Below are 57671 nucleotides of genomic sequence, written 5' to 3'. Positions count from 1 at the left end.
ATCATCCATTTCTTCTAACATTACAAAATCCCCATCACCATCTCTGCCATATTTCTCTTCCATAGCATCCCACTCAGGTTTAGAATAGGTGTCTATATTATCAAAGAACACCTGATCAAACTCCTCTTCTACCAAACTGTCTTCCAGTAACTGATCTACTTTTTTAAAGAGAAAAGCATGTAGTTCATTTTCATCTTTTATTTCTGCTATATTATCATAGACTTCAATAAATAATTGATCCGTAAAATCATTCGGATTAAACATGCCTTTATTCAATTTTCCATTGGACACTGCGCTATTTAATCGTTTAGCTACATACCTATATATTTTTGGAAGAATTTTTAAAAATTCTTTATTAAACGACTCTTGATTGTTCTCACTTTTAAATGTGACCAACCTAGCATATGTTTCTTTCATTATTATTCGTACATCATTTACTTCTGATTCCATAATATTAAAATTAAAAGATTTTTATTATGCTAAAAGTGCAACCTTATTTGTAAAAACGATATGATAAATATCAGTATATTCAATAAGGTTTTGGAATAATTTGCCGATTACTTCTAATTACCTCTAACCTATATCTATTATATATAATTATAGCTTATGAATAGTCCTAAAGATTTCGGAATTTCTGGCCTCACCGATAAAGAAGTTAGAACCTCACGAGAAAAACATGGCACAAATACCTTTAACTATAAAAAAGAAAACAGCTTTTTAGATGCCCTTAAGAGTATCGCTAAAGAGCCCATGGTATTATTATTACTAGTTGCCTCTTCTATATATTTCATAACCGGTAACTGGGGAGATGGTATATTTTTAGCTTCTGCAATTATCCTTGTTGGATCTATATCGCTGTACCAAGACTCTAGAAGCAGAAAAGCACTTGAAAACCTTAAAAATCTTACACACCCGAAAAGTAAAGTAATACGTAATAGTAAGGTGGTTGAGATTGATAGTGAGGAATTGGTTATTGGCGATTATCTTATGGTAGAAGAAGGTAGCACTATCTCTGCTGATGGTATTATTGTACATAGTAATGACTTCTCGGTAGATGAATCTATCCTAACAGGAGAATCGCTATCGATTTATAAAGATTCTCAAAGTTCAGATAATTCAATTTTTACTGGTAGTACAGTAGCCAGTGGTTTGGCCATTGCGCAAATTACGGCTATTGGAAATCTAACCAAACTTGGTAAAATAGGAAAAAGCCTTGAAGATATTAACGAGGAAAAAACTCCCTTAGAATTAAAAATTTCAAACTTTGTAAAGTTGATGTCGATTTGGGGCGGTGTCATTTTTTTATTGGTTTGGGCTATTAATTACTTGCGTTCAGGAATAGTTCTCGATAGTTTGTTGAAAGCCCTGACACTAGCCATGAGTATTCTACCTGAGGAAATACCTGTTGCATTTACCACTTTTATGGCATTAGGAGCTTGGCGACTTATGAAAATGGGTATTGTGGTTAAGCAAATGAAGACGGTAGAAACATTAGGTAGTGCTACTGTCATCTGTACAGATAAAACCGGTACCATTACACAGAATAAAATGGCCTTAGCAAAACTATTCACTTTAAAAAATGGACAAATAGTTAATGCTGATGAAAATCTTGAGACGGAAGAAAAGAACCTAATTACTATGGCTATGTGGGCGAGCGAACCGATACCATTCGACCCTATGGAGATTGCGTTACATAATGCATATGGGAAATTTTCCACATTTGATGAGCGACCAAAATACAAAATGGTTCATGAATATCCATTAGGTGGTAAACCACCTATGATGACTCATTTATTTCAAAATGAAAAAGGAAACCTTATCGTTGCTGCCAAAGGAGCCCCTGAAGCAATTATCGCAGTATCTAATCTAACACCATCAGAAGTAAAAATACTGCAAGAAACTATTTTAAATTTAGGAAAGGAAGGTTATCGATTATTAGCGGTAGCCAAGGCTATCTTTACTGGCAACGAATATCCTGAGAAGCAGCAAGACTTTAAATTTGATTTTAAAGGCATCGTGGCCTTTTACGACCCGCCAAAAGAAAATATATCTCAAGTACTCCAAGATTTTGAAACAGCCGGAATTCAAGTAAAGCTGGTTACAGGAGACAATGCCAATACAGCTATGGCTATCGCAAAGCAAATCAACTTCAAAGGATATGAAAAATGTATATCTGGTGATGAATTGATGCAATTAACAGATGCTGAATTACAAGAGAAAGTAAAAAACACCAATGTGTTTTCAAGAATGTATCCTGATGCAAAATTGAGAATCGTAAATGCGCTTAAGAAAAATAACGAAGTAGTGGCCATGACAGGTGATGGTGTCAATGACGGGCCAGCCCTAAAAGCTTCTCATATTGGCATTGCTATGGGAAAAAAAGGCACTGAAATAGCGAAACAGGCTGCCTCATTAATTTTGGTTGATGATGATCTTTCTAAAATGGTCGATGCCATTGCTATGGGTAGAAAAATCTATACCAATTTAAAAAAAGCAATACAGTATATCATCTCTATTCACATTCCTATAATTCTTACGGTATTTATACCGCTAGCATTACGTTGGGTTTATCCGAATATATTTTCGCCTTCACACGTAATTTTACTTGAATTGATTATGGGACCAACATGTTCTATCATTTTCGAAAATGAACCGATGGAAAAGAATATGATGTTCAAAAAACCTAGACCTTTTTCAACTACCTTTTTCAACTACAAAGAGCTAACAACTAGTGTTATACAGGGTTTAATTATAACTCTTGGTGCACTATCAGTATACCAGTATACAGTTGCAACGGGGTTTGCAGAAAATACTACAAGAGCCATGGTATTTATGGTTTTAATATTTGCTAATATCTTTTTAACCTTGGTCAATCGTTCTTTTTATTATTCCATTTTCACGACTTTGAAATACAAGAACTCTTTGATTCCTTTAATTATAGGCATTACCGTAACACTTTCGCTACTATTACTTTATGCGCCTGCCTTAACTAGGTTTTTTGAATTTAAAAGTTTATCGTTTACTCAGCTAGGAACTTCGTTTTTAGTCGGTGCTGTTTCAGTGCTGTGGTTTGAATTGGTAAAGTGGAGAAAACGTAGTAAAAACAAAGATTAATTAAAGCTTTTCACCATAAGCCAAATCACCTGCGTCACCAATACCTGGTACTATATAACCCCGAGAATTTAACTCTGGATCTATAGCAGCTATCCATAAATGGGTGTTCTCTGGAAAGATATTCTCTATATACTCGATACCCTGTTGAGACCCAATTACTGAGATAATATGAATGGCTGAAGGAGTACCATGTTCCTTCAAGGCCAAAAGAACATTTTCTAACGTTCTACCTGTAGCCAACATTGGATCTGTCAGTACTAAGATTTTACCTTCTAAAGATGGTGCTGCGAAATATTTTACAATTACCTCAAAAGTATCTTCATTGCCTTCATGCTTTCGAAAAGCAGAAATAAAACCGTTCTCTGCAGTATCAAAATAATTTAATAGTCCTTGATGAAGCGGTAAACCAGCCCTTAATATGGAACATAGCACTAACTGATCATGATTTAAATTCATTTCCTTAAGACCCAATGGTGAATCTATAATTTTCGGACTATAAACCAATTCTTTACTGAACTCATACCCAAGTACTTCCCCTATTCGTTCTATATTACGTCGAAAACGCATGGCGTCTCTTTGAATATGTGAATCACGTATTTCCGAAATAAATTGATTGAGAACTGAATTTTCTTCTCCTAAATTATGGATGATCATGAATGCTATTTTTATTTGTAAGGTACTGCTTTCATACATAAAACTTGAATATATCAATGCTACCATTCATATATTCAAGTTTTAAACTGATTGCTTTTTGGTAGATTACCGCCTAAGCATTCAGCATACCACCATCAATAAGGTGTGTACACCCAGTTATATATTTACTTTCATCAGAAGCTAAAAACAATGCGATTTCACCAATCTCTTTTGAGGTTGCATAACGCCCAAAAGGTACCGTTGCTGTAAAACCATCTTTAACAGCATCTGGACTGTCAGGAGACATATCGCTTTCTATTCTACGCATCATATCATTATCTACTGGGCCAGGGTGTATTGTATTTACACGAATTTTACGTGAGGCATTTTCGGCCGCAGCAACTTTCATAACTCCAACTACTGCGTGTTTAGTAGCAACGTAGGCGCCCAAACCAACAAATCCTTTTAATCCTGCAACAGAAGATGTAATGATGACACTACCACCCTCTTCCATCTTTGGGATTATGTATTGACAACCTAACCATACCCCTTTAAGATTTACAGATACAACCTTGTCAAAAATGTCTTCTGGGTATGCCTCAATGGGACTAGAAACTCCTTCAATACCTGCATTAGCGAAGAATATATCTATTTTACCAAAGGTTTTTAACGAATGGTTCAAAAACTTGATTGTATCCTCTTTTTTAGAAACATCAGCTTGAAAATATGAAACATTTTTGTGATTTAGTTTAGCACGCGATTCTTCAATAGCTTCTTTATTATTATCAACTAGAACAACCTTAGCTCCTTGTTCTAAAAATAGGTTTGCCGTAGCTAAGCCTATACCTCCGGTACCTCCGGTAATTACCGCAACTTTATCTTTTAATCTTCCCATGGGTATTAATTTTTAATTTGTTAAAAGAACAATCAAGATTATTCTACCAATGAATTCTGTTCATTATACTTTTACTATAACCATTATCAGTCTTCTTAATCGAATGATTAAACGTTCTAAAACTTATCTAAATAGAATTTCAATTTTTGATAGAAGTATCAATTCGGATTTGTTTTTACCTGCATAGGCATTTGCCATTGCGTTTGCTGTATCTATCGTCAATCTCTTTACATCGGGCGTAAACAACTTCACGTGTTCTAAATAGAAATCCTTAAAATAATTAAAACAATCATTAGCTTTTTCTTCGTACTCTAAACACCTATCGAATGTAGTCTCTATTCTAAATGCTGCATCTGTACCATACTCATCTTCGATAACATCTATATCTAACCAATAGCTACGTAGGTAAGACCGCAGATGATCTACTTCTTTCGTGTGTACCGAACCATCTACACTTGCCATAGCATAAAATAATTTTCCTAAATTCTCATAAAGTTCTATACCAAATTTCTGTGAGTTCAACATATCTTAATATTTATTATTAATGTTAGAAAAATACTATTATAAAACGCACTTTACTATGATAATAATCAGTTAAAGATTATATTTAAAAATGAACGTGTTTGAAAAAAATAGTAATATTTTCAATCTCTTGTCGGAAGGAATTTCTGAGGGAATTATTTTAGTCAATACAAAACAAGAAATTGTAGCAACAAATTCATCTGCAGAGGAAATGTTTGGTTATGATAAAGAAGAACTTATAGGGAAACCCTTAGAGTCTATAATACCGAAGAGATATCACCATAATCACGGAGAACATTTTTCTCATTTTATGGAAAAGAGTGAAAAAAGAAAAATGGGCCATGGTCGTGATCTTAGTGGTCTTAGAAAGAATGGTGAGGAATTTCCTGTAGAAGCGGGACTTAACCCTTTTAATCTATATGGGAACTCTTATGTAATGGCACTTGTTACTGACATAACAAATCGTAAAAACTACACTCGAAATCTCGAACAAACTGTTCAAGAACGAACAAAACAATTAACCGAAGCTCTAGAAAAGGAAAAAGAACTTAATGAACTAAAAACCCGATTTCTGTCTTTAGTTTCTCATGAATTTAAAACCCCGCTAAGTAGCATTCTTACCTCAGTAACCTTACTTTCAAAATATAAAGAAACCGAACAGCAAGAAAAACGTGATAAGCACGTAGATACCATAAAATCTAAGGTAAAACAGCTAGATGCAATACTAAACGATTTTCTTTCTATAGAACGTTTAGAATCGGGTAAGGTCAATTATTGTATTGCAGAATTTCCATTAAGCAGATTAATTAATGAAGTTGTGTATGATGCAAATATGCTATTAAAAACAGGGCAAAATATTCGTTATCCCGACAATGTAGATGAGGTGGTTCTTACATTTGATGAAAAAACATTGATCTTGGCTCTTTCTAACCTGCTACAGAATGCCGTTAAATATTCACCCGAAGATTCAACAATTAAAATTCTATTTACCATTGAAAACGATTTTTTTGTCTTAGAAGTTATCGATCAGGGTATAGGTATACCTGAAGAACAACAGAAATATATATTTGATCGCTATTTTAGGGCTGAAAATGCTTTATTGAATCAAGGTACTGGTATTGGACTTAATATATCTAAGCAGCATCTTAAGAATTTAGGAGCGACACTCACATTTAATAGCCAAGAGAATATCGGTTCAACTTTTACAATTCATATCCCTAAAAATATCAAAATTACCACCTAATGAAAACCATTTTATTAATAGAAGACGATAGAATATTAAGGGAGAATACAGCAGAACTTTTAGAACTTTCGGGTTATCAAGTTTTTACCTCAGCCAACGGTAAAATTGGAATCGAAAGCGCAAAAGAAAAGCTGCCCGATTTAATTGTTTGTGATATTATGATGCCCGAAGTAGATGGCTATGGTGTTTTAGAAGCACTATCAAGCAATGAAAGTACACAACACATACCTTTTATTTTTCTTTCTGCGATTACAGAGCACAAAGCTGTTCGTAAAGGAATGGATCTTGGTGCGGATGATTACTTGACCAAACCTTTTGAAGAAGAAGATTTAATGAGTGCCATTGAGAGTAGAATGGCCAAAGCTAAAATTCTTCAACAAATAACAACAAATAATGAGGTTATGGTTAAAGACCCCGATGAAATCGGAAATCTTAACCAACTTAAAAATTATTTTGATGATAGTGGGGAAATTTTAAATATAAAAGAAGGAGATACTATATATGAAGAAGGAGCTCGATCTATTAATGTCTATCTGATATTAAAAGGTGTCGTAAAATGCCATACCATGGATGAAGATGGTAAGGAATTAATTACAACTCTACATCATGCAGATGATTTTCTAGGGTTTGCTTCTTTAATGAACGATGCAGTTTATCAAGAATCGGCTACTGCTTTAGAACCTGTTGAACTGGCAGCTATAACTAAAGAACAGTTGAATGAAATTGTTACAGAAAACCATATTATTCCCCTAGAATTGATGGCACTTCTATCTGATAATATATCAGACATTAAACACCAACTATTACAAATGGCCTATAGTTCGGTTCGTAAAAAAACAGCCCAGACCTTATTACAATTTGCCGAAATAATGAATAAAGATGCTTCTGAGCCTATAAAAATATCTCGCGCTGATCTTGCAAGTGTTGCAGGTATCGCTACCGAAAGTTTGATTAGAACATTATCAGGCTTTAAGAAAGAAGGGCTAATCGAAATTGAAGGGCGAAACATACGAATAAAAGAACTTAAGATACTTAAATACGTTACCTAAATTACCTGGTATAATTTACACTCAAAGACCGTATGATAAATATCATAGGTTTTCTATCTGTCCTAGAATAGTTTTATAGGGTCTTCAAATAGAAAACCTATGAAAAATATTCTCATTCCTACTGATTTCTCGAGCAATGCAAATGATGCCATATCATATGCTCTAAATCTTTTTAAATGTGTGCGTACCAACTTCTATTTCATACATGCTTATGCTGATGAAGTTTATGGTCCTTTTCATAATGAGAATGAAAAATCTTTTGAACACGAAAAACAAGCCATTCATAAAAATTCTGAAAATGAATTAAGCAAACTTGTTAAAGAAGTAAAAGAACGAACGCATAACCCTAAACATCATTATGAAGGCATTACTTCGTTTGAATCATTAGTAGATGCTGTCAATGATTTTGTGAACATCAAAAATATTGACCTTATGATTATGGGTACTAAGGGTAAAACAGCAAACTCAGGTATAACCTTTGGTAGTAATACGGTTCAAGTATTTAAGTATGTAAAATGTCCCGTATTAGCAATCCCAGACGGGTATGAATTTGAACAACCAAAAAATATTCTATTTCCTAGCGACTTTATGTTACCCTATAAACGAAGAGAACTTAAACTCTTAGATACTTTGGCAGCTCAATTTAAAGCTCAAGTACATTGTCTCTATATATCTGATTTTGAAGATTTAAGTCATAGGCAACTAGATAATAAAAAGTTTCTAAAAGAATCATTACCGAATGCAATGTTATCCTTTGTTAGTAGAGCTGTCGAAAATAGAGCAAAAGCAATTATGACATACATAAAACAGAATGATATAGATTTCTTGGTTATGGTCAATTCAAGACACTCATTTTTAGAAGATATGCTGTACCGTTCTACCATTGATGAAATCGGGCTTACACCCATGGTTCCATTTTTAGTAATGCAAAATTTACCTAGGTAATCTTAAATAAAAATAGAATGAAGAAAATAGTATTAACAACAGATTTTTCAGAAAATTCTTGGAATGCCATTTTTACGGCATTAAAAATGTTTGCAGAAGTCGATTGTCATTTTTATCTATTAAATGCATATGAACCCAAGACGCTAAACTTGTTAGGCACTAAAAGTCAACAACGTTTAGGTGTCATATATGATTCTCTTTCAAAGCATTCTGAACAAGAATTAGAAGGAATGTTTAAATATTTTGAGATTAATCATAAAAACCCAAAGCATAAATTCACTACCGTATCTAAATCTGAGACCTTAGAAGAAGCCGTTAAAGAATTAGTCGTTGAGAATGATATTGATTTATTAATGATGGGAACACAGGGCGCTACTGGTGCTAAAGAGGTTTTCTTAGGCAGTAATACCGTCAAGGTTTTAAAGACTGTAAAAGACATTCCTATTTTTGCCATACCTGAGGGTTATAATTTTCAAAAACTACATACTATAATCTTTGCTACTGATTTCACTAAATCTTATAAGAAGAATGAATTAGAACAAGTCATAGAACTTGCCATTCTCTGGAAAGCAAAAATTGAAATTGTTCATGTGGCTATCGAATTTAATTTGAACGATACACAAAACACGAATAAATCCATATTAAAAGAAAGATTTTCAGGGCTAGATTATAGCTTTAAGAATATACCTTTTGAAATCAATATTTCTCAAAGTATTGACCAATATGTAGATAATATGGACTCTTGTATACTGAGTATTATTCGTCATCAGCATACCTTCTGGGAAAAAGTAATAGGAGAAGCCGTTGTTAAAAAAATAGCCTTTCATTCTAACATTCCGGTCGTCTTTTTACCTCAATAAAATTTAAAAACTTTTTAGTACTAATTAAACATCAAAATGAAAAATATATTAATTCCCACAGATTTTTCAGATAACGCATGGAATGCCTTACTCTATGGTATTTCATTTTTCAAGAAGACCCATTGCACCTTTCATATTGTTCATATAAATTCTGTAAATACTAATGCTAGTGGTGAAACAGCTATGTTTCTATCTCCTGAGGTCTTGGAGGAAACACTGTTAGTTGAAAGTAAAGAAAAACTGAATGAGCTAATGGGTAAAATTGAACATTTGCCTTTAAATGTAAAGCATGAATTCAATACTCTTGCGCTCTATGGTTTTCTTACCGACCATATTAAATCGCAAGTCAAAGAAAAACAAATTGACCTAATTATTATGGGTACTAAGGGTTCAACAGGTTTAAAATCGGTATCTATTGGTAGTAATACGGGTGATGTAATTACTAAAGTACATTGCACCGTATTAGCTGTACCTGAAAAAGCAACATATCATAGCATTAAGGAAATCGGGTTCCCTTCGGATTTTCAATTAAAGTATAACCTTAAAATCTTAGAAACTTTAAAAGATATATTACTTCTTAAAAAATCTGCGTTACGATTACTTTATATTTCGCTCAAAAATGAAAAAATGAGTGCCATTCAAGAAAAAAATAAAGCTCTTTTATTTGAACATTATAAAGATATAGAATGTACTTTTCACTTAGTTACCGGCAAGAAAATTGATGAATCCATTCAATGTTTTACAGAGAGTAGAAATCTAGATTTATTAGTTATGGTTGCTAAAAATCTTAATTTCTTAGAACGTATTCTATTTAGGCCAACCGTAGAAAAAATCAGCTATCATACCCAGGTACCTTTTTTAGTTATTCATGAGTCTTAAAATGAGTTAGTTTAACGTAGTTGGGTGAGTACTCAATTTTATTAGATTAATTCATTGATAGCTTTTTTAATGTCAACTTTTTGTATTACTCCAGATTGTCTCCATAGTGGCATACTATTCTTAAATATCAATAGCGTCGGCAAACTCTTAATCTTATATCTACGAGCCAATTTTTTTTTGGCTTCAACATCTATTTCTACTACGTTCAGTGCATCACCCATTTCCACTTCAATTTGTTCCAGAATTGGTTTCATCAATTTACAAGGTGCACACCAATTGGCATAAAAATGAACCAATGTCGGTATTTCTGAACCTATACTTTTTCTAAAACTCTTTTTCATAAGCTTATTTTTAGTTACTAATAATAAGTAATTTCTAATAGAGCGAACCTGACGAATGTCATAAAATATGTAAACAACTGTACTTAAATTCAATTCATCAAATAATAGAACTATGACACGTATTTTATTACCTACAGATTTTTCTAAAAACTCCTTAGCAGCAATTCGATACGGACTTACTTTATATAAAGATATAAAATGCACATTCTTTCTTTTGAATAGCTACATGCCGCCTGTTTACCATACAGAATATCTAATGGGTAGCCCTGCACAGATAGGTCTTGGAGATATTGTTCAAGAAAATTCAATGAATAATCTAGATAATTTAAAGAAGAAATTAGAGAAACAATTCACAAACCCTCTACACAAGTTCATCACCCATTCAGCTTTGAACGTGCTTTCTAGCGAAGTCACCAGAACTGTTGAAGCTGAGGATATCGATGTTGTAATTATGGGCACAAAGGGTGCTACAGGCGCTAAAGAAATATTATTTGGGTCTAATGCCGTAAACGTTATAAAAAATGCCAAATGTCCTGTTTTAGTAATTCCTCCTGGTTTTGAATATGAAGCGCCAGAGCAAATACTTTTCCCTAATGACTTTGAAATCGAGTTGGATAAAAACAGTTTAGCCCAACTTTTAAAAATTGTACATACGCACGTATCAGAAATAAATGTAATGCATGTTTCTACAGGTAATGAACTCAACCCTGTTCAACTAAAAAACAAAGAAAAATTAGAAAAAGTTTTGACCAAAAATGCTTTGTTTCATGATGTACCTAGCAATGAAGTCATTGCAGCAATTAACGACTTTCAAGTAAAGCAAAAGATAAATCTATTAGTCATGATTCAAAACAAGCACACCTTTTTTGAGCGACTATTTATTGAGCCGGTAATTAAAAAAATAGGTTTTCATGTAACCGTTCCTTTCATGGTAATACCACAATTATAATTATGGAAATTAAAAACATACTAGTCGCAACAGATTTTTCAAATGAAGCCTATAATGCGCTCTTTTACGCTACACAAATTTTTGCATCGAAACCGTGTACTTTTCACATTATACATATTTACGATGATTTAACAGCAACATCGGGTCCGAGAAACGTACTTTTCGTAGGTAAAAAAGAGCTTTCACATTTACGTACTACATCCCAAGAGAATCTAACCGAAACTGTTCATAGAATTGTTCTTGATACCGGTAGTAAATTACACAAATTCAATACTATATCGAGTAAAGGAACTATATCTAGTGTTATTTCTCAAACAATAGACAATCTTGAAATCGACCTTATAGTAATGGGTAATAAAGGAAAAACCGGCGCCAAAGAATTATTCATGGGCAGCAATACCATTAAGATAGCAAATACCATTACACAATGCCCTATACTAGCCGTACCAAAAGAAATCGCCTATAAACCTATTGACGAAATTGCATTTATAACCGACTTTAAAAAAGGCTACACCCGAAACACCTTGGCTATGCTATTATCTATTGCTTCTATTACTGATGCCGCGATAAGAGTTCTACATATTAACGAAGAAGAAATAATGAACCCTAGCCAGGTTTCTAATAAAAAATTATTGAAAAAATGTTTAGCAAAAACGCAACATAGTTTTGATGATATTTGGAATTATGCCGATAAGGCTAATGTAATTCAAGATTTCTTATCTGAAAGAAACATAAAAATGTTTGCCATGGCGTATCACAGAAGAAATTTCTTTGAACGTCTATTGCACGAACCTGTTATTATGGATTTAAGTATTTATGCCAACACAGCATTTTTAATTCTACCTGTACAAGACTGATAATTATCATAGTTATTCATCAGATTGAACGATATATTTAATTAATAATCTAACTGTGTTATCTATGAATAAACGTATTCTTATACCGACCGATTTTTCTAAAAACGCATTGAATGCAATACGTTATACGATTGATTTATATGCCAAGTTAAATTGTGATTTTTATTTTCTAAATGTATTTAGTTTTGAAAAATATACAACAAATAGTTTAAACATTCCTGAAGAAGGAAGCGCTGAATTTGAATTGGCAAAAGCAGTCTCTGAAAAGAATTTTGTAAAACTATTAGATACACTAGCACTCCATAACGACAACCCTAAACACAATTATTATACTAAATCAACTCACAATTTCTTATCTGAATCTATCAAAAAAATGATATCTGATAAAAATATTGAATTAATTTCCATGGGCACAAAAGGTGCAACGGGGTCAAAAGGTGTGTTGTTTGGCAGCAATACAGTAATGGCAATGGAAAAAATAAGGGAATGTCCTGTATTGGCAATCCCAGAAAATATTTCATTTTCACCACCTAAAGAAATTGTTTTCCCAACAGATTATAAGGATACCTTTAAAAGAACAGAATTAAATTATCTTATAGAAATAGGAAAGATGCACAATGCTGAAATTGCCATCTTACATCTTAATAAGAAAAAAGAACTTTCTGAAACGCAATTAAACAATCAGCAACTACTTAAAACCATTTTATCAGAGGTTAATTACAATTTTCATACACTAACAGAAAGTCATTTAGGAAAAGGAATACAAACTTTCGTCGAGAGTAGAAATAGTGATATGGTCGCCTTTATTAATCGTAAGCATATATTTTTTGGTAGTGTATTTTCAAGACCGCTTGTAAAAGAAATTGGCTATGACAGTAAAGTGCCCATTTTGGCACTACACTAAATACAAATTTTAAAACTAAAAATATGAAAAAAGTAGGAATATGGTTAGATAGTAAAAAGGCAATAATTGTAAGGATTACTCCAAATGGGGAAACGGTCGATACAATAGATTCCGAGGTTGAATTCTTTAATAAAACAGGTACTGGAGGATCTCGAGTAAAATCTGGTGTTACACAAGACGTAGTACATGAAAGTAAATATTTAGAAAAGGAAAAACATCAGTTCAAGAGCTACTTTAAAAACATTGTAGATGCAGTTTCAAATAGTGATGAATTAATGCTTTTTGGACCAGCGGATACGAGTGAAAAATTTAAAAAAGAATTAATGGAACATTACAAACCCTTGTTCGAAAAAGTATTGTCGGTCCAAAAGGCAGATAGTATGACCGAAAACCAGACCAAGGCCTTTGTTAGAGATTTTTTTAGACAAGAATAGTTGGTTGGTTAATGTCTAAAATCGAAACCGTCAAAGAATTGAATTCATTGGCGGTTTTTTAAAATATAAGTATGGATACACTTTTTAAGTTGATTGAAAATCCGATAGTCATTAAGGTGGCGAAATTAATCATGTGGATTCTGATTATTATCATTATCATTGGTTTAGTTCGAAAAACACTTAAAAAAAGAATAGATAATATCACTGTTAGATATAAAGCTCAAAAAGGTGTAGAAATTATAGGATATGTACTTATTGTATTCTTAATTTTAATGGCCATAACAGTAGATAGCTTAAAAGATTATACCATAATTATCGGCTTATTTACCGCTGGTATAACATTTACCCTTCAAGAATTAATACTGAGTATTGCGGGGTCATTCTATATTTTTTTCGTTCGCGTATACAAGCCTGGTGACCGAATTGAGATTAATAATATAAGAGGAGATGTTATAGATATCGATAGTATATACACTACCATTATGGAGATGGGCGAATGGGTGAGTAGTGATAATTATTCGGGTAGAATTGTAAAAATCAGTAATGCCTTTGTTTTTAAAGGTCCTATCAAAAATTACTCAATGGACTTCCCATTCGTTTGGGATGAGCTGAATATACTAATCACATATGGTTCTGATACAGCACTTGCGAAAACCATACTATTAAATAGTGCAACAGAGCTTTTATCTGATTATACAGAAAAGTCTAAAGCTAAATGGAAAGAAATGGTAGAGCATTACTACATTGAAAATGCAACATTAGAACCTACAATCGCCATGAATTTAACCGATAACTGGATTCAATTAAACCTAAGATATATAACAGATTATAAACGTAGAAGAAATACAAAGCATACTCTTTTTGAACATATAGAAAAAGCGATACTAAATACAAATGGCAAAGTAGTTTTGGCATCTACAACATTACAATTGCTTCAAATACCACCAATAGACATTAATTTAAGAAAGTAACATGGATACCAATAACACTATCGATATCATAAAATCTTCAGGTCAAAAAGTGAAATTTTCATTAGATAAACTACGAAATTCATTAAAACATAGTGATGCTAATCATGAGTTGGTAGAAGAAATTGTTAGCAAAGTCAATGATGAACTTTTCGATGGTATAACAACCAATGAAATCTATAACAGAGCATACTCACTACTTAAGAAAAATAAATCTGTATTTGCCTCAAAATATAAACTCAAGAAGGCTATTTATGAATTAGGGCCTACAGGTTTTCCTTTCGAGCGTTTTGTCGGTGCAATTTTACAATATTCAGGGTACAACGTCAAAGTAGATATTGTTTTAAATGGTGCATGTGTTACTCATGAAATTGATGTAGTGGCAGAAAAAAATGATACAGTCACCATTATAGAATGTAAATTTCATAATGACGAAGGTCGAAATTGCAATGTAAAAATTCCGCTTTACATTCATTCTAGATATAACGATGTAAAAGCACATTGGGTAACTAATAGCAATAATACCAAACCTCTTAGCAAAGGATGGGTCGTTACCAATACTCGATTCACTGAAGATGCAATTACATACGGAAAATGTGCCGACCTATACCTTTTAAGCTGGGATCACCCAACCAATGACGGACTTAAAGATAGAATTGACAGGTTAGGCCTCTACCCTATTACAGTCTCTGGTCTATTATCTAAACGTGAAAAGCAATTTTTATTGAGCAGAAATGTAGTGCTCTGCCGACAACTTATAAAAGATAAATTTTTTCTAGACCATTTGGGTGTTGCAGAACCGAGAAAGACAAATATTTTAAAGGAGATTGAACAACTATGTAAACCTTAATATCATGAAAAAAGTTAGCATAACATTTCTAGGAGCATCAGGTACTGTTACCGGCTCTAAGTTCTATATTGAAACACCTGAAATTAACATACTTGTAGATTGCGGTATGTTTCAAGGCTTAAAAGAATTACGTGAAAAAAACTGGGAACCATTACCTATCGATGTCAGTAAAATAGATATTGTTCTGTTAACACATGGTCATTTAGACCATACCGGTTATCTACCAAGGTTAGTAAAAGAAGGGTTTAAGGGTAGCATATTAGCAACAGAGCCTACCTTGGCAATTGCACGTATAATTTTGCTAGACAGTGCTAAAATTCAAGAAGAGCAAGCAAAAAAAGCAAATGAAGAAGGGTATTCTAAACACCCTGTTGCCCTACCTTTTTACGACCTTAGAGAAGCTGAAAATACCATTAAGTTATTCTCTGGGTGCAAAAAAGATGATTGGATCGAGCTTTCAGAAAATATACGATTTCAGTTTAAATATAATGGCCATATAATTGGTTCAACTTTTATACATCTTGAAATGTTTGACAAGGTCTTTGTTTTCTCAGGAGATGTTGGTAGATTAAATGATGAGCTTTTATCACCACCAGAAAGACCACAATGGGCAGATTATCTTTTCTTAGAAAGTACCTATGGCAATAAATTACATCCTAAGGAAAATATTACCGAGATTTTAAGCAGTCTTATTCAAAAAACTATAAATGATAGAGGAACCTTGATTATTCCCTCCTTTGCAGTTGAACGCCTACAATTGCTTATGTATTTATTATGGCAAATGTATAAGAAGAACAAAATACCCAATATTCCTATTTTTATTGATAGTCCTATGGGTAATAATGTACTCAACGTATTTCAGCAATATCCAAATTGGCATAAGTTATCGATGAACGAATTCGAAGCTATGTGCAACCATGTTAATATAATTACATCATACGCAGATACCTGGAAAACTATAGATGACCCTAGACCTAAAATCGTTATTGCAGGTAGTGGAATGGTGACCGGCGGCAGGGTACTCACCTATCTTAAACAGTTAGTTGATGAACCAAAAACAAATGTACTACTTGTTGGCTACCAGGCTGAAGGTACTAGAGGTAGACAACTATTAGAAGGTACGCATGAACTTAAGATATTCGGAAAATATTATCCGGTAAAAGCTAGTGTTCATTTAATTGAAAGTTTATCTGCCCATGCAGACCAAGCCGAACTTTTACACTGGATAGATGACATCAAAAATGTACCTGAAAAAGTTTTTTTGATACATGGTGAACCAGGCGCTTTAGATGCTTTTAAAGTAAAAATTAGAGACACTAAGGGTTGGGAGTGTCATATACCTAAATTAGACGAAACTATAGACTTGATGTTATAATGGCTTAACACTTGAGTTTAATAATCAGAATTTAATACCTGACCATTGTCATATGCATGCTATATTCTATATCTTAACTTTGAAATATATTCTTAATCAATACCTGCAACATGAAAAAGATATTCGTCATATTCTCATTTTTCTTGATGGGCTGTTCTTCTATAAGTTTAGTAGAAAATTGGAAGAACCCAGATATAGTTTTGTTCAATGCCAACAAGGTTTTATTGGTAGGTATGACGCAAAGTGCAGAAACTAGAGAAAATTTTGAAAGTCAACTTAAAAAAGAATTTACAAGTAGAAATGTTGAGGCATGGCGTAGTGTTGACATATTCGATTTATCGCTTACCAATTCAAGAAAAACAGAGAAAGAATTAGATGAAGTTGAACAAAGCCTTTTAGACAAAGATTTCGATGCGATTCTTTTGACCAAAATTACTGGCTCTGAAAATCGTGAGAATTTTATGAAATCTATTTCTCGTTGGGATGATCATCAGTCTCGTTTTAATGATGATTATTTAGAACATCAAGGTATTTACTATGATGATAATTATTATGAGAAATTTACGGTTTATCATGCAGAGACTACCTTATACTGTATCTGTGAGGGTAAAGAAAGAGCTATGATATGGAGGGGTGTTATCGATATAACTGACCCTAATAATATTGAAAAAGCCGTAAAAGATTATATAAAATTAGTCATTGTAGCAATGGAAGACCAAGATTTAGTTTTCACATCCCAAGTTGATTAATCGGTACTTTTTAAAATAACGGACTCAAAACTTTACCAAAACCTTCTTTTATTTTTTTGCTCCAAGGTCTTTGAATAAATTGCTCATAAAGTAGTTCATTGCTTACCAAACTATCATTTAGAAAGTCTTCTTTCAAAAGCTTAGCGAACTCCTTATTATACATAATAGCGTTAACTTCGTAATTTTGTTCAAAACTACGGTCATCTAAATTTGCCGTACCAATTGAAGAAATAGCATCATCACTCACCATAATTTTACTGTGTAAAAATCCATCAGGAAAAAGGTAAATTTTTATACCTGATTTTAGAAACAGTTCAAAATACGAATGAACAGACCAACTAACCACCTTATTATCTGCATTTTCCGACACTAGCAAACGAACATCAACGCCGCTTAAGGCTGCCGTTTGTAATGCGCGTATTAAAGATTGTCCAGGTATAATATATGGGTTGGTTATATAAATGTATTTTTCGGCCATATTAATCATAGAAAAATAGGTCTGTTCCAATACTGGGAAATCATCGTCTGGGCCACCGGCTACAATTTGCACTAATTCATTTGAAACCTTTTCTATGCTGCTTCCTGTAATTGTTAACGGTTGTAACAGCTTAGTACTTACTAAAAACCAATCTGTCATAAAAACTTGATCTAGTTGCTTGGCCGAAGGTCCCTCAAGCCTCAAATGCATATCGTGCCATTTGCCTAACCCAACTTGACCTTTTAGGTACTTATCAGAAATATTGATGCCGCCAGTGAAAGCTATTTCGCCATCGACCACTATTATTTTTCTATGGTTTCTATAATTAAGGGAAGATAAATACCGTCCAAATTTAAAAGGAAGAAATGAATACGCTTCAACACCTATATTTAATAAGAGTTTTAAATATTTCTTACTCAACGAAAAACTACCAATACCATCATAAATCATTCTTATGACAACCCCTTCATTAATTTTCTTCTCAAATAATTCGAATAGCTTAGTTGCTAGTTCTCCCTCTTCAAAAATATAATATTGTATATGAATTTGGACTTTAGCATTTTCTAATGCCTCAAATATAGCTTCGAACGTAGTTCTTCCATCTTTCAATAATTGTAACTGATTATTCGATGTAGGCGGAAAATGTGAATTCTTATAGCTAAGCTTCATCAATTTTCTATATCTGCCATTGAAAACATTTACTTGTTCAGAATTTGGCCAAGGTAGTTTATTAAACATGTCTTTCTTAAGCCGTATCAATTTTCGTTTTCTCCTATTTCGCCCTAATAAAAGATATAATATTATGCCACCGACAGGTAATGCGAAAATGGCTAAGAGCCATGCTAGACTCTTAGAAGGTTTTGCCCCATAAAGAATAATGGATAGCACTATCGATAACGTAATCAGTACATAAATACCAATAAAAATCGCTGTCCACATAGGATATTATTTTACATGGAACTTAAACTCCATTTTTTATATTCTTTTATAAAAAACAATATACCATTATAAGTAGCTATTGACAATTTTAAAATCGGTCTTATATATTCTTAACCTAGTTTGTGGTGAACATTCAAAATTAAAAAGGCTTTACTTCATAACGATCCTATTGATTTGTCAACTATACGACCATCTTCCATTTGTATAATATAATCGGTTCGATTGGCAAAATCCTCATCATGAGTAACAATTAGAAGCGAGAGCCCCTCCTCCTCTTTTAACTGCTTAAAAATATTAAAAACATTGTCAGAGTTATAGCTATCCAAATTACCTGTTGGTTCATCACCCATAAGTATAGAAGGGTTATTGATTAATGCCCTTGCTATGGCAACACGTTGTTTTTCACCACCAGAAATACGTGACGCTTTTTGCATAGCCAAATGCTCTATCCCTAACATCTTTAATTTTAGAATGGCATCATGTTCAATCTCCTTAACAGATTTTCGTGCTAATTTTTTAGCAGGGAGCATCACATTCTCTAGCACACTAAATTCAGATAACAAATAATGGAATTGAAAAACAAAACCAATATGTTCATTTCTAATTCTTGACAGTTCTGTCGATAATTTACCGGTTACCAATTCATTGTTTAAATATAATTCGCCAGTATAATCAGTATCCATGGTCGAAAGAATATAGAGTAAGGTAGATTTTCCTGAGCCTGATTTCCCCATTATAGATGCAAACTCGCCTTGTTTTATCGCAAACGAAATATCCTTTAAAACATGAAAATCTTTAGGTTTCAAAAAGTGTTTATTAATATTCTTTGCCTCTAATACTTTATCCATCTCCATTAATCTTAAGTTCCTCTAATGATTTTTACCGGGTCTATTTTTCTTGCTTTATTAGAAGGTAACCACCCAGCGATAAAGGTTGAAATTAAGGCAAAGACAATTCCAATTACATAATAGCCTATACTGAAATCTACAGGGTAGGTTGTTATTGTAGGTAACGCTTCCGTTTCAAAAGGTACTCCATCAATAATTACAGATAGTACAAAACCTAAAATCAATCCTAAGATTCCACCCACAACACCAATTATCATAGCTTGACTCATAAAAATGAACTGCACATCTCTACCTGAAAATCCGGTTGCTTTTAAAATGGCTATATCTTTCATTTTCTCATAAATGAGCATATTTAGAATGTTATAAATTCCAAATCCTGCTACTATAAGCAGCGTTATAGATACAGCATAGGTAATTAAATTTCGAATATTAGTACCTGTTTCAAATTGGGCGTTAGCCTCGTTTATATCGGTAGCTGTTACATCAAATTGCTTTTCTAAAATTTGAGCTAACGCAGGAGCATCTTCTATATTATTAAGTTTGATGTTGATATCAGTGACGTAATTTTGTGCCTCACCTAAAATTCGCTGCACAGTTTTTAAATTACAAAAGCTTTGTACATTATCGATATCCGCTATTCCGCTTTGATAAATACCAACAATTTTAAGAGGGAAAATTGCACCTCGAACGGTACTTACTTGAACCCTATCGCCTACTGACAAAGACATTTTACTAGCAAGCCCAGAACCCAATAAAATGCCATTATCGGTGCTTTTCAATGCCTCAGGTGAACCATCGATAATGTAGTCACGCATGTTAGATAATCTGGTTTCTTCCATGATATCGATACCTACCAAAGTACCCCCTAATTCTATTACTCCAGATAAATAAAATATTTGTGCGCGTACTTGTGGCGTTGCTCCCTTTACCTTATCCTTTATTTTTAAATAGTTAAGTATAGGAAGAGCATTATGAATCTTCTGCTGTCCCTGCTTAGGTTTAATAGAGCTTATCATATGAACAGCGTTATCAAAATCTGTATATAACGATATTGGCTGATCAATGGTTGGTTCTATTTCATTATACAAATGAATATGGGGTGTTTGGTTTAAAATAAGACTATCTAACATGGTGTTAAGACCTGTCATAAAACTAACCATGGTAATGTAAGCACCGATACCAAAAGTAACACCTAATGAAGCGGTAGCGGTAGATTTCATCTTAGTAAGAAGATGCGTTTTTGCAATGTTTAATATGACCCTCCAGTTAATCATTCCTTTGGCTTTAAAAGCAACGTTGTTTCTGAAATACCAGAAATAATCTCAACCCTTTCTAAATTTTGAAAGCCTACTTTAACTTGTACAATACCGTCCTCTGTTTCTACTTTATCATCATTTATAAGATATTCTCTAGGTATGGTAAGAGCATTCTCTTTTTCTGCAATTACAATATTACCCTCACCTGCTAAACCTGGATATAGTATTGAAGGGGCTTCTGAAAAAATCGCCTCAATTTTAAAAGTCTGAGAACGTTCATCTTTTTGAGGATATATTTTGCTAACCCTTGCCGTAAATACTTCTTTAGGGTACGCGTCTAGTGTGATTAATGTTAGCTGATCTATTCTTATCTTTATTATATCTACCTCATCTATCAGCATTACTATTTTAAAATTCAAGGCACTACCAATGGCTCCTAAAGGTTCTAAAGTATTTACAAGTTCGCCCGGTTCTTTAAATAAAGCATATACCCTACCATTAATTTTGCTGGTAATAGTATAATCATCAGTGATTATTTTCGTAGTAGAATAGCTATTTCTAGCCTGTGCCATTTTTGTTTCTAAATCATATTTGGTTCGGACATATCTAGCCTCTTGCTGTTTTAGCTGATTCTCTGATAGCTCATACGCTAACTTTCTAGTATCAAATTCTGCTTTAGACCCAATGTTTTGCTCCCAAAGTCGCTTTTGTCTACTAAAATTGATTGAATCATTTTTGAATTTTAATTTTACGGCATAAATATCATCTTCAATCTCTTTTAAAATAGCTGCATTTCCTTGAACGTTTTCTTTCGACTGTTGCAAAGACAAGTAGGCGTTTTCTGAATTTAATTTAGGAGCACGATTATTAATCTGAAGTATTGCTTCTCCCCTTTTTACCAAATCTCCTTCCTCCACTAAGTTATCTTCTAAGATACCAGCAACAACAGCATAAATTTGGTATAAACTATCTGGTTGTATGGTAGCAGATGCATATACAGATGATGTTAACTTAGTTTTTTGAGGAAATACTTTTTCATGCTCTTGCTTACAAGAAAGACATAACAGAAATAGAAAACTAACTTTTAAATACTGCATAAACTGATGGTTGTAATTCCTCAAATTAAATGGAAAATCTTATGGAATACTATGAGTAAAATCATATAGCAAAAATTTAAAAATAAAGAACTGTTCAAGATTGTACTACCAATGTTATTATACCATATTTAGTATAATCTTTATTGAAGCAATGCATTCGCTAAATTAGGATAGTGATCAGGGTTTCAATAAGAAAGATTACCAACTTTAATGCTAAATTTACCATCCTTTTAAACTTCTAATAATGATTTATTAAAACATTTCAGTGAAATTTCTAAGTGATTATATTCTTCTTTTAATTTGTTAAATACAACCAAAAAAATCATAATTGCAATAAAAAATCTGGACAAAACATTGGAAGAATTAAGAACACAAAAAGGAAAAATAGAACTGCCCAAAGAACTCCCATTAATAAAGGATATAACAAAATACCTCCCTTTGCCTTTGGGTTCAATGAATGTGCAATTAAACCGTGGATACCCATACTTAAAAAAGTAAATATCATTGCCGAAGTCACTATCAAGAAAACTTTAGAATGCGTTTCTTTTATAGAAAACAAGTAAAAACCTAACCCCAAGGCAATTGCTATTAATATACTGTAGACTCTCCTAGCCATAATTAAGATATTTAAAGTGCATGATTAAAATAAAATAGTTGATGATTAGATCCCCTAAAGACTAAAAGAGGTACCCTACCATAAGATTCCATTTTTTTAACTAAATCTCGGTGAAACCACTTTTTGAACAAACCTTTATGTTCTCTTTCTAGCATTACCATTAAGTCGGCATTTGTATCTCCAAGATAGATTCTAAGTGCATTAAAAACATCTTCTGTAAATACTAGTTCAAAAGACATCTGATTATATGCCACTTTCTCTAAAAGCATCCCTTTAAACCATTTCATTTGCATATCACCTTGATATTCTTCTTTGGTGGTTATATGCACTACTTTTATTTGAGCGTTTAACTTTTCAGCAATTTCTGCCAATTTGCGAATAGCATAGATATCTTCATCTTCAAAATCAGTTGCATATACTATATTTTTAATGGGCATATAACTGGCATCCGAAGGAATACTCAACACAGGGCAAGGCGATTTTTGAATCAAACTCTTAGTTGTGTTACCCATGAGTATTTCTCTAATAGCACTGCCCCCTTTCATACCAGTGACAATTAAATACGCATGCCACTCTTCTGCGACAGAAATAATACCTTTTATAACGTTCTTATTCTCAAAGGGTTCCAAAATTATGTCCGGTGTATTCCAAACGTTACCCAAATGCTCTTCGCAAAATTTCTCTAATTTAGACCGATGCGATCTAAATGCACTTTTCTCTAAATGAGGAAAAGGCTCATCTAAACCCTCGGTACCAAGAACAGTAGGGTAATCGAAAACATGTGTAACCACCAAACGGGTTTCCATTTCCTTTGACATTTCATAAGCGTATTTTAACGCTGCTGCTGAATTTTCAGAATAATCTGTACTATATAGAATTGTTTTCACTTGAAATTGTTTTAATACTGTAGGTAAGGTATTACTCTATTAAACCAAAACACATGACACACGTCATACTACATCATCCTAAACCAAAATTCATAAATACACTTTCGTAAATTTCATTAATAATATTGGCACTTTATACATCAATTAAAAACTTTTGAAATGCACCAATTATTTAATCATGATGTTGGTCATATTAAATGGATAGACTGTTTACTACTTTAGATTTTAATTGAAATATACATAAATGAGCATTATCAGAAATAGACCTAAAGGCAGTTATATTCATGAAGCTGATTGGCAACAACTTTTTATATTAACAGAACATTGGAAATCGGATTTAGAATTTTTTAAGGAAGACTTAGAATTCTTAAATCATATTATTTCTAAGTATTTTATATGGATTTCTAAAAAAGATAATATCGATTTAGTTCGTGAAATTGAAGTAGGACTTCTAGAATTGAACAAAAAATGCGATGCTATATTGAAACAAGTCAATAAACATTTGCATCATTTGGCCGAGTTAATAGATAATCCGTTTGCTTACGATTCACATACGTTTAGAACAGAGCACGAGCAACTTGAAGATGACATAGCCATGTTCGTTAAAGATTTTAGAAAGAATCGCAAAGAGGTTTTTACAATTACTGAACATGTAATTGACGGAGAAGAAATGATAAAGAAGCTTGGTTTAGTTATTTAGTATAGCAAGCTTATAATTTTGTTAGACCATAGTGCTTGTTTCTGGTGCTTATTGAGTTTTACTCATATACTGGACAACTTAAACTTAAAATATCTTAATAATGAAAAAAATTATTATCCCTACCGATTTTTCTATAAACGCACAAAAAGCTATTGATTATGCACTTCGCCTTTTTAAAAGCGAAGCTTGCATGTTTTATATAATTCATGCTTTTCACGATGCTCCTTCCTCTGAAAGTTCGAAAGCTACAACTCAGAAAAATTTGAATGTTCTTATTGAAAAATTAAAGTCTCAGTACAATACTGAAAACTATCAATTTGAAGGAATTTTAAAAACTGATTCGGTATTGAACTTAACTAATAAGATTATAACTGAAAAAAGTGCTGATTATGTTTTTATGGGAACCAAAGGCACATCGGCATTACGTCAATTATTGGTAGGTAGTAACACCTTAGACCTTATCAAGTATCTTGAAAATTGTCCCTTAATGATTATTCCCTCAGAATATGATTGCAATTCAACTCAAGAGATAGTTTTCGCTACAGATTATAAACATACTTTCACTTCTATAGAGCTTAAGCCGCTCATACAAATGGTCTCTCTCTGTAAGGCTACCTTAAATATTGCTTATATAAAAACATCTGAGCATTTAAGTGAAATTCAAGAAAAGAATAAAGAATCTCTTAGAAATTCATTGAATCAAACTAGGCATCTTTTTTTTCAATTGAACCTACAAGATACTGTCGCAGATACCTTACATAAAATAGAAAAAGAAAATAAAAACATTGGTCTTATCTCCATTCTAAAAACTAAGCATGGCTTTTTTCAACAACTAACTCGAGAGAACATTGTAAAAAATATAACTTTTAAGACTAAAATACCTTTACTAGTTTTGCCGCAAATAAAGTAAATGAAGGAGTTGGATCAAGCAATTCAAAACTATAAAATTTGAAGTTTTCTCTTTGCATACTTAATAGTTGTAATTTGAATAGAAATTATTCGATACTAATAAATCACATCTAATGAAGAAACTACATAAAATACTTAATGAAATAACAGAACTTACTACATTAATAGAAACCGATTACCCAGAGCTTTATAGGTCTTTAGATGAAAACCCTATGACCTTGCCTATCAGCCAGCATCCACATATGGATAAGGAAGTTATGCAAGAATACCTTGAAAGTTTAAAGCAGTTATTATATCATTATTTGGATGAACACAATACTAATAATTAGAAAATAGAGCTCTATATTTTCTAATTTTATTTTGAAACATTCACCTCATTCATACGATTATCAACATCGTCTAAAATGAATCGTTCAGCAATAGATAGCTTTCTGAAGAGCCGCCTGTTTTTGTAATTATTTTTACGGCTTCTACTTAGTATATTATGTAATGTTTTAAGAACTTCCATCGTATGTCCGCCTTTATTAATCATCACACAATCAGCTTCAGCAGCGTGAGTAGCGTCTGTAATTTCACTACGCGTAGCCAACCCATGCTTATTCATACTTTCTAAAACCTGAGTAGCCCAAATTACAGGTGTATGAGCAGCTTCACAAATCCAAAGTATCTCATCTTGTATTTCACTCAACCTTTCAAAACCAATTTCTACAGCCAGATCTCCTCGTGCTATCATGATGCCCATTAAATTATGCTTCATGCCCTGTAAAATAATTGACGGAAGATTATTTACTGCTTGGTTCGTTTCAATTTTTGCCACAATCGGAAGTTCCGGTTTATTCAACTGACTCATGCGTTCTTGCAATTCTTGCATATCATTTGCATTATTTATAAATGAAAAGCCTACCATATCAGCATTCTGCGCAATAAAAGGCAGACACTTCTTGTCATAATCGGTAATGGGATTTATTTGAAATATAGTATCAGGAAAATTTATACCTTTCTGACTTTTAATAACTGATTTTTTTGAAGAAATACGAACAATTTTTAGGGTAGCTTGCTTACCTACTACGCTTTGTACCACCGCTTCAAATAATCCGTCATCGAAAAAAACACAATGCTCCGGTTTTAATTGTTCAACAATACCCGGCAGGGTACAACGTATAATTTTTTTTCCTTTTACCGCTTTTTGCTCGGTATCAGTTAAAATGATTTCATCACCTAATTCTACTTTTAACTTGGCATGTTTTTCTTTCTTACCAGTAATTTGTGTTCGTATCTTAGGGCCGGCCAGGTCCATATAAACCTTACAAGGCATGTTCATTTTAGCAACTGCCTTTTTTAGGTTTTCAATCATTTTCACCCAAGTGTACTCCTCATCATGGGCACAATTAATACGAGCTATTTGCATGCCATTTTTCAGCAGGTCGCACATCATTTGAAAGTCCTCTCCAAAATCAGTACTAAACGTAACCATAATTGGAGGTGCCTCATCTATTTCAGATTTTCCAAAGAGTGTGCTTATATTCTGCTGTAACTGCTTAAGACCGGTGGTGGCATTTATCTCATTAGTTGTAGTTTCTTTGTGGCCAAGCCATTCCATAATATTAATAACCTGAGTTTTAATATGGCTCTCACTGCTTGCCAGAGATGACAAGCCCATAAAATGCAATTGTTTTTGAAGTACCTCAATATTTTTTGAACGTAAAGCTAAATAATCAACCAGATTTATAGCACTATTACGAAATTGTGCTTTGACTCCGTTGATTTTATTTTTTTTTAAATCCTCAGCTTTAAGCATCCGATTATGAATTTCTTCTAATTGCTTTAATACGGTATCTTTTGTTTTCATTTTATTCGATTAAAGATATATTGGCATCGAGATTACTAGCATAGTTATCGACTATGGGAATATCATTTTCGAAAGAGTCGAATACATGCTGTAACAGTTGCTTGTCTTTTTTTTGGACTGTACTATATTCATAGTATTGAAAAGATAAAACTATTAAAACAATTTAATGCTAAATTAAATTTTAGCAATGTTACCGGAACGAAATTTGGGCAGCGCATTAAAATGTTCTTTTTGAATATAGGCCATTAATTGCTCTCTGACACTGCAACGTAGATTCCAACAATCAGAAGCATTTCTTGCACTAAAAGTTGCCCTAAGTTCCATAGAATTATTATCTATATCAGTAACCAGTAAATCTGATATGTTTTTATCCCACAACGGATCATCTTTTAATACGGCTGATAATTTTGCACGAAGTTCAGTAACCGGAAACGTATAATCTACATAGAAAAAAACGCTCCCAATTAGTTTTTGAGAATTAAAGGTCCAATTCACAAAAGGTTTGTCGTTGAAATAACTTAGGGGTAAAACTAGCCTACGCCAATCCCAAATTTTTATAACAACATAGGTAAGGGTAATATCTTCTACAGTACCGAATTCACCTTCAATAACTACTTCATCATCTATTTTAATGGGTTGTGTAAAAGCTATCTCAAATCCAGTAATTAAATTTGCAATTGATTTCTGGGCAGCCACACCAACAACAATCCCAATAACACCTGCAGAAGTTAGTATAGTGGTACCCAATTTTCTTACGGAAGGAATGTTCCATAATATAGCGGCAATAGCAAGGGTAATAATAATTATATATAAGATATTTTTAATAAAGCGGAGCTGGGTAAGTATTTTTCTATCCTTGGTTTTGTGGTTACCTATTATCTCAAATTTATTTTTCACTACCTCTTCCATTGCTCGTAAAAATGCTATCAACACCCAAGTAAAATTAACGATGATAAACGCTTCAACAACCTTGTACCAAAAGGTATCCAAATTCATAAAATCAATAAAACTGTAAATGAACAGAATGGGCAAAAGAAACTTTGCCGGAGTTTTAAGACGCAAAAATAACTGCTCTTTTAGAACGGTTGTTTTCCTCTTGTTGTTAAGTTTTAAAAATGTAAAAATCAGCCATTGTAATCCCAGACCTAATAATATACCTACAATCGGTACTATTAGATATACCGACCATGATTCTTGTTCGAAAAATTTTGAAATTTGGGTCTCCATACAGCGTTTTTCAAATGTACAGTTGAAACCTCTACCCTACTATGACCTTTATCATGGTTATATTTTCAAATAAAGAAACAGTAGACTATAATTAAAACATACCTCTACCCCTTTTTCGAACTCTCTCAATTCTATACACCCAAATTAACATTCGAGTCCGTAAAAAATCATACCATTTGCTAATATATGGTGTGTACTTCAATACTTTCTGATGGGATGTTGCGCATTATTCAAACATAATACTGATAAATTCAGCCACACATGCCGGTTTATCGGCCCCCTCAATTATCACTGAACAGCTCCATGTGACTTTGACACCATTTTCGGGGTATTCCTCAATAGCAACAACTTTTCCATTCAATCGCAACTTGCTATCAACCAAGACGGCATTTGGAAAACGAACTTTATTCAACCCATAATTCACCCCCATTGTCACAGATTTTATCTGTAAAAGATCTCCAAGCATTTTAGACAATAATGATACCGACATAAAGCCATGCGCAACTGGCTTTTTAAAAGGTGAATATTGCGTCGCCTTTTCCACATCCACATGTATCCATTGAAAGTCTAATGTAGCCTTTGCAAAATCATTTATCATTTCTTGAGTAATGGTAATCCATTCCCCTGACGGAAGTGTTTTTCCCTCGTAGGTTTTAAACTCCTCTAAATCCTCTAAAATTAATTTGGCCATTCTATTATCGTTTATCTTGAAGACTCTTTATCAAGGGTCAAACACATCTCAGAAACAAAACGTGCTTCCATCTGTTGCTAAATACAAACCCTCGTATACATTATCGATAGGCTGAGGGTCTTATTTCATGAAAATGCACGCCATAATCACCTCCTACTGTACCTCTAGAACATTTCTAAAGGTACATTCTTGAGATATATCGGCAATACTAATTAGGGTATCAATGTTGCCGTATTTGAAATAAACATTTATCTAAAAAAGACATTAAGGCTTTGTCCTATATTTTAGGTAATAAAAACAATTTCTTGAAATAATACAATTAATTATGCAACCCTTTATATCTTAGAAGTTCCAATAGCATTTCGGGTTCATCGGTTTGAATGATATTTGCACCGTTCTTTATAAGTTCTTGAATAACTTCTTCTCCTTTACCATATCGGATAAGCGCATCCTTTTCTCCCAATGTATTTATCCAAATTCTTGAATTGTTTTTTTTCAATAAACCACCAACCTCTTTGGTATTAAATTTAGAATCAATATGTACGACGGGAGGAGCAAACTTAACAATGGCAGAATCTGCCATTTGTAATGAATAGGCCCTTGGCATAAGTTGCGCCGACTTATCCAATTCCTTTATTAAATCTAATTGGTCATAATCATTGTCAAAATAAAATACCTCCTTCTGCATATCAAGGGCATGAACTGCCTTTAAAATACCCTTAACATTATCGGTTTTCATATCGACATCAACCATTATTTTACCTTTGGTTACTTTTAAAAAATCTTCAAAGGTTGGCACAGTTTCTTCACTTATTCTACCATAAGGTGCTTTAAGTTTATACTTTCTGATTTCAGCCAAAGTTAACTCTTCAACTTTTCCTTTTCCTGTAGTAGTTCTATCAATACTAGAATCATGCATTAAAACTAAATATCCATCTTTGGTAGTTTTTACATCAGCTTCAATAACATCAACACCAATTTTTATTGCATGTTTTGTTGAAGCAATAGAATTTTCAAAATTACCATTGTGTGCTCCTCGATGCGCTGCCACCAAAACAGTATTAGCATTAGAGTCATGAAACACACGTAAAACTTCAGGCAAATCTGTCGTGTTTTTCAGGCTGGCACAGGACACGAAAAAGACCCCAACAAAAAGAATTAAATACTTATAATTTCTCATTTTTTATGGTTTTCATTTAAAAAAAATCTACAAACTCTTTATTGCTTAGGCTCACTAATTAAATCTGCATAGCGACCTGCCCAATAAGGCAACAGGTAAATATAAGGCGCATATTCTTGCATGCCTCTACCACCATCATTTCTATATGCGCCATTGTGTTTATGTAAAACACGCTCGTCTGGAGGCAATACTTCTGAATAGGTTTGACTTCTAAAGTTCGGCTCAATTTTAACTAAATCTTTACGATGACTATTATCTATTTTCCAGTCGATCATATCCATCGGATATTCACGTAGATTCCAAGCAGATTCTTCAACATCAACTTTCTCAGCACCGGTTAATGCAAATAAGTAATTCCATAGCGGATTTTTTTCCGAACGCTCAATTTCCCAATGGCTTTTTACAGTTTCGAAATGCTTTGCTCGCTGTTCTTCTGTAAACGAATAATTAACAAAACCTGGGATAGTTAAAAAATACATTTCATCATCGGAGTGGTTCCATTTGTCACTCAAATACTCTCCTTCTTCAAAGCCGATTGTAGTTGCTGGTCTATTTGCATTTTCATCGTAACCATAGCGTTTAATTAACTTCAGAGCCGCCTTTTTATATTTTTCGTCTTTTGTAAAATGATATGTAGTTTGTAAAAAAGAAAGAATTAGTGTAGAATTTAATCTTCTATCGCCGACATTTATAGGAAAGCTATTTACATATTTTGGATTCCATTTACCCCACGCAGTTGGCTTACCATTCCAATCAACCAAATACCAATTATTATCCATAATGTGATCCATCTGAATTTTTATTTGATGTATCGCGCGGTCTTTCCATTCTTGATCCGGCGCTAATTCAGCAAAAAGTGCATGAACATAAAAGTGTCCACAAGTTTCATCACTACTCGTGGTAGATTTCCAACGCCATTTTTTATCCTCTGCTAATTGCCATATTCTTCCATTTTCAGCTACGTGTTTTTTATACCATTCTTCGGAAAAACCGTTGGCATGCAAACCAACTTCATAGCCATCACGTTCAAAAGATCTTGCTGGAAAACCATGCATAGGAGGAAGTGCAGTTAACCTTTCCATTGCTTCAAAAGCTTCATATGCATTTTGCTTTGCATCTTCATCTTTTGTTACCGCATAGCGATATAACTCCCCGGCCAAATACATAGATGTCCATAAACCATCATTATCAGTATCATGATAATAACCAGTTGTTAGGTCACCAGGTGTTTTCAATTCAAGATTAGCAGTAAGACCATATCGAATATGACGCAATCGTTGAATTTTTTGAAAATAATCAGCTTTTGCAGCCAAGGTCATCGACACAAATTTTATTTGAGACAAACCTGTTTTGGTCGCAATTAGCACACTATTTTCAGGACCTTCGGCAATATCAATAACTTCATCATCAACCAACCAACGCTCTGATGCGTAATAATCGTATTTTCCATCTTCACGTAGCTTAAACGCACCTTTCGTAGATCCAAACCAAAGTTCATCATTAATATTTTCAAGTGCCGTAATCTCCGTCCAAGGTAATTTTTGATTGACTTCACTTTCTGTTGCCGTCATTCCAGATAAAGTAATTATACCATTATCTGTACCAACTACAATATCATTATTATAAACTGCCATAGCAGTTAAATTTGATCCCGAGAATATTTTTTTTAATTCAGGTTTTGCAATAGCAATCGCATAAATAACATTTTCACTCAAAAGTAAAAAACGACCTTGCTTATCATCATACTGCACGGAAATAGGATTCAAATCTTTCTGATTAGCTTCCCAAATTACTTTTCCTGTTTTATTAAGTAATTTAAGTTCATTTGATGATGTTACTAAAGAAGTAAAATCTGAACCCATTACAAAATGAGTTGGTTTCTGAATACCATGCTCTACTTCAAAAGTACCACCCCATGCGTTACTTAAAACAGAGGTGTCAGTCAAATAAACGTATTGATTTTGATAGTTGTCGAAAGCAACTATTTTCATATCTGTTAGCGGTCTGTACTGCATATCTGATGACAATTCATTTTCATATGCATTTAAAAGACCATTATCTGAAAGCATTTTTATTGCCAAATTTCGATCGCTTCTAACCTGTAATAGCGCTGCTCCTTTATTCGCATCATTCAGCGCAAATTTTACAGCGTAATCTTGAAGATATGGTACATCTTTATACTCTTGAGCATTTGCAAGCATTGAAAAAATCAGACCCGCAATAACTATTAGTTTTCTCATAATACACAGAATTAAATCAGTCGTTAAAATTACCCATATAGCACTGTGCTTGTTTCATCATTATTGATTAAAATACATGATATTTTAACCTATTCTTGAAAAATTATTTTTCAAAAAACTATAAGAAAAACATGATTTTATCCATAGATATTCCATAATTATTAACAAATAAGCTATTTTCTAAAAACAATGCTAGGATTATACCTTATTTATATCAAATTAGGGAATTTAATAAAAAGGTTAAATTTCCATAGAATAATATCAAGAATCATGTTGTAGTATATACTAAGCATCACTATTTTTATTCAAACTTGAATTTACACAACATGAATTGGAACAAACCATTATTTTTAGTTTACTTATTCTTTATTCTAGCCTATGGTGTAAGTGATGAAACAAGCACACAAATATTCAATAGCTCACCTAAGTTTGAAAGGTTGGCATACAATAATCCAGGCTTAACAGTAGATTTAGGAGTTGGATTATGGGCCTCACCGCTACCAATGGACTACGATAATGACGGGGATTATGACCTTTTGGTTTCTTGCAGCGATGTGCCCTTTAACGGAATTTTCTTTTTCGAAAATACAAGTGGTGATTCTTTTCCTGTTTTTGCCCCTGCCGTTAAAGTTAGCGATGATCCTGTAAAACACATTCAAGTATCTTATGTAAATGGGGAGCCTCGTTTCTTAAGACCTGGCGAGGAATTAAAAGATTTTAAAAATACTTTTGCCGATAAATCCGAAGCACTATACTCTAAAGATGCCTTCGATAAACTCCATAATAAAATTCGATTCAACCAGTGGAAATATGTTGATTACGAAAATGATGGTGACTTGGATATCATTGTAGGTATTCAGGATGGCGAAGATTACGGCTGGGATAACGCTTTTGATGACAATGGCGTCTGGACAAACGGGCCACTCCACGGTTACGTTTATTTAATAGAAAACGTAAATGGTACCTACGAGTTAAAAGATAAGATAACTGCAGGCGGAGAACCTATTGATGTCTATGGTGCCCCTACACCAAATTTCGACGATTACGATAATGATGGGGATTTAGATATTATCTGCGGTGAATTCATGGATAAATTTACATGGTTCGAAAATATTGGTACCCGAGAAAAACCCAAATATGCCAAGGGTAAGTACTTGGAAAATAATGTAGGGGTTATAACTATGGATCTAGAAATGATTCTGCCCGTTTCATTAGATTGGGATAAGGATGGCGATATTGACCTGGTTGTCGGTGATGAAGATGGTAGGGTAGCTTTTATTGAGAATACCGGAAAAATTAAGAACAATATGCCTGTTTTCAATACCCCTAAATACTTTCAGCAACAGGCTGAGTACGTAAAATTCGGTGCGCTAGCCACTCCTTTTAGTACCGATTGGGACGATGATGGTGATGAAGATCTTATATGTGGTAATTCCGCAGGATATATTGCATTTATAGAAAACTTAGACGGAAAAGATACTCCAAAATGGGATGCCCCAAAATTATTATCCTCTGATGATGAAACAATCAGAATTCAAGCAGGTGAGAATGGCTCTATTCAAGGTCCATGTGAAGCGAAGTGGGGCTACACAACCTTATCTGTAGAAGACTGGAACAATGATGGATTAAAGGATATTATTCTAAACTCCATCTGGGGAAAAATAGTTTGGTATGAGAATATAGGTACAAAAGGGAATCCGAAACTAGGTCCTGAAAAACCCATTTATGTGCAATGGGAAAGTGAAACCCCCAAACCCGATTGGTACTGGTGGGATCCCGAGCCAAATACTTTGGCCACCCAATGGAGAACCACCCCTACTGCCATAGATTGGAACAAAGATGGCTTGATGGATTTAATAGTATTGGATACAGAAGGTTATTTAAGTTTTCACGAACGCTACAAAAGTAAAAATGAGCTTTTGTTAAAACCAGGCCAGCGAATCTTTAGCTCTATTAACGGTACATTTGATCGTAAAAATAAATTTATTGATAATTCAAACGGGCCATTAAGGCTCAATGAGCAAAAATATGGTGCGAGCGGTAGACGAAAATTAGCTTTTGGCGATTGGGATAAAGATGGCGATATCGATATTTTGATTAATGGTTTAAATGCAGGGCTCTTAGAAAATATGGGCGAAGATGTCGAATCAAAAACAGTCAGCTTTAATTTCAAAGGCAATTTATCGGATAAAAAGCTTGCTGGCCATACCACCAGTCCCACTATCGTTAATTGGGACAATAAAGGAAAGCCCGATTTACTTCTTGGTGCCGAAGATGGTTATTTCTACTATTGGAAAAATGATTAACTAAATAGTCGAAGTCGTTTTAGGGGATAAAATCACCATATTTAACTTGTCTTTTAAAAAAATATAGAACAATGAATAAGCGGGCATGCCTGCTTATTCTGTTTGTATCAATTCTTGGTAACGCCCCATCCAATAAGGCAAAAGCCAATACACAGGTTCTTTTTCTTGGGCAGGGTTACCAACTACAGCCTCGTAGATATTATTGTCCCAACGTACCGCACGAGATTCGCTTGGTGGACGTAATGCTACTTGTAATTCCTCTAAAATAGGTTCTCTGACCACTTTTAAATCTTCCCGTTTGCCATTATCAATATTCCAATCGATTAAATCTAGTGGTGCATCCTTTAAGAATTCAATAGAAGCGTCAAGCTCATCACTGCCACCCGAAAGATAATTATAAGTAAAATTAACAAAGGGACTTTTAGTTTCTCTATTCTTTTCAAACCACTGTTTCATATGGTCATCATATTCCTTTTTAATTTCTGGATCATCCTCATACTTTATCAAAGGTGGGTATACATATAAAGCCAAGTAAATATCGAAATAGGTTTCCCATGCAGGGTTTGTGTTATGCAACTTTTTAGCATTTTCGAGATACCCCTCCTCTTTAATCAATTTTAAATATTCTTTCTGATATTTTTCATTTTTAGTAATGTGGTATGTGAATTTCAAAAAAGAAAGTAACTCAAGAGAGTTCAAAGCCTTTTCAGAAGCCCATTCTGGGTTGCGGTTTAACATTTCAGGCGACCATACCCCCCACTTTGTATGCTTACCATCGGCTCCTATCAAATTAAAATCATTTGATATCAGATGATTCATAATCTTACTAAAGTGGTTTGCGACACGCTCTTTTTCTTCACTATCAGCAACCAGCGTATAATAACAGTAATAACCAAAGAGGTGACCACAGAGTTCATCGCTACTGGTATCTCCCTTCCATTTCCACTTTCCATTCTTAGAAATGTGCCAACGCTGTTTTACAGGTTTTTGCCTTGGATTTTGAATTATTTCCTCAGCCAATTCATGATCCGTATAGGTACGGTTCATATCGTGCGAATCCTCCCAAGAAACTGGTATAATCGTTCGCGCAAAAAAACCGTCTATTTCGGTCACTTCGCGCAAATATTGTAAAAAATCAAATGCTTTTTTAGCCCTTTCCTTCGCTTGAGGATCTTTTGTGGCGGCATATCGAAATGATTCCATGGCTAGATAGTTGGAAGTAAATTCACCGTCATTATCATCATCTTCAGGAACAATAGACGTTGAATCTCCGGGAATGGTTAGTTTAGACCTACCTATAATCCAGGGTTCGCGAACGTGACGTTGGATCAATTTATTATAGAAAAAATCTGCTTTAGATTTAAGGGTCATTTGTTTTTTCTTTATAGCACTAACTCCATTCGCAGTTGCTATCCATGCGTTTCCCTCCTTGTCAAAAACAATGTCCCTTACCTCATTATTCATTAACCAACGCCTACTTAACCGTACGGAATATTCCTTTTCCCCCGGTGTAAATCTTGTAATGCCGTAATTCGTACCGACCCACATAGTACCATTAGGTGCTTTTTTGACCACATTGATCTTGGCATTCGGCAACCCATCTTGAGGTAATTTTTTTCCAACTTTTTCTGTAGCATTCCGAATTGCAATGCCCCCCATACTTCCTACCCATAATTCTCCCTGATTGTCATAATCCAACCCTTTTACATAAGCACTCACCAGGTCATCATTCTTTTGATAAACCGTTGTATTTGTATCATTGCAGTGGAAGAGCCCTACATCGGTTCCGATCCATAAACCTCCTTTATTATCTGACAAAGCAGCACGTATACTTCTGGCCGAATCAAAGTTCTTTTGCTCCCAAGCTCCATCAGTCCACAACCAAATACCGTGCGGACCTAAGACATATACTCCCTCTTTTGCACAAACGATTTTAGCGATGGGCGATTTAGGCCCTTCCAATTTCTTGATTTCTCCTAATTTATAAGTATATACGGCATTCCATGTAGCCATCCACATGGTTCCTGAAGAATCTAATGCTACATCATATGCAGGCCCATGATCCGCATCGGTAATCATAAGTTGCCAATCAATAGAAGTTGCTTTTTTTCGATATACGCCATCTTTGGTAGCGACCCAAATATTTGAATCTACATCTGTACTCACGGCCCTTATATCATTCGCTTCTGGTCTATTTTCGTTGACCAAAAAACCTTCGTGATATTCTTGTTCAAATGGTACATCTACATAAAACGATTTATTCTCTCCTCTAGGTTCATCTGTTTTATAGTCACTTTTTTTACAAGAAATAACAGAGAGAATTAAAAGTAGAATTAATTTTTTCATGGTTTACGAGGTATTATTACCTTCTGGGCACACTATACCAATACAACATTTGTTAATTGGAAAAAATAGATGAACTCTTGAATGCAGCAGACAGTTCTAAATATTATTGGTAAAATGAATAAAAGAAGACTTTAAAAAAGCATTTTAATATGGCCTTCTTTTATCACAAATTTTAAATTACTTAGGCTCTACAAAATCACTTTTCAACCTTATTGGACTGTCAGTCACTCTATTTATCAATTTCTTTTTACCCTTCTTTTTTATAATTTCAAAAGCATCATAAAGCGTACCTATCGGTGTATAAGCTCCATATGTTATAGCATTCTTAGAAACTGTAATAATCTGAAAAAGTTGGGTGTATTCACCTCTTCTTACCATCCATTCTTGGTCTTCTGATTCATACATTTTTGGTCCACTTACAGATACGGCATAAACAGTACCGGCATCTTTTACTACCGTTAATCCTTTACCTTCATTTTCAGGAAAACCTCTTGCATAGGTATGGTCATGCCCTTGCAACACTAAATCTACCCCATATTTATCTATCAAAGGTTTTATAGCCTCTCTCAACTCCCAATTATCTCTACCCTCTTTCGTAGAATACACTGGATAATGTGTAGTTATTGTTATCCATTTTTTGGTGTTTGATTGTAATACAGAATCGAGCCATTTTACTTGTGCCACTCTCGCCTCCATACTTTCATCAAAACCTTCGCTATCTATAGAAATCAATTTCATGTCCTGATAATCAATTACAAAACAGGTTTCTTTCAATTCTTCTATCGGCCCATTTTCAGGTAGGGTAAACTGTGGTCGCCATAAAGAAGTCAAAACACCATCTCTATATTCATGATTGCCCGGCGTCATAACACTTGGCACTGTGGCGTGAATAAAACTACCTGCATGAAACCATTCGCCCCACTCTAAATTAGCATCTCTATCATTTATCAAGTCACCGGCATGTAGCATAAAATCTACTTGCGGAAATTGACGGTACGAACTACGAATTACTCTAGACCATAATGATTTTACATTATTCTGTGCATCGCCAAAATAGATAAAACTAAAAGGCTCACTCATATCTGTTCGAGCAGTTGTAATTTGAAACCATTCGCTCCAGTAACCATTATCTTTCTGTCCGTTACCAACTCTGTATACATAAGTAGTATTGGGTTGTAAATTTTCTATTAATGCCGAATGATAGACAGCTTTAACAAGTGGTTCTTTTCTATTTTGATTTTCAAATTTTTCAGATACTGCATTTATTTTACGAACGTCACGTAATAAAAACTCAGGGCCATCAGTTGCCAAAGCAACCTCTACAACTCCATTCGGCACTTGTTGATCGGTACGCCAATTCACAGCAAAAGTATGTGCAGGATCTGCAGTAAGATTCGAGATAATTCGATCAGGTGTATTTGATGGAAATATCAATTTGTGAGCCGGGGTAGAATCATGCTCCGTATAATGTGAGTGATTAGGATGTTCTTCACCATTGGCATGCACATGTTGTGCATGTAATGTGAAATTAAATGAAAATGCTAGCACAAAAATCGTAAGATTCTTCATTATTTTTACCATAAATTTATTCCCTATTCAAAACTATCTTACACTTAGCTTAAAACCAATATTCTTATATAACCATATTGTAAACACTATTCGCTTTGAATGTTTACACGCCTACCTGAAGTTTGACTTTCATGTAGTTTCTCTATTACTGTCACATTACTTATAGCATCATTTAAATGTACCGGAGTCGCTTTATCTTCTAATATAGCTAATGAAAAAGCATCTGCTTGCAATGTATATTGATTGCATATTTCAAATTCAATTTCAGTTACTTCTTCATCTTTCGTTAACCATATTTTAGAGGGTTTGTCGTCGGGCGGATTAAAAGGAAGCTCAAATCGAATACTACCTTTTGTACCGAAAATTTGAGCCTGTTGCGTATAATCTAATTGTGTAGCACAAAAAAAGGAAGAGCTGCCATTTTCAAATTCAAGAATTCCTGTAGCTAAAATATCAACTTCATATTCCGGATGATATTCAATAGAAGCCATTACACTTTTCGGCTCTTCGCCAAATAACAATCGAGAAACAGAAATAGAATAACAACCAATATCCATCAAACTACCTCCGCCAAACTCCTTACTATTTGTAATGCTTTCGGCATCGTCATCAAAAAAAGAGAATGAAGATTGTATAGTTTTTAAAGTGCCAATTTCGCCGGTATCTATCAGCTCTTTAGCTTTTATCCATTGAGGATGAAATTTGTACATAAAAGCTTCCATAATTTTAAGGTCAGGGTGCTTTTCTGCCTCTTTCAATAATTCTATAGCTTGCTGGCTATTCATAGCCATCGGTTTCTCGATCAAGACATGTTTTCCTGCATTCATCGCTTTTATGGCCCACTCTACATGAAGATGGTTGGGCAAAGGAATATATACTGCTTCAATCTCATCATCATTAAGCAAATCTTCATAAGATCCAAAATACTTAGGTATCTTAAATTCTTCAGCTGCTTTCTCGGCTTTAGCGATACCCCGTGAAGCTATAGCTACTACTTCGCTGAATTCACCATTTAGCATTGCAGGTATAACCTGTTCCATGGCTATGGAAGCAGTACTTATGATACCCCATTTAATTTTTCTCATGTTATTCTGGTAAATCTTATAAATCCGGTTACCTAGCTAAAATATAATCATCATTCTATTTTTTGTTTTTGTTGAATTGCACAAAAACAAGTGCCAACATAATTAATCCTACAGTGGCAACGGCACCTACGATGATAGGATCTAAAGTGCACTCTAACCATTTGAAGTTCTCTGGTAAGTCTCTTAGAAATGTTCCCCAGATAATAATAAGGATACTAAAAACGACCGAAATTATACCTTGTGACTGCTTAAGTTTGACATTGAATATTGCCAATAAAAACAAGCCTAAAATACCACCACCGAATATTCCGGAGATTTGCCACCAAATATCAAGGGCGCTTTCCGCATTAATCAACAAAAGGCTAAAAATAATTCCTAAGAAGCCCCAAACTACCGTCGTTATCCGTAAGAAGTTAATACTACTTTTTTCACTAGCATTAGGTCTAAAGTATTTTTTATAATAATCAAGATACAGAACGGTTGCAGACGAATTCAAAGCAGAATCTACAGTACTCATCGACGCTGCAAGAATGGCAGCTATAATTAACCCTTTAAGACCAACTGGTAATTCAGTTGCTATAAAAAATGGAAAAACTTCATCTCCTTTTAAAATTGATGGATCCAAAACATGAGCAGATCCCGAATAAAAAGCGAACATGGCTGTACCTATATACAAGAATACAACGGTTAGTGGCAAATAAATCAGCATGGCAATCCAAACTGATTTTTTTGCTTCTTTCTCCGTTGCGACCGCACTATACTTTTGGGTATAATTTTGATCAGCCATTAAGTTTCTTATATTCTCGGTGACTCCATAAATAATCATGACCCAAATAGTTCTACTACTCAATGAAAATGAACCGTCGCCCAAGCTGAACTTGTTCATGTCAAATGCTTTTTGAATCAAAAAATCGGGTTTCGAAAAAACCTCTGTTGTTAAAATATAGGCACTGAACAGAAGTCCACCAATCATGATAATAGATTGCATAACATCTGTCCATATTACGGCTTCCATACCCCCCATGAGTGTATAAGCGATAGTCAAAACACCAATAATTAAAATTAACATTTCAATATCAATATCTATAAAAGAGGTCAATAATAAGGAAGAAAGGTATAAGATCACTGCTGTACGCCCTACCATAAAAAGAACAAAGGATAATGATGCATATACGCGACCCCAATCCCCAATTTTTTCTTCTAAATATTTATAAACTGAAATTATCTTATGCTTCCTATAATGAGGAATTACATACTTGGTTACATACCAAGTAACCGGAAGTGCTGTAAGTGCAAATATTAAAGGATGCCAATTCGAATCAAAAGCTTTTCCGGGAACAGCAATATATGAGATACTACTTGTATAAGCACTCATCACGGCAATACCAGCAGCCCAAGCAGGAATACCTCTACCTGCCACCATAAACTCTTCTGAAGTTTTGGTTTTTCTTAAAAAATAAACACCCATTCCTATCATTACGAGTCCGTAAAGAACTAGAATGGCTGTATCAATTAATCCGAGTTGATAATTCATTTTTTATTTGGTTTGGTTTGGCCTCGGACCAAGAAGATTCTAAAAAGTGGTATGTCTTCTGATCTAAGGGTATTTATAATTTTATATCATACTAACATTAAACTTTTCTATATGTCGTTTAATTTCTTCGCGTTCTTTATTTTCAAATCTACGTAAAGGAAGTGCCATATAATCTTCGCATATTTCCATTACGGCCAAGGCACATTTTGTTCCTTTTGTATATCTTGATTCATATTTACCTACACTATAGATTGTATCATAAAGGGCCTTTACCTTTTTATGCAACTCCTCAACCTTGACAAGATTGTTTTCTATCGAAGCATTGTAAAGTTCAACAAACAATGCCGGAAAAAAATTAGCCCCTCCAGCAACTGCCCCATGGCCTCCGTGCTGTATTGTTTCAGGTAAATATGATTCCGTTCCCACAATGATAGCAAATTCTGGCGAATTCTTAAATGCAGCTATAAGAGAATACAGATAGTCAATATTACCTGAACTGTCTTTTACTCCTAGAGCTCCTAATTCTTTTGCAATTTTAAGAGTTTCAATCGACAAATGTAGTTTAGTACAACTTGGCATATTGTACATCATAAAAGGTAAAGGTAATTTAGGCACTAAGTTCTCGAGATATTCTACCATTTCATTTTGTGAAATAGGAAAATAATAAGGAGGTGCAATTACAACAGCATCTGCACCTGCTGCTTTTGAATGATTTGCTATAGCTATGGAACCCTCGAAAGAAGTATCTGTTATACCTACCAAAACAGGAACCCTACCTGCGATATATTCACATGCTTTTGATATAAGCTCTTTTCGTAATTCATAGGTCAAACTGGGTGCTTCCCCATTTGTTCCCAATAAAAAAATACCGTGAACACCTCCAGAGATTAAATGCTCTATAAGCTTTCTTAAACCTTTGTCATTTAATTCACCATTATCGGTTAATGGCGTAATCATTGGTGGGATAATTCCTTTTAATTCTAAACTCATGATTTTTCTAAACTAGACTACAAAGTAACTTTAAACGAATTCCATACGCCACAATAATATTATTCAAATCTTATGTTATATTAACCTGTATATCAATATTATTACGTATTATTGACAATAAGAGTTAAAATACTTAAATATGGAATTCGTTTTTGAAAGAATATTTGTTCCGAATAATCACTCTTTTATATCAAGGAAATTACCCCTATCCTCGAATGCAAGAATACATTCGCACAAAAATTTTGAATTAAATTATATCACCTCTGGTACCGGTCGTAGAATTGTGGGAGACAATATTTCTGGTTTTGAAACAGGAGATTTAGTTCTCTTAGGACCAGATTTACCCCATTGTTGGGAACTACTTGATGCTGAAAATAATGAACCTCCTACTTGCATTGTAACTCACTTTTCAGAAAACATAATAAATTCTGATTTTTTTAAAATGCCAGAACTTGAAAAAGTGGTAGACTTACTTAAACAATCCAATCGTGGCATTCGTTTTAAAGTTGAAAATGACACTGAAATACGTGAAATTTTAGGTGAAATGTCAGAAACTAAAGGATTGGAATATTATATAGGATTATTGAAAATATTCAATAGCCTCATAAAAATTGAAGAACGGGAGAAGCTTTCAAATCCTATGAACCAATCATCTGTCTTCTCTAAGAACATTGATAAAATAAATAAAATTTACGAATATGTCTTTCAAAATATTCAAGAGGGCATTAAGCTTGAGGAAGCCTCTTCAGTACTTAATATGGCTCCGAGTTCGTTCTGCAGATTTTTCAAAAAGAAAACAGGACTTACCTTTATGGAATATGTAAAAAATGTAAGGGTAGGAATCGCGGCCAAATTATTAGCAGAGACTGATAAGCAAATTACACAGATTTGTTTCGAAAGTGGCTATAATAACCTTGCCAATTTCAATCATTACTTCAAGGCAAATATGGGAAAAACACCATCTGATTACCGAAAAAACTTTAGATAAGATATATCGAAAATTAGATTATCTATTTCCAAAAAACCATTATTTCATTCACCTCTTTTAAATCTTATTCATTTTTTACTTGAGCATTTCGGTATCTAAAAGAACTCAAAGGTCATGGCATTATCATATAAAGTTCTTCGATAATTTAACCTAAATCGGTTGTGTTCTTGCGCTATAGCAGCATGGAGTTTGTTTTGATGATAAGTTAGCCCACAGGTAAAAAACTGGCCCAACAATCGTTCTAGAAAAGTCTCATTGAGCCACATAGTCTAACTCAAAACACTAAAACTAGATAGTCATTGAGAGTTACCAAATTTTTTCATCAACTACTTTCTACCGATTAAGTTAATTACTAATCCTATTATTAATATAATAAAGGAAATCAAACTTATCGGCGGTAATCCTCCTTGCCATTTATAAACAGTTATCCAGCCGGGGTAACTAAAAAAGAATAAGTGAGCACCTATAAAAAACAGAACACACATAATTACTTCACGAGAGGTAATAACCCTAATAATTTTGTATTGTTTTTTTAAGTTTTGCTTAAAACTAATATAGTAAATCAATAAAAAAACAAAGCTAAGTACGCCGGTTAATAAACTAAGTCCTCCTCGTGCATTTAGTATTCCTTCATCATAGAAAAATGATGGGTAGTACGAAGGATTCAAAATAGCGACGCTCATAATCAAATGCGTAAATGCCAGAATAAATCCGACAACACCCAATGATTTTCTAGCATCAAGTAATTGATCTGGTAATGATATGCCTAATTGTTTTAATGGACCTAAAGAAAAGTTGAGTATTAAAAGAATTAATGCAGCTAGTGAAAATCCTTTGTTTAGAATAAAAAAAGGTACATCTCTCCACGGTACATCTCCTATAATATTATAACGAAGTATGGAATAACCAATGGAGATAAATGTTGTGACAAAAATTATTCTTCCTGCAAGTTCTTTTCTGGGGGAAATACTATTCATTTTTAAAGTAATGGAATTTTAAGCGACCGCTTTATTATTAATTATATGGATATTAAACTTATTCTATTAGAATCTATTATGCCCACCTGGAAGGCCTTCATGGAAATTGGCTGCAATCAAAGAAAGAATAGAAATAAAGACAATTATAATAATGAAAAAGATTGTCCATTTTTTAAAATTGACCTCCTCGGAAACCGACTCAGAACCAATCAATTTACCTCTCTTGAACATAACAAAAATTAAAATAATATTGATAATATATAAATGATGGTTTAAATTCATTTGTCCGGCAAATACCCCAGTTACCACATAACTTAAAGTCGCATAGGTTGTTAAATACACAAAAAGGAATAAAGCAACATCTTTCATTATATATCGACTGTTACCTAATTTCCACAATAACAATATAGCAACGAGTATTAATAAAATAGCAACGAACGTAGTACTGATCAGCGCGACTGACTCTAATGAAGCAATATCACCCAAACGCTTCATTAAATGTTCATAAGAAAGCGATTCGCGATATACAATTAAAGGAATCAAGACTACAAGAATAAATAGTGCAGCCCTGTTTGTCCAGTTTTTAACTTTTGTTACTTCAATAGGCCATTTGGAACTAAAAACACCATAAGCCATTCCAGAACCGCCAAAAAAGCCTATGCTATACTCCATTACATTCCACATATTGAATGGTATTTCCATGGTATTTCCTATAACATGCAAAAAATTACCAAAGGCAAAACCGAAACCTCCTCCCAAGGCGGAAAAAATCGCTACTCGTATTGGCGAATTCCTATTTTCACGAGCCATATGCCATAATAAGGCTAAACTAGCTCCAAGAATTAATGCCCATGCTTCTGAACGTGGAGGTGTCATTTTAAAGCCAATCTGTTCAATTAGAAAGAAATAAATAATCAAGCCACCTGCGACCATTTCAGAAATTAAAGCTCCCCATTTCACCTTTTTCTTTTCCGTTGAATCGAGGACCATTCCAACCAAACCACCTCCTAACAAACCGAAAAGTGCTCCTATTACAAAAAGCATTCCTAGCCCATAAAAAGCATTTATAAAATTATCGGCACGACCGTAACCCACAACCATTCCGTAGCTAATCATACCACCTGCACCCCACCCTAGAGCAGAGGCTAGAGCTACAAGTACCATTTTATCGTACCAATCTTTTCTTTGTGAAACCAATACCAACGCTAGACCACCTATCGCACCGGCCCAAGCTGCACCTTGTTCGTGCCCGAATTGCCCTCTAATAGCCCAAGCGGTACCCAATGACATGGCTACTATCAAAATTCCTATTCCTTGTTTTTTAAAATTCATTTTTCTAGAATTTAATGGTATAATCTCCTGACCAATTTTCGTGATTAGGCCTAATGATTAACTTTTTCTGACTAGCGTTATAATTCCAATACTTTGGCGCTATCAACTTACTGTCAAAAAATACTTTGTCTGGTTTTTTGGAGGAATGAATTCTGAGAATATGTGGCAATTCAGCCCCTGTAAGAGTAATTATCAGTTCTGTTCCCTTCTTTAAATAAGAAATCTCAGTTTCTTGAGAGGTTTTAGGGTCGTAGTATTTAAGGGAATTTTTATTATTCGGAAATATTAAAAAGGTTATGAAGCCATCAGATGTACTATCTCCTAAATCGGTATAATGACGTGTTACATTTAATGGAACAATAGCCCCTTCTTTAATATAAACGGGGAATTCATCAAGCGGAAATTCTCTTTCGAACTTTTTAGGACCTTCGAGCAGGGCAGTATCCTCAAAAAAATACCTCCACTGCCCATCAGGCAAAGAAACTTCTCGAGATTTTGAATCCTGAAATATTGGGGCAATTAGAAAATCATTCCCAAACATATAGTGATATTTCCCTTTGCTTAATGTTGTTTGCAATCTTCTACCTCCTTCATGTGCAGTAATCACATACTGGTACATATAAGGCACTAACTCCGTGTGTAACCATGCAAACTTTCTAATTATTTCCATTTCTTGGGGAGTTCTCACCCATAAACGGCGTTCCCCATGACCACCGTTCAAAAAAAGACCACAAAATGCTGAGAATTGTGTCCATCTAATATAAAGTCGAGGCGGAATAGTACTCCCAGAGAAACCACCAATATCAGAACCAATAATATTATACCCTAAATCAGCACTTTTGAGAACATTTTCTATGGCAGACTCAAACCCTTGAACACCTTTTAATGCTATATCTTTTTTAGAATTCTGACTTTTACTTATCATATCACCCGTTACCCATTCATGCTTTTGATCACCAACCCAGTTTACCGGTGAAGCATCAATAGGGGCGAAACCCTCTGGATGATAACCACGATCTATCGCACGAGTGAGTGTCACAAATTCTGCGTTCTGAGTTAACCCATATTTATATTCACCTCGATAGTAATGATCCATATAGTTTCTAGTTGTCATCAACCCCGATGCAGTTTTTTTATAAAAAAAAGGCACAGGTCCCCACTGCTGTCTAAATAACGTGGCCGTACCATCAAGTTTCCAACCATCAATACCCAAATCATAAACTTGTTGCTGCAGCCCATGCCACCACTTCATGGCTTCTGAATTTGAATAATCAATGAAACCACCTTTGCCTTTCCACCATTCTAAAGGAGTAGAAGGTTCTGCTAAAAATCCTTTATCCTGTATTCGCTTGTACCATTCTGCATTTTCTTTGATTTGCGAATCCTTACTAAAACTGTCTACCATAGATGTCATCCATAGTACAACACGATAGCCTTCATCTTCAAGGTTATTAAACCAGACCTTCGGTTTTTTATAACGGGTAGTATCGACCTCAAAATCATTATACCGCATTGACCAAGGACTATCTAATAAAATAGTACGTACAGGAATGTCATGCTCTTTATATCCTGCCAATAATTCATCTACATATTCAGAAGTATTCACATCGTCTTCCCAAAGCCAACATTCCAAAGCCCAAGCAGGTGTAAGCGGAGGATTTCCATGTCGCTGCGAATTAAAAGGCATACCCCATACCGGTAGAAACCAATAAAAGTAGGCGCATATTCCTAGTGACAGAAATGAACCTAATATTATTTTTAAGCCTTTTCTTCTCATCGATTATGATTAGAAATTGAAGTTTTGAAGAAACGTAAATAAGTCAATAGAAAAACAAAAATGGCTAGAATGACACCAATAATACCTAGCATACTAAAGTATTCAGAATATACTTTACTATACCCTTTCACGGCCTCTCCATTGAAATAATACACTACTGATAGACTCAGTAGAAAAACAACACAAAATCCTGCAATAACCACAATCATTTTATCTGAATTGAAGTGGTTCTTATTTATTCGCTTCTTGCTGAACTGAAATAAAAGTATCCAAATAACCCATGAAATAACTTGAATAAAATTCAATGTTCTGAAATAATTTATTAAAGTCAAAAAGGGTCTGAAAATCAAATTAGTATCGGAATAAAAATCACGGTCTTTATATATCAAAACCTTAATTTTATCTTGTTGGCCATTTTTAAAAATCTCCAAAATGGCCCGCTCTTTCTCATTAGGCTTAATAGACTTCCAATTAGGAATTTCTAGTGCGTTATAAATGGAGCATGCTCTGCCATATCCGTGAAAATCAAGCCCCCCGATCATAGTCAAATTATTTGCTCTACAAAACTTTTTGAGTTCTTCAAAAATTTCACGATCATAGTACAAATCACTTCCAACATTCTCAACTTCAAAGCCGTCGACCCCTAAATCATGGTAGAACTCCTTCTCCTTACCTTTACCATCAAACCAATGATTAATTATTACAGCACCGCCATACTGATGTACAGAATCAATCACGGCTTTGTCTGACATTCCTTTTGTATCGAATTTACCATTGAGACCTAGCAAGCTCATATGGTTGGTACCTGAATGTTCTTGACCTACCATAATCAATGGTGCTATTTCAAATTCTCCGTTTCTTTGGGCCTGAGAAAATTGTAGGGTCTTTTTATGATTTGCATGATCAGATATAAAAAAAGCATCAAAACCATTTCTTTTGTGCCATCTCCACATTGCTTCTTGCGATATTAGCCCATCATGACTGTATTCGGTATGCGCGTGTGTAGTAACTAAAATTGAATTTTTAGAGTGATTAACGATGGTATTATTCGGTAACGGAATAAACAATATCAATACGAAAATTGAGAAGCAGATTCCTAATAACAAAGGTATGTTCGACAGCTTTTTTATTAATACGTTTTTACTGCCATCCCTCTTTTTATATGCTTGTATGACCCCAAATAAAAGATATAGTATTATAATCCAAATTAATGCAAAAGGCAACTCCTTCAATGGGTAGATAGATCTATTAAAAAAGAGTAAAATACCTAAAACTGGTTCAAAAATATATCTCCATATAGAAATACGAACCCCAAAATTTGCATCAGGTATATTAGTTAAGGCATTTTCAAAGTGAATTTCAAAATGGAAGAATGTTGCTAAGACTATTATGAGAAGAATAGAAGCAACAACTATGAACTTTTCAATCTTCTCCCTTCTCATTAGATTCATTTTATTGCGAACAAAACCTACACCACCTTATAATGCCCGTCATATTCAAATTCACCCAAATATTCTCTAATTTTCTCACGGTTTTTCTCTCCGAATCTACTAAGTGGTTGTGCCATATGATCAGAACATATGCCCAGAATACTCAATGCACATTTTATGGCCCTAATACTTTTGGTAGAAGTACTTCCTAAATTGTACAGCGTACTGTGCATTTTGATAACACTTTCCCTAAGCAATTTTATTTTTTCCAAATCCTTTGCACAAGAAGCTTCATATAGTTCAACGAACAATCTTGGAAAAAGATTAGCACCTCCGGCTACTGCTCCGTGACCTCCGTTCAAGATAGTATCGGACAGAAATATTTCTGCCCCAGCGATAACAGAAAAATCAGCGAATTCTTTAAACTCTTCAATGATTTGATAAAATGTCCCCATATCACCAGAACTATCTTTCACACCAATTGCGCCGAGTTCTTTTGCTCTTTTTATGGTCTTTATCGAAAGATGAAGTTTCGTGCAACTTGGAATATCATAAATTAAGAATGGGAGCGGCAATTTAGGAGCTAAAACCTCTAAGTAGTCTATCATTTCTTCCTGGGAGATAGGAAAATAATAAGGTGGTGCAACAACTAAGGCATCGGCACCTGATAATTTGGCGTATTCAGCTATTTCCAATGCTGAATCTATAGAAGAATCTGTAATATTCACTAAAACAGTCACTCTCTTGTTTACGATTTTACATGCCTCTTCTATAAGTTGTTTTCTAATAGGGTAGCTTAAGCTTGGCCCCTCCCCATTAGTACCTAATAAAAAAATACCATGAACACCGCCTTGTATTAAATGTTCTATTAACTTATTCAGCCCATTTAAGTCTAACTCCATATTCTTAAGTAATGGAGTAACCATAGGTGGAATTATACCTTTTAAGGGCAATTTCATAAGTATCTTTTATAAGTCTTCCTACAAATTAACATTAAAATAGTCCTTAAAACCACTACAATTTTGTGAGAAACACATCATATTTTACCCCAGTAGGACTTGAGTTTTACGATTGTGATTTATCCATCAAATTGCACTAAAACAACTCAATAATATTTGCCGAATAAGTACTAAAATTTAAAAGATTAAGAATTACATAGAAGCACCATAAAATATAATTAGCATTATCTTATGTGAGGTTCCAGTTTTTTTCAAGAACAGTTAATACCAGATACAATTCAAAATCATGATATACAAAAAAGAGACTTTTTAAATTTAAAGTCTCTTTATCGAAAACTCAACTAACTTAACTAACTCTAAATACTAATACGGTTTATTGGTACCCTGTAACAGCCACATTTTAGACCATGCACTATTATTACTTACATCATCACCTTTGTATTGTGTAGGTTCAAGCTTGTCAATTGCCTCTGTGGAATTTGAATTATTATCAATTTCATTAATATGATAATAAAACCGTAAAGGCAAAGCTGGACGCTTACTTGCGGGTCCGGTTTGTAGGTTAGGAAGCCCGGTTCTTCTATAATCGAACCATGCTTCTGTTGCTGATGACCAGCTAGCTATCCATTTTTGAGTAATTATATCTTCGAAACCGCTATACGCCGCAGATCCTGAAATATAATCGCCATAGCTATCCCCTACTCCCCATGCATTTAATGACTGTTTGATTCCTTCATTATAATATTGTTCTGCCGAACCTGAGGCCCATCCTTTAGAAGCGGCCTCTGCAATAATAAAGTTCACCTCAGCAGCCGAAATTAAGCGTGCTTGTAATAAATCACCACTAGCCTCTTTATAAATATCATTCAACTGAGATACATGAAGATTATATGAACCTTGATTCACATTTTCACTTAAATTATAAGCTGCGCCAAAAGTCAAAGCTGTTGGAAGCCCCACATAATCGTTATCATAATCTACAGGATAACCAACTGTATTAATATATGCATCAACAGAAGCTTGTGATATGTGCCTTTCACCTGTACTATCATCTACATAATCAGTAACATCCAAAACCAATGGTTGTTCAATTTTATTTGCCCAAACCCCTAATCTAGGATCGTCAAGAGCCTGCATGGCATCAACCAATGTAGCAGCCATTTTTACTCTAAAATAAGAGCCTTGAGGGTCTGTATCAAACTTAGTATTTGTAGGCCACGAATCGCCACTTGTGTTTCCAACATAAGCCATATTAGCGTCATCTTCTGATGTCAAAATCAATGGAAATTGCGAAGAATTAGAAAGAATCTTTTTAATTCCTTGTTCAGCAAGACCTGGTTCTTTTGCTGATAATCTCATATAATATCGTAAAGAGAGTGAATTCGCAAACTTTCTCCATTTCGCAACGTCACCACCATAAAGAATATCTTGGGCTTCATTAATACTGAAATAGGAATCTTGACTTTTAGACAGCAAACCATTTGCTATTTCTAAATCGGCTTGAATACCTTCATAAATTGTTTTTTGACCATCAAAAGTTGCATCAAAAAATTCTGCTCCCTCATCACCTCTTAGTGCATTCGTATAAGGTGCATCACCCCATAAATCAGTTAGAAGCCCGAATAGATACGACTTCATTATTAAGCCTACACCGCGATGAAAATCTAAATTATCAGTTTCTGCTTTTTCTATTAAGGTCTTATCATTAATCAATAATGAGTAATAGCTATTCCAGCTATGGGAATCGTTACTCCAATCATAGGCATTATGACCACTAGACCATCCATCTTTTTGGGTATGCTGCATTACACCTGCCAAATCACCAAACCCGAGTCCCACTACTGTTTTACCAACACCATTTATAACAGTTGGCACTAGTAGGTTGGGATCCACATTATCAGATCCAATCTTATCTGGATTTTCATTCAATTCTTCTAGACCATGGCACGAAACCAATACTAATAGACCTAAAACCACTATGGTAAATTTATTTTTTATTTGATTCATCACGATTTCAGTTTAAATTTTTAAAATGTTACAGCAATCTTAATTCCAATTGGTACCAACCAAGGTTCTACGTTATAACGTTCAACTCCTTGCTTGAACTGAGTACCTCTATTGTCCTTGCTTGATTCGGCTTGAAAAGCTCTTTCTGGATCAATTCCAAAAGCGGAGTCTTTAGTCCATAGCATTATGTTTCTACTATATATAGCGAAGTTTAGATTATCGATACCAATTCTTTCTAAATATTTTCCTGGTAAATCATAGCCCAAAGAAATTTCACGAAGCTTTATGAAATCTGCATCATACATATGCGGTGTTCCAAAATCCCACGGGTTTGCTACCGAGAAAGGAATAAAATTAGTACCTACATCACCTAAATTTTCATAGTCCAAAATAAAATTTCCGTCTTCGTCATGCTCACCTACCACACCTGCATTAAAAATTCCATCATAAACCACACTTCCACCTAAATCTTCTGCAAATCCTCCATTTCCTGGAGGTCCACCAATTGAACGAAAATTTTCGCCATAAAGATATTCATCCGCATGGTCTAGTACCCATTGTTTAAGTTCAGGACCTGCTTCTGCAATACCAGGATTATCTAATCTATCTAAAACGTTTTGACCATAGCCATCTTCTACAAGGTATCTCGAGGTCTGTGACATATATTGTCCACCAGAACGCCAATCAAAAGTCATATTCAAGGTGAAGTTTTTATACGATAAGCTAGATTGTAACCCCATAACAAAGTCAGGATTGTAATTACCAACCTTTTCACGTTCTTCTTGTGCCAACCATTCAGCATCCTCCCCTTGACCAATAAGTGGATAATTATAATAAGGTGAATTAACATCGGTTACCCTTTTAATTTTTGGAGAGTATATATTACCTACCAACCCGTCTTCACCGGTTACCGAATTAGCAACATATCCTCTAGATACACTTTTGTTCTCACTCCAAAATTCAATATAATCAACCCCGTCAGCCAAACCTAAAATTTTAGATTCATTAGTCGTATAGTTTACGTTCAAGTCCCAATTCCAATTCTCAGTACGAACTGGTGTAAAACCAAGAGAAAATTCATAACCTTTACTCTCTAAAACCCCAGCGTTGATACTAACACTGCTATAACCTGATGAGCCTGGTATCGGAATATTGGGTACAATCTGATTTTTATTCTCTACAGTATAATACGTTCCTTCAAATCTAAATCTGTTTTTAAACATCGTTAAATCGACTCCAAATTCCTTAGAAGTAGCTTCTTCTGGTTCAAGACCAGGAGTATTTAATCCACTACTAGCTGAATATAGTATAGCATTGTCCCATTGACCTGCATTATTATAGTAGGCACCTAATTGATAAGGGTTGGTGTCATTACCTACACGTGCCCAACCTCCTCTAAGTTTAAACAAATCTACTTTCGGGATATCTACTACCTCATTAACCAAAAAGCTCAAAGAAGCCGAAGGGTAGAAGTATGATCGGTTATCTATCGGCAATGTACTAGACCAATCATTTCTGGCTGTTACATCTAAATATAGCATTCCCTTATATCCAAAATTTGCTAATCCATACACACTGTTTATAGCTCTTTCACTACTAAAACTAGAGTATACCAAAGAGCTTGCGGCTATGTTATCAACCGTAAACAAGTTAGGGACTATTAATCCGGCTTTAGAGGCCGCTGAATTGCTAAGACCATTGTTCTTTTGGTACATTAAGTTTCCACCACCTGAAAGTGTCATATCAAAATCTCCCCATTTTTTCGTAAAAGAAGCCAATATATCTATATTAGTCTCAAGACCATCTGTAGTTCCTATACCATAGGTACCATTATTAGATTCACGACTATAGCCGGGAGCCATTTTTGTTTCTTGAGTCTGATTATAGCTATTTAAATTATAGCTGGTTCTTATATTAAACTCAGGCGAAATTTGCCAATCCAAAGCCAAGTTGCCATATATTCGAAATCTTGAAAAACTATTATTCACCTCATTTGCCAAAAACCAAGGGTTTGGGTAATCATTAGAAAAATTAAAGACATCCGTACCTGGTAATTTATAATCCTTAACATCTAAAATATTTATGTTGGCCGGTATATTATATGCAGCCTCTAAAGGATTGGTACCTCTGTTTGATGCAGGACGATTATCTGCATAACTATGTACTACATTCAAATTGGTACTTACAGTAAATTTATCATCCAAATTGGAAGAGGCAGATAAAGAAAAACTATTCCTCTTAAGGTCTGAATTTGGAATTATGCCGGAATTGTTCATGTTTGTAACCCCCAACCTATAATTCATAAACTCTGTACTATTGGAAACCGACATACTATTTGTTGTGGTTATTCCATTTTGAACAAATTCTTTAATGTTGTTTGGATATGATTTTAATTCTGTAGGAATCGGGTTGCCGTTTGCATCTAAGGGAGAATTCCATTGCACTGCAAAATATCCGCGATCTAATCCAGGACCACCATTACCACCTTGAGGAATAACATCTGGCATAATATAACTACCTCCTTGAGATTCTGGAGAGTATGAAAAATAACCTGAGCCATACTCAGATTGTGTATCTATGTATTTGTAGGGAATATCAAAAACTGTGTTAGAAGTAAAGTTAACCTTCATCTTTTGATTGTCTTTTCCTTTTTTGGTAGTAATCAATACCACACCATTACCTGCACGTGACCCATAAAGTGCTGCGGCACTAGGGCCTTTTAATATGGAAACATTTTCTATACTTTGTGGGTCTAAATCTGAGATTGCATTCCCATAATCTACCGGGTTTCTATCCCCAAAACCACCTATATTATTCAACGAATTGGCAATAGGCACTCCATCTACTACAAATAGAGGTTGATTATCAGAGCTTAATGAAATAGCTCCCCTAATAACCATACTTACAGATGAGCCCGTACCACCTGTACTGTTGAGGGTTACACCCGCAACTTTTCCTGAAAGCGAGTTTAGAACGTTTTCTTGTGCAACCCTAGTCAATTCTTCTGCTGCAACATTTTCTACAGAGTACCCTAAAGACTTATCTTCTCTTTTTATACCCAAAGCAGTTACTACCACTTCATCTAATGCCTGAGCATCAACTTCTAAATTGATATTAATTGTTGATTGATTATTGACTGAAATCTCGCGTGTTTCAAAACCAATATACGAGAAAATTAAGGTGCCGTTTCCATTTGGAACTTTTACATTATAATTTCCATCAAAATCAGTAGTCACACCCGAAGTGGTACCTTTTAAAACGATGCTAACACCTGGTAAAGGCACATTATCCTCAGAAGAAGTTACTGTTCCTGAAACCTCAAAATTTGTATTTTGTGCTTTTATAGTGGAACACACCAATAACAAAAGCAAAGTAAGAAAGGTCACAGCAAACCTTCTAATATTAATTTGAAAATAATTGGTATCCATAATTGATATTGTATTGGTTATTTTTTTGGTTTAATTCTATAAGTCAAATTCAATTTGCTACTTCAAATGTCAGTACGATGGCATTTGTATTTACTCCAATATAATCTGGAGATGCAGCCACAAACATTACCAATCGCATGGCACTATCTGTTATATCTTGTACAATTACTTTTCTTTCAAAATCTAAAAATCCTACAAACTCAGTACCTGAAAAATCAAGTGTACTAACACCATTATAGGTTAGAGAACCACCAGGCCCATATACCGATGAAACTTGAAAATCTTCATTTTCAACATAGGTAAACGTGGCACTTGCATCAGGAGTATACACTCCAGTACACAGTCCGAAGTCAGAACCACCATCATTTAAGATTCCAGCCCCTCCCGTTGTCACAAACTGATAAACAAGTCCACTAAAAGCGCCTCCATCACCTTTTACGTCATGCTCATAAGTACCATCAAAATAAAAAGTGAATTCATCCTCATACACTTCAGGCATTCCTAGTCCAGCCCCGAATATTCCCGAAGGCAATGGATTTGGAGCTCCATCAAAAGGTGATAGTGAAGCGTCAGCATTAGCAAAATAATCATTATTAGAATGAGCACTTTTAATTTTCCATGTCTTGCCCTGGTAATCAGGATTTGTTTGATTTCCTACTAGTAAAGCGTACGGAGTTAAATCAATTGCTAAGCTAACTTCAGCAGTCTCTACACCTCCACTTTGATCTGTGGCCGTTAAGGTGGCTACATAATATCCTCCTTCATTATATGCATGTAACGGGTTTTTATCGGTACTCGTTTTTCCATCACCAAAGTCCCATGACCAAGAGACGGCATTATTGGTTAATCCCTGAAAATCAACTTTTTTCCCATTTACGGAATGAAAAATATCAGCTGTTAGCGGAATAACAACGTCAATAGAGTCATCATCTGAATCACATGACGTAAATGTCAGTAACACTGATAAAAGAATTGCCGAAAATAAGTATGTATATCTATTTCTCATAAGCTGTGGATTTTAACCAGCACAAAACTGGATTATTCTCGCGTTATTAGTTTTAAGCCTGGGTTATTTTAATGTTATTTCATCAGATGTTCAAATCCAACTCACTTTATCATTAAACTATTATTGACCAAAACCAAAACTAGATATTAAATTCACAGTTTATTTCAATTATGTTATTAATTTCATAATATATCTTAACCCTAAGTTAATTTATTTACATATAATTTTGCCATTCGATATTATATTCATAAAGAATAACAATTAATATGATTTCAACATTAAGATTTAATCATGTATGAGAAATAGCCCTTATTTTACTGGACTTACCAACTTGTCATTTTTAATACTATCGCTCCTTTTTTCAATAACAAACAATGCTCAAGAATTAAAAGTAGGGTCGGCCAAGCGCATTATTACCCCTAATCCCCTAATTTCTGTTTCGGGCGGAGTTGGAACTCCAAAAATGGCAACCGAAAAAAATGGTGATCTTTTTGTAAGAGCTATGGTATTTGTAAAAGGGAATGAAAAAATAGCCATTGTTAATATTGATAATTTAGGGTGGCCAAGTGCACTTGGCGACAAATCAAGAAAACTTATAAAAGGTATTCCTTTTGATAATATACTTATAGGCGCGACCCATACGCATAGTGCCCCCGATGCCTATGCATTTCCAGATGAAACGGGACAACATGGCGCAGATCTTAAATACCTTGATTGGTGTGTCATTCAAATTGCAGATGCGGTAAACGAAGCTTTGCGTAAATGCGAGCCAGCACAATTAAAGATAGCTGTAGGTAATGCCGAAGGTAAAATTGCATATAATTACTATGCCCCAGATCTTTATGATCCTCGTTGTGGTGTAATACAAGCGATAGGAACCCAAGGAAAAAATAAAGGAAAGCCAATTGTTACTTTAGTTAATTATGCTATTCACCCCGAAGTAATCGGCAATAATCAAGGAATCTTAAGTCCAGATTTGATAGGTCCTCTTTATGATCGCATAGAAGAAAAAACAGATGGAATGGCGATTTTCATGAATGGTGCCCAAGGCGGAATGGTTACTGCAGATACCCGATTAGATAACGGTAATGAAGCGAACGACTGGGAAGAATGTAAGAGAATCGGCAACCTATTGGCAGATGAGGCCCTTCGCATCGTAAAGGATGCCCCCATTCAAACAAACGCAACTATATATTGCACACACAAAAAGGTTACTTTTCCAATCGAGTCTGAAATATTGAAATTTGTTATTAAACATTCACCATTAACTAAGGAATTATCCGATGGAAATTCTATTAGCACCACTCTAAACCTTTTAAATATAGGAACCGCACAAATTCTTACCATACCAGGTGAAGCTCTTCCTAATATTGGTTATTACTTGAAAAGAAAAATGCCAACAGCACATCCTTTCCTTTTTGGACTTACCAACGACGCTTTTGGATATATCCTT

At 34.3% G+C, this 57671-nt stretch carries 49 protein-coding genes (2 of these 49 cut by a window edge); 20 read left to right on the top strand and 29 right to left on the bottom strand.

The window, feature by feature from the left end; translation table 11 throughout:
* Positions 1-450: the 5' portion of a sigma-70 family RNA polymerase sigma factor gene (locus AAC084_RS10280; protein WP_339840092.1), read on the bottom strand. The gene continues 309 nt to the left of window position 1, outside the view; only the first 450 of its 759 coding nucleotides appear in the window; its start codon is at positions 448-450; the stop codon falls past the left edge of the window.
* A 156-nt stretch (positions 451-606) separates the two neighbouring features.
* Between AAC084_RS10280 and AAC084_RS10275 the strand changes: the two genes are divergently transcribed.
* Complete coding sequence (locus AAC084_RS10275; RefSeq protein WP_339840091.1) at positions 607-3114, top strand: cation-translocating P-type ATPase; 2508 nt, start codon at positions 607-609, stop codon at positions 3112-3114.
* Here AAC084_RS10275 and upp read toward each other — a convergent pair whose 3' ends face one another.
* The 3 genes from upp to AAC084_RS10260 form a co-directional block, all read right to left on the bottom strand.
* A complete protein-coding gene (upp, locus tag AAC084_RS10270; protein WP_339840090.1) occupies positions 3115-3768 on the bottom strand; it encodes a uracil phosphoribosyltransferase in 654 nt (217 codons plus the stop codon). It lies immediately after the preceding gene.
* Positions 3769-3880: 112 nt separating this feature from the next.
* The gene (locus AAC084_RS10265; RefSeq protein WP_339840089.1) at positions 3881-4642 is read right to left on the bottom strand and encodes an SDR family oxidoreductase; all 762 of its coding nucleotides are present in this window, start codon (positions 4640-4642) and stop codon (positions 3881-3883) included.
* A 123-nt stretch (positions 4643-4765) separates the two neighbouring features.
* Positions 4766-5167 (bottom strand): hypothetical protein, encoded by a 402-nt coding sequence (locus AAC084_RS10260; protein WP_339840088.1) that lies wholly within the window; start codon positions 5165-5167, stop codon positions 4766-4768.
* Positions 5168-5255: 88 nt separating this feature from the next.
* Here AAC084_RS10260 and AAC084_RS10255 point away from each other — a divergent pair, with 88 nt between their 5' ends.
* The 5 genes from AAC084_RS10255 (at position 5256) to AAC084_RS10235 (ending at position 10140) form a co-directional block, all read left to right on the top strand.
* Positions 5256-6407: a PAS domain-containing sensor histidine kinase gene (locus AAC084_RS10255; RefSeq protein ID WP_339840087.1), complete on the top strand. Its 1152-nt coding sequence runs from the start codon at positions 5256-5258 to the stop codon at positions 6405-6407.
* A complete protein-coding gene (locus tag AAC084_RS10250; RefSeq protein ID WP_339840086.1) occupies positions 6407-7456 on the top strand; it encodes a response regulator in 1050 nt (349 codons plus the stop codon). Before AAC084_RS10255 ends, AAC084_RS10250 begins: the two co-directional genes overlap by 1 nt.
* A gap of 99 nt (positions 7457-7555) precedes the next feature.
* Positions 7556-8401 (top strand): universal stress protein, encoded by an 846-nt coding sequence (locus AAC084_RS10245; RefSeq protein WP_339840085.1) that lies wholly within the window; start codon positions 7556-7558, stop codon positions 8399-8401.
* Between the two features lie 17 nt (positions 8402-8418).
* Positions 8419-9261: a universal stress protein gene (locus AAC084_RS10240; protein WP_339840084.1), complete on the top strand. Its 843-nt coding sequence runs from the start codon at positions 8419-8421 to the stop codon at positions 9259-9261.
* A gap of 36 nt (positions 9262-9297) precedes the next feature.
* A complete protein-coding gene (locus tag AAC084_RS10235) occupies positions 9298-10140 on the top strand; it encodes a universal stress protein (RefSeq protein WP_339840083.1) in 843 nt (280 codons plus the stop codon).
* 41 nt (positions 10141-10181) lie between these two features.
* On the opposite strand, the gene AAC084_RS10230 is transcribed toward AAC084_RS10235, so the two are convergent.
* Positions 10182-10481, bottom strand: a complete 300-nt coding sequence (locus AAC084_RS10230) for a thioredoxin family protein (RefSeq protein ID WP_339840082.1) — start codon at positions 10479-10481, stop codon at positions 10182-10184.
* A gap of 112 nt (positions 10482-10593) precedes the next feature.
* Here AAC084_RS10230 and AAC084_RS10225 point away from each other — a divergent pair, with 112 nt between their 5' ends.
* The 8 genes from AAC084_RS10225 (at position 10594) to AAC084_RS10190 (ending at position 17567) form a co-directional block, all read left to right on the top strand.
* A complete protein-coding gene (locus AAC084_RS10225) occupies positions 10594-11430 on the top strand; it encodes a universal stress protein (protein ID WP_339840081.1) in 837 nt (278 codons plus the stop codon).
* A 2-nt stretch (positions 11431-11432) separates the two neighbouring features.
* Positions 11433-12287: a universal stress protein gene (locus tag AAC084_RS10220; RefSeq protein WP_339840080.1), complete on the top strand. Its 855-nt coding sequence runs from the start codon at positions 11433-11435 to the stop codon at positions 12285-12287.
* 64 nt (positions 12288-12351) lie between these two features.
* Positions 12352-13191 carry a universal stress protein gene (locus tag AAC084_RS10215; RefSeq protein WP_339840079.1) on the top strand — a complete coding sequence of 280 codons (840 nt, stop codon included), beginning with the start codon at positions 12352-12354 and terminating at the stop codon, positions 13189-13191.
* 23 nt (positions 13192-13214) lie between these two features.
* Positions 13215-13625, top strand: a complete 411-nt coding sequence (locus AAC084_RS10210; RefSeq protein WP_339840078.1) for a hypothetical protein — start codon at positions 13215-13217, stop codon at positions 13623-13625.
* A gap of 71 nt (positions 13626-13696) precedes the next feature.
* Positions 13697-14596, top strand: coding sequence for a mechanosensitive ion channel domain-containing protein (locus AAC084_RS10205; RefSeq protein WP_339840077.1), 900 nt, complete (start codon positions 13697-13699; stop codon positions 14594-14596).
* A gap of 1 nt (position 14597) precedes the next feature.
* Entirely contained in the window at positions 14598-15443 is an 846-nt protein-coding gene (locus tag AAC084_RS10200; RefSeq protein WP_339840076.1) for an ATP cone domain-containing protein, read from the top strand.
* A gap of 4 nt (positions 15444-15447) precedes the next feature.
* The gene (locus AAC084_RS10195) at positions 15448-16818 is read left to right on the top strand and encodes an MBL fold metallo-hydrolase (RefSeq protein WP_339840075.1); all 1371 of its coding nucleotides are present in this window, start codon (positions 15448-15450) and stop codon (positions 16816-16818) included.
* 110 nt (positions 16819-16928) lie between these two features.
* Complete coding sequence (locus AAC084_RS10190; protein ID WP_339840074.1) at positions 16929-17567, top strand: hypothetical protein; 639 nt, start codon at positions 16929-16931, stop codon at positions 17565-17567.
* Positions 17568-17577: 10 nt separating this feature from the next.
* On the opposite strand, the gene cls is transcribed toward AAC084_RS10190, so the two are convergent.
* The 6 genes from cls to AAC084_RS10160 all read right to left on the bottom strand — a co-directional run bounded on the left by cls (position 17578) and on the right by AAC084_RS10160 (position 23688).
* On the bottom strand, positions 17578-18984 hold the full coding sequence (cls, locus tag AAC084_RS10185) for a cardiolipin synthase (protein ID WP_339840073.1): 1407 nt from the start codon (positions 18982-18984) through the stop codon (positions 17578-17580).
* Between the two features lie 155 nt (positions 18985-19139).
* On the bottom strand, positions 19140-19832 hold the full coding sequence (locus tag AAC084_RS10180; RefSeq protein ID WP_339840072.1) for an ABC transporter ATP-binding protein: 693 nt from the start codon (positions 19830-19832) through the stop codon (positions 19140-19142).
* 11 nt (positions 19833-19843) lie between these two features.
* Entirely contained in the window at positions 19844-21106 is a 1263-nt protein-coding gene (locus AAC084_RS10175; protein ID WP_339840071.1) for an FtsX-like permease family protein, read from the bottom strand.
* Complete coding sequence (locus AAC084_RS10170; protein WP_339840070.1) at positions 21103-22185, bottom strand: efflux RND transporter periplasmic adaptor subunit; 1083 nt, start codon at positions 22183-22185, stop codon at positions 21103-21105. Before AAC084_RS10170 ends, AAC084_RS10175 begins: the two co-directional genes overlap by 4 nt.
* 322 nt (positions 22186-22507) lie before the next feature.
* Positions 22508-22801, bottom strand: coding sequence for a hypothetical protein (locus AAC084_RS10165; protein WP_339840069.1), 294 nt, complete (start codon positions 22799-22801; stop codon positions 22508-22510).
* 11 nt (positions 22802-22812) lie between these two features.
* Positions 22813-23688: a universal stress protein gene (locus AAC084_RS10160; protein ID WP_339840068.1), complete on the bottom strand. Its 876-nt coding sequence runs from the start codon at positions 23686-23688 to the stop codon at positions 22813-22815.
* A 244-nt stretch (positions 23689-23932) separates the two neighbouring features.
* On the opposite strand from AAC084_RS10160, the gene AAC084_RS10155 reads away from it, so the two are divergent.
* The 3 genes from AAC084_RS10155 (at position 23933) to AAC084_RS10145 (ending at position 25626) form a co-directional block, all read left to right on the top strand.
* Positions 23933-24388: a hypothetical protein gene (locus tag AAC084_RS10155; RefSeq protein WP_339840067.1), complete on the top strand. Its 456-nt coding sequence runs from the start codon at positions 23933-23935 to the stop codon at positions 24386-24388.
* A 100-nt stretch (positions 24389-24488) separates the two neighbouring features.
* A complete protein-coding gene (locus AAC084_RS10150; RefSeq protein WP_339840066.1) occupies positions 24489-25298 on the top strand; it encodes a universal stress protein in 810 nt (269 codons plus the stop codon).
* Between the two features lie 112 nt (positions 25299-25410).
* The gene (locus tag AAC084_RS10145; protein WP_339840065.1) at positions 25411-25626 is read left to right on the top strand and encodes a hypothetical protein; all 216 of its coding nucleotides are present in this window, start codon (positions 25411-25413) and stop codon (positions 25624-25626) included.
* A gap of 26 nt (positions 25627-25652) precedes the next feature.
* Here the strand turns inward: AAC084_RS10145 and AAC084_RS10140 are convergent, their stop codons facing one another.
* The 5 genes from AAC084_RS10140 to AAC084_RS10120 all read right to left on the bottom strand — a co-directional run bounded on the left by AAC084_RS10140 (position 25653) and on the right by AAC084_RS10120 (position 32484).
* Positions 25653-27146, bottom strand: a complete 1494-nt coding sequence (locus AAC084_RS10140) for a pyruvate kinase (RefSeq protein ID WP_339840064.1) — start codon at positions 27144-27146, stop codon at positions 25653-25655.
* 174 nt (positions 27147-27320) lie between these two features.
* A complete protein-coding gene (locus AAC084_RS10135; protein WP_339840063.1) occupies positions 27321-28373 on the bottom strand; it encodes a mechanosensitive ion channel domain-containing protein in 1053 nt (350 codons plus the stop codon).
* A gap of 226 nt (positions 28374-28599) precedes the next feature.
* A complete protein-coding gene (locus AAC084_RS10130; protein ID WP_339840062.1) occupies positions 28600-29064 on the bottom strand; it encodes a MaoC family dehydratase in 465 nt (154 codons plus the stop codon).
* A 319-nt stretch (positions 29065-29383) separates the two neighbouring features.
* The gene (locus AAC084_RS10125; protein ID WP_339840061.1) at positions 29384-30244 is read right to left on the bottom strand and encodes a glycerophosphodiester phosphodiesterase family protein; all 861 of its coding nucleotides are present in this window, start codon (positions 30242-30244) and stop codon (positions 29384-29386) included.
* Between the two features lie 38 nt (positions 30245-30282).
* Positions 30283-32484, bottom strand: coding sequence for a hypothetical protein (locus tag AAC084_RS10120; RefSeq protein WP_339840060.1), 2202 nt, complete (start codon positions 32482-32484; stop codon positions 30283-30285).
* Between the two features lie 326 nt (positions 32485-32810).
* Between AAC084_RS10120 and AAC084_RS10115 the strand changes: the two genes are divergently transcribed.
* Positions 32811-34790: a hypothetical protein gene (locus AAC084_RS10115; protein WP_339840059.1), complete on the top strand. Its 1980-nt coding sequence runs from the start codon at positions 32811-32813 to the stop codon at positions 34788-34790.
* Between the two features lie 93 nt (positions 34791-34883).
* Here the strand turns inward: AAC084_RS10115 and AAC084_RS10110 are convergent, their stop codons facing one another.
* The 5 genes from AAC084_RS10110 to AAC084_RS10090 form a co-directional block, all read right to left on the bottom strand.
* Positions 34884-37136: a two-component regulator propeller domain-containing protein gene (locus AAC084_RS10110; RefSeq protein WP_339840058.1), complete on the bottom strand. Its 2253-nt coding sequence runs from the start codon at positions 37134-37136 to the stop codon at positions 34884-34886.
* Between the two features lie 177 nt (positions 37137-37313).
* A complete protein-coding gene (locus AAC084_RS10105; RefSeq protein ID WP_339840057.1) occupies positions 37314-38705 on the bottom strand; it encodes a metallophosphoesterase family protein in 1392 nt (463 codons plus the stop codon).
* Between the two features lie 86 nt (positions 38706-38791).
* Positions 38792-39790, bottom strand: a complete 999-nt coding sequence (locus tag AAC084_RS10100; protein ID WP_339840056.1) for a Gfo/Idh/MocA family oxidoreductase — start codon at positions 39788-39790, stop codon at positions 38792-38794.
* A 55-nt stretch (positions 39791-39845) separates the two neighbouring features.
* Complete coding sequence (locus tag AAC084_RS10095) at positions 39846-41324, bottom strand: sodium/solute symporter (protein ID WP_339840055.1); 1479 nt, start codon at positions 41322-41324, stop codon at positions 39846-39848.
* An 81-nt stretch (positions 41325-41405) separates the two neighbouring features.
* Positions 41406-42314 carry a dihydrodipicolinate synthase family protein gene (locus tag AAC084_RS10090; RefSeq protein WP_339840054.1) on the bottom strand — a complete coding sequence of 303 codons (909 nt, stop codon included), beginning with the start codon at positions 42312-42314 and terminating at the stop codon, positions 41406-41408.
* A gap of 139 nt (positions 42315-42453) precedes the next feature.
* Between AAC084_RS10090 and AAC084_RS10085 the strand changes: the two genes are divergently transcribed.
* On the top strand, positions 42454-43302 hold the full coding sequence (locus AAC084_RS10085; protein WP_339840053.1) for an AraC family transcriptional regulator: 849 nt from the start codon (positions 42454-42456) through the stop codon (positions 43300-43302).
* 326 nt (positions 43303-43628) lie between these two features.
* Here the strand turns inward: AAC084_RS10085 and AAC084_RS10080 are convergent, their stop codons facing one another.
* The 8 genes from AAC084_RS10080 to AAC084_RS10045 all read right to left on the bottom strand — a co-directional run bounded on the left by AAC084_RS10080 (position 43629) and on the right by AAC084_RS10045 (position 56218).
* Positions 43629-44279, bottom strand: coding sequence for a hypothetical protein (locus AAC084_RS10080; RefSeq protein ID WP_339840052.1), 651 nt, complete (start codon positions 44277-44279; stop codon positions 43629-43631).
* Between the two features lie 66 nt (positions 44280-44345).
* Positions 44346-45611, bottom strand: coding sequence for a hypothetical protein (locus tag AAC084_RS10075; protein WP_339840051.1), 1266 nt, complete (start codon positions 45609-45611; stop codon positions 44346-44348).
* 4 nt (positions 45612-45615) lie between these two features.
* Positions 45616-47388 carry a TIM-barrel domain-containing protein gene (locus AAC084_RS10070; protein ID WP_339840050.1) on the bottom strand — a complete coding sequence of 591 codons (1773 nt, stop codon included), beginning with the start codon at positions 47386-47388 and terminating at the stop codon, positions 45616-45618.
* Complete coding sequence (locus tag AAC084_RS10065) at positions 47385-48830, bottom strand: PHP domain-containing protein (RefSeq protein WP_339840049.1); 1446 nt, start codon at positions 48828-48830, stop codon at positions 47385-47387. The genes AAC084_RS10070 and AAC084_RS10065 overlap by 4 nt, the downstream gene beginning before the upstream one ends.
* Positions 48831-48856: 26 nt before the next feature.
* Positions 48857-49777 (bottom strand): dihydrodipicolinate synthase family protein, encoded by a 921-nt coding sequence (locus AAC084_RS10060; RefSeq protein WP_339840048.1) that lies wholly within the window; start codon positions 49775-49777, stop codon positions 48857-48859.
* A 363-nt stretch (positions 49778-50140) separates the two neighbouring features.
* A complete protein-coding gene (locus AAC084_RS10055) occupies positions 50141-51784 on the bottom strand; it encodes a SusD/RagB family nutrient-binding outer membrane lipoprotein (RefSeq protein ID WP_339840047.1) in 1644 nt (547 codons plus the stop codon).
* Positions 51785-51804: 20 nt separating this feature from the next.
* On the bottom strand, positions 51805-55212 hold the full coding sequence (locus AAC084_RS10050; RefSeq protein WP_339840046.1) for a SusC/RagA family TonB-linked outer membrane protein: 3408 nt from the start codon (positions 55210-55212) through the stop codon (positions 51805-51807).
* 49 nt (positions 55213-55261) lie between these two features.
* Positions 55262-56218, bottom strand: coding sequence for a PKD domain-containing protein (locus AAC084_RS10045; RefSeq protein WP_339840045.1), 957 nt, complete (start codon positions 56216-56218; stop codon positions 55262-55264).
* Positions 56219-56513: 295 nt separating this feature from the next.
* Between AAC084_RS10045 and AAC084_RS10040 the strand changes: the two genes are divergently transcribed.
* Positions 56514-57671: the 5' portion of a hypothetical protein gene (locus AAC084_RS10040; protein WP_339840044.1), read on the top strand. Its footprint extends 132 nt past the window's final position; only the first 1158 of its 1290 coding nucleotides appear in the window; it begins with the start codon at positions 56514-56516; its stop codon lies off the right edge, out of view.

Origin of the sequence: uncultured Maribacter sp., assembly GCF_963977385.1 — a bacterium.
In the GTDB taxonomy this organism is placed as follows: domain Bacteria; phylum Bacteroidota; class Bacteroidia; order Flavobacteriales; family Flavobacteriaceae; genus Maribacter.
Note: the sequence above shows the minus strand (reverse complement) of the source record. Positions and strands in the feature narration are given on the sequence as shown.

Coding starts and splice junctions, on each gene's coding strand:
- AAC084_RS10115 (WP_339840059.1), top strand. CDS start 32,811: ATGAATTGGAACAAACCATTATTTTTAGTTTACTTATTCTTTATTCTA.
- AAC084_RS10120 (WP_339840060.1), bottom strand. CDS start 32,484: ATGAGAAAACTAATAGTTATTGCGGGTCTGATTTTTTCAATGCTTGCA.
- AAC084_RS10190 (WP_339840074.1), top strand. CDS start 16,929: ATGAAAAAGATATTCGTCATATTCTCATTTTTCTTGATGGGCTGTTCT.
- AAC084_RS10110 (WP_339840058.1), bottom strand. CDS start 37,136: ATGAAAAAATTAATTCTACTTTTAATTCTCTCTGTTATTTCTTGTAAA.
- AAC084_RS10265 (WP_339840089.1), bottom strand. CDS start 4,642: ATGGGAAGATTAAAAGATAAAGTTGCGGTAATTACCGGAGGTACCGGA.
- AAC084_RS10255 (WP_339840087.1), top strand. CDS start 5,256: ATGAACGTGTTTGAAAAAAATAGTAATATTTTCAATCTCTTGTCGGAA.
- AAC084_RS10065 (WP_339840049.1), bottom strand. CDS start 48,830: ATGAGAAGGGAGAAGATTGAAAAGTTCATAGTTGTTGCTTCTATTCTT.
- AAC084_RS10135 (WP_339840063.1), bottom strand. CDS start 28,373: ATGGAGACCCAAATTTCAAAATTTTTCGAACAAGAATCATGGTCGGTA.
- AAC084_RS10250 (WP_339840086.1), top strand. CDS start 6,407: ATGAAAACCATTTTATTAATAGAAGACGATAGAATATTAAGGGAGAAT.
- AAC084_RS10240 (WP_339840084.1), top strand. CDS start 8,419: ATGAAGAAAATAGTATTAACAACAGATTTTTCAGAAAATTCTTGGAAT.
- AAC084_RS10105 (WP_339840057.1), bottom strand. CDS start 38,705: ATGAAGAATCTTACGATTTTTGTGCTAGCATTTTCATTTAATTTCACA.
- upp (WP_339840090.1), bottom strand. CDS start 3,768: ATGATCATCCATAATTTAGGAGAAGAAAATTCAGTTCTCAATCAATTT.
- AAC084_RS10235 (WP_339840083.1), top strand. CDS start 9,298: ATGAAAAATATATTAATTCCCACAGATTTTTCAGATAACGCATGGAAT.
- AAC084_RS10245 (WP_339840085.1), top strand. CDS start 7,556: ATGAAAAATATTCTCATTCCTACTGATTTCTCGAGCAATGCAAATGAT.
- AAC084_RS10055 (WP_339840047.1), bottom strand. CDS start 51,784: ATGAATCAAATAAAAAATAAATTTACCATAGTGGTTTTAGGTCTATTA.
- AAC084_RS10205 (WP_339840077.1), top strand. CDS start 13,697: ATGGATACACTTTTTAAGTTGATTGAAAATCCGATAGTCATTAAGGTG.
- AAC084_RS10260 (WP_339840088.1), bottom strand. CDS start 5,167: ATGTTGAACTCACAGAAATTTGGTATAGAACTTTATGAGAATTTAGGA.
- AAC084_RS10200 (WP_339840076.1), top strand. CDS start 14,598: ATGGATACCAATAACACTATCGATATCATAAAATCTTCAGGTCAAAAA.
- AAC084_RS10155 (WP_339840067.1), top strand. CDS start 23,933: ATGAGCATTATCAGAAATAGACCTAAAGGCAGTTATATTCATGAAGCT.
- AAC084_RS10100 (WP_339840056.1), bottom strand. CDS start 39,790: ATGAGAAAAATTAAATGGGGTATCATAAGTACTGCTTCCATAGCCATG.
- AAC084_RS10180 (WP_339840072.1), bottom strand. CDS start 19,832: ATGGATAAAGTATTAGAGGCAAAGAATATTAATAAACACTTTTTGAAA.
- AAC084_RS10075 (WP_339840051.1), bottom strand. CDS start 45,611: ATGAATTTTAAAAAACAAGGAATAGGAATTTTGATAGTAGCCATGTCA.
- AAC084_RS10125 (WP_339840061.1), bottom strand. CDS start 30,244: ATGAGAAATTATAAGTATTTAATTCTTTTTGTTGGGGTCTTTTTCGTG.
- AAC084_RS10145 (WP_339840065.1), top strand. CDS start 25,411: ATGAAGAAACTACATAAAATACTTAATGAAATAACAGAACTTACTACA.
- AAC084_RS10080 (WP_339840052.1), bottom strand. CDS start 44,279: ATGAATAGTATTTCCCCCAGAAAAGAACTTGCAGGAAGAATAATTTTT.
- AAC084_RS10225 (WP_339840081.1), top strand. CDS start 10,594: ATGACACGTATTTTATTACCTACAGATTTTTCTAAAAACTCCTTAGCA.
- AAC084_RS10215 (WP_339840079.1), top strand. CDS start 12,352: ATGAATAAACGTATTCTTATACCGACCGATTTTTCTAAAAACGCATTG.
- AAC084_RS10060 (WP_339840048.1), bottom strand. CDS start 49,777: ATGAAATTGCCCTTAAAAGGTATAATTCCACCTATGGTTACTCCATTA.
- AAC084_RS10175 (WP_339840071.1), bottom strand. CDS start 21,106: ATGATTAACTGGAGGGTCATATTAAACATTGCAAAAACGCATCTTCTT.
- AAC084_RS10195 (WP_339840075.1), top strand. CDS start 15,448: ATGAAAAAAGTTAGCATAACATTTCTAGGAGCATCAGGTACTGTTACC.
- AAC084_RS10130 (WP_339840062.1), bottom strand. CDS start 29,064: ATGGCCAAATTAATTTTAGAGGATTTAGAGGAGTTTAAAACCTACGAG.
- AAC084_RS10220 (WP_339840080.1), top strand. CDS start 11,433: ATGGAAATTAAAAACATACTAGTCGCAACAGATTTTTCAAATGAAGCC.
- cls (WP_339840073.1), bottom strand. CDS start 18,984: ATGTGGACAGCGATTTTTATTGGTATTTATGTACTGATTACGTTATCG.
- AAC084_RS10085 (WP_339840053.1), top strand. CDS start 42,454: ATGGAATTCGTTTTTGAAAGAATATTTGTTCCGAATAATCACTCTTTT.
- AAC084_RS10090 (WP_339840054.1), bottom strand. CDS start 42,314: ATGAGTTTAGAATTAAAAGGAATTATCCCACCAATGATTACGCCATTA.
- AAC084_RS10165 (WP_339840069.1), bottom strand. CDS start 22,801: ATGGCTAGGAGAGTCTACAGTATATTAATAGCAATTGCCTTGGGGTTA.
- AAC084_RS10275 (WP_339840091.1), top strand. CDS start 607: ATGAATAGTCCTAAAGATTTCGGAATTTCTGGCCTCACCGATAAAGAA.
- AAC084_RS10170 (WP_339840070.1), bottom strand. CDS start 22,185: ATGCAGTATTTAAAAGTTAGTTTTCTATTTCTGTTATGTCTTTCTTGT.
- AAC084_RS10150 (WP_339840066.1), top strand. CDS start 24,489: ATGAAAAAAATTATTATCCCTACCGATTTTTCTATAAACGCACAAAAA.
- AAC084_RS10070 (WP_339840050.1), bottom strand. CDS start 47,388: ATGAGAAGAAAAGGCTTAAAAATAATATTAGGTTCATTTCTGTCACTA.
- AAC084_RS10230 (WP_339840082.1), bottom strand. CDS start 10,481: ATGAAAAAGAGTTTTAGAAAAAGTATAGGTTCAGAAATACCGACATTG.
- AAC084_RS10095 (WP_339840055.1), bottom strand. CDS start 41,324: ATGAATTATCAACTCGGATTAATTGATACAGCCATTCTAGTTCTTTAC.
- AAC084_RS10140 (WP_339840064.1), bottom strand. CDS start 27,146: ATGAAAACAAAAGATACCGTATTAAAGCAATTAGAAGAAATTCATAAT.
- AAC084_RS10210 (WP_339840078.1), top strand. CDS start 13,215: ATGAAAAAAGTAGGAATATGGTTAGATAGTAAAAAGGCAATAATTGTA.
- AAC084_RS10050 (WP_339840046.1), bottom strand. CDS start 55,212: ATGGATACCAATTATTTTCAAATTAATATTAGAAGGTTTGCTGTGACC.
- AAC084_RS10045 (WP_339840045.1), bottom strand. CDS start 56,218: ATGAGAAATAGATATACATACTTATTTTCGGCAATTCTTTTATCAGTG.